Genomic DNA, 57,671 nt, shown 5'->3' with positions numbered 1-57,671 from the left:
GATACCGGTTTCTGAAATAGCCTCTTCCGGCAATTCCAACACTTTTTGCTGTGGTGCACGGGTATTCTTCATTCCTTTAATCACAATATTATAGAGATTCTTGGAACGGTCCGCATGCGGATAAAAGTTATTCAGGCTGGTTGCCACTGCTGCAAAGCATTTGATGTCTTCTTTGCTGTTCAAGGGGTCGAAGATAAGATAATTATTCAACTTCTGAAACAGAGCAAAATAAGCGGCAGCAGTATTGGGAGCCGCAAAAATATATTTTGTTTTCACATCATCTTTATAGTCTTTCATCAAGGCAGCCAGTTCTTCTTCAAAAACATCGGCACCTATCTGATGAGACTGCATTTTCTTAATCAGTTCATTTACCCGATTCTGCAATTGCACCTGCTTCAATGTCAGTTCCTTGATCTTAGCACTGTTTGCCGAGCCTTCCACCGTATAGGCGGTTGCAAAATCAGCATACGGAGCTTTCAGTTCGACAGTTTCCGTAGAGTCTACTGAGAAATTGATAACTTTGTCGTCCACGCGCAAGCGGTAGAACTCCGGAGATTCCGGACGTGTTTGTTTGAAACTGAAAGAACCGTCACCCTTCAATTTAACAGAATCCAAGGGCACAACACCTTCCAAAGCGGCAGCTTCCAGATACAACGTCTTGCCGTCGGCACCTGAAACTTCGCCTTCAACTTTGAATTTCGGTTCAGAATTACATGCGCTCAATGCCAAAGCGGCGAGCGCAACAAAACAGATCTTTTTCATATTTAGCTTCTTAATTTCTATTAGAAAGAACATGCAAATATAGTTCTTTTCAAGTTTAGTCAAAGCATTTTCATAGCTTCTTCCACCCGGAAATTTAAAAAAATAGTCAATTAGGAACTTTTTCATCTCATTCCCACTTGATTACATGAATAAATATGTATCTTTGCACGAATTTTGAAAGAAAAAATAGATAAAACATTTTTTATGATTAACCCAATTGTTAAGACGATCGAGCTTCCTGATGGCAGAACCATCACACTCGAAACGGGAAAGCTGGCAAAACAGGCAGACGGTTCTGTAATGCTTCGTATGGGTAACACCATGCTTCTTGCTACTGTTTGTGCCGCTAAGGACGCAGTTCCCGGAACAGATTTCATGCCGTTACAGGTAGAGTACAAAGAGAAATTCTCCGCATTCGGACGTTTCCCCGGCGGTTTCACCAAGCGTGAAGGACGTGCTTCGGACTACGAAATCCTCACCTGCCGCCTCGTGGACCGTGCTCTCCGCCCCCTATTCCCCGATAATTACCACGCAGAGGTATATGTAAATATCATCCTCTATTCTGCCGATGGCGTTGATATGCCGGACGCATTGGCAGGGCTTGCCGCTTCTGCCGCTCTTGCAGTTTCAGATATTCCCTTCAACGGACCGATCTCCGAAGTACGTGTAGCACGCATCGACGGACAATTCGTTATCAACCCGACTTTCGATCAACTGGAAAAAGCTGACATGGACCTTATGGTTGGTGCCACTTATGAAAACATCATGATGGTGGAAGGTGAAATGAATGAAGTATCCGAACAGGACTTGCTGAACGCCATGAAGGCCGCTCACGAAGCTATCAAAGTGCAGTGTCAGGCACAAAAAGAATTGGCTGAAGCAGTTGGTTCTACCGTAAAACGCGAATATTGCCACGAAGTAAACGACGAAGAATTGCGCAAAGCAGTTCGCGAAGCTTGCTACGACAAGGCTTATGCCATCGCAGCTTCCGGCAACAACAACAAGCACCAGCGCATGGAGGCTTTCGATGCTATCCGCGAAGAATTCAAAGCACAGTTCAGCGAAGAAGAATTGGCTGAAAAAGCTGCTTTAATCGACCGCTACTATCACGATGTAGAAAAAGAAGCTATGCGTCGCAGCATTCTGGACGAAGGCAAGCGCCTCGACGGACGTAAGACTAACGAAATCCGCCCCATCTGGAGTGAAATCAGCTACCTGCCCGGACCTCATGGTTCTGCTGTCTTCACCCGCGGTGAAACCCAATCTCTGTCTACCGTAACACTCGGTACCAAATTGGATGAAAAGATTATCGACGATGTACTGGAACATGGCAAGGTACGCTTCTTACTGCACTATAACTTCCCTCCGTTCTCTACTGGAGAAGCCAAAGCACAACGTGGTGTAGGCCGTCGTGAAATCGGTCACGGTCACTTGGCATGGCGTGCGCTGAAAGGCCAGATTCCTGCTGACTATCCGTACGTAGTACGCGTAGTATCCGATATTCTCGAATCTAACGGTTCTTCTTCTATGGCTACCGTTTGTGCCGGAACTCTGGCATTGATGGATGCAGGTGTGAAGATCAAGGAACCGGTATCAGGTATCGCTATGGGATTGATCAAGAATGCAGGTGAAGAGAAATATGCCGTATTGTCCGACATCCTCGGTGACGAAGACCACTTGGGCGATATGGACTTCAAAGTAACAGGTACAAAGAACGGTATCACTGCTACCCAGATGGACATCAAGGTAGACGGCCTTTCATATGAAATCCTGGAACGCGCTTTGAACCAGGCCAAAGAAGGACGCATGCACATCCTCGGCAAGATTCTGGAAACCATCCAGGAACCTCGCGAAGAACTGAAACCTCATGCTCCACGCATCGAAACGATGACTATTCCTAAAGAATTTATCGGCGCCGTAATCGGCCCCGGCGGAAAGATCATCCAAGGTATGCAAGAAGAAACCGGTGCTACCATCACTATCGAAGAGGTGGACAACATCGGAAGAATCGAAATCTCCGGAACCAACAAGAAGAGCATTGACGACGCTATGCGCTTGATTAAGGGTATCGTTGCCGTACCGGAAGTTGGCGAAGTATACAAAGGCAAAGTACGCTCAGTGATGCCTTACGGTGCTTTTGTTGAATTCCTGCCGGGTAAAGACGGTTTGCTGCACATTTCTGAAATCGACTGGAAACGTCTGGAAACTGTAGAAGAAGCCGGTATCAAAGAAGGTGACGAAATTGAAGTGAAATTGCTCGATGTAGATCCGAAGACCGGTAAATTCAAGCTTTCACGCAAGGTATTGTTGCCAAGACCAGAAAGACAAGAAAGACCGGAAAAGAAATAAGATTTTCCTTATTCCTTATTATATTAAGCCCGACGGAAACCCGCCGGGCTTTCTTTTTGTAAAAAAAGATAAGACTAAATCCGAAAAACTCTTTCATAATTTTGCGTATTCCGAAAAGATTATGTTACTTTACCCTACGAACCTTAAATAAAAGAGAAAACATTTAAGAATGCTTGCCTCCGAGAACCTACATACTATGGATTTATTTTCTCGTTTCTTTCGTGAGAATCAGGAAAAGTTCCTCGCATTTGCCTATTCCTATATCAGAAGTTGGGCGGAAGCGGAGGATATTCTTATGGAATCCATGATTTCTCTGTGGGAATGCCGCGAACGCTGGGAAGAAGATAAAAGCCTGCATCCCTTGCTCCTTACCATCATCAAAAACAAAGCCCTTAATTATCTGGAACGTGAGCAGACACGCTTGCGCATCGAAGAAGATTTGAATTCACACCGTCAGCGCGAACTGAATTTCCGTATCGCAACCTTAAAGGATTGCGAACCCGACAAAATTTTCAGCACAGAGATACAGCACATTGTGAACAAAGCATTGGAGAAAATGCCGTCACAAAGCCGGGAGATATTCATGCTCAGCCGCTACAGCAACCTGCCGAACAAGAGAATTGCCGAACAACTGAATGTCTCCCTCAAAACTGTAGAATTTCATATCACCAAGGCATTGCGCATCCTGCGCGTTGAATTGAAGGATTATCTGGCCTCCATCCTCCTCTGACAAAACCTATTTTTTTTCTTTGCAAATATAAATAAAAGACATATGTTTGTATTAATGCAGTACCTTGACACATTGCAGATAAAACAATTTCTTCCATAACCGAAAAATAGAACAAAAAGACCCGGTTCATATCTGGTCCGCACCCTCTTTGTACCCTCCTCGTATCCGCTTCGCTCTTTTTATTCCTCTATAGAAGCGAAGGGAACACGAACTTAATGTAAACCGGAAGAGTTTCCGACCAAAACCCAAGTTAAAATTCAGGGCATATCCGAGTGATAAAGTCGCAATAAATCCTCCTTTTCTCTCCTTTTCAAAGAAAAAACAAAAAAAGTTTCATTTTCCGTTAGGGTAGTGGCGAGCTCACCTGTATTAATTACAGAAGGGGAGGAAAAACCTCTCTTAGCCAACGAACAATTTGAGTACGTATGAACCAAGAATTATTATATAAGTATTTTAAAGGAGCTGCAACCATTGAAGAAGAAAAGCGCATCCTCAATTGGGTGGAAGCCTCGGAAGAAAATCGGGAGGCTTTCTTGAAAGAACGTATGATGTTCGACGTCGCCCTGTTCTCCAATCGGCAGGATGCAAAGAAAAAGACAGTACACCTGACTCCGATACTCAAATGGGGAATGCGTGCAGCAGCCGTTATCATGATAGGAGTATGCGGCTACTTCATGACGAACGATTATTTATATAACAAATTAGCCCAACCGCAAACCGTCACCGTCCCTGCCGGACAGCGCGCACAAATCACCCTTGCCGACGGCACACGTGTATGGTTGAACGCACAATCCACATTGACTTATACCTCCAACTTCGGACGCGATGAAAGAAATGTGGAACTGGATGGCGAAGCTTACTTTGAAGTAGCCAAAAATAAAGATATTCCGTTCTACATACATACAGAAATGAATAATGTGAGAGTAGTCGGCACCTGTTTCAACGTCTGTGCCTACAAAGGGAGCAAAGAATTTGAAACAACTCTCGTAGAAGGTATCGTAGACATCTACCCTGCCAATAACAACAAAGTAATCACCCGCTTGCAGAAAGATGAATTCTTTGCAAACTACGACGGGAAGTACAAGAAGACCATACTCCCCTCCTATGAGTATCTACGCTGGAAAGAAGGATTATATTGCTTTGACGATGTGCCTTTCAGCGGCATACTTGACAAGCTTGAGAAATATTACAATGTGAAAATCACAGTGGCAGATCCCGAGTTGCTGAATTATGACAGTTGCACCGGGAAGTTCCGCGAACAAGATGGGATAGAACATATTCTGCGTACAATTTCAAAAGACCATCCTTTTGAGTTCAGTATCAACGAAGAAAAAGACTCCATTACCATCTACAAAAAGTAATTTGATATCAAAAATAAAACCTTAAAATTTAGTACTAACCTCTTAAACTGAAAAGCATTATGAAATAAAAGAAACAGTCAACTAATCCCCCCTACAAAAAAGATCGGAAAGTACCCCCATACTTTCCGATCCGAAACAGTCAAAAATCGACCTTAATCAATTTATTAACTTAACACATTACAAAGATATGAGAAAAATTTCTTTGAATGGGCTTTTTTGCCCAAAAAGTTTAGTATTTAAGCAAATATTACGAACTATGAAGATCACACTATTCCTTCTCTTGTTTGTAACGTTCCAAGCGTACAGTAGTAGTAGCTACTCTCAGAATGCTAAAATCAGCATCCCCCGCTCTGAGTTGCGAGTAAGCGAAATCCTCGATAAAATCGAGGCTCAGACTGAGTATTTGTTTGTCTACAATAAGAAGAGTGTGGACGTGCGCCGCACCGTAAATGTAGATGCAGACAACCAGCCCGTGTCCGAAGTTTTGGACGAAATATTCAATGGTACGGACATCAGATATGTAATGGAAGGCAAGAACATCGTGCTGACCAAACAAAATGAAACTGCAACTGAAGTCATCACCGCCGTACAACAGGAAAACAAACCTGTGAAAGGTATTGTGACCGACATGCAAGGTGAACCGATTATCGGTGCCAATGTGGTAGAGAAAGGTACTACAAACGGTGTTATCACCAATATTGACGGTGAATTTACACTGAATGTACCTGCTGATGCCACGCTGGTTATCAGCTATATCGGATACCAGCCAGTAAGCGTTGCCCTGAATGGTCAGACTACTATCAACGTGCAGATGCAGGAAGAAGCGCTGTCACTGGAAACGGTAGTAGTAACCGCCATGGGTATCAAGAAAAAAGCCGCTTCATTGACTTACTCTACCCAGCAAGTGGGTGGCGACGAACTGACACGCGCCAAAGACCCGAATATGATTAATGCATTGGCCGGAAAAACCGCTGGTGTATCCATTACACGCAACTCTTCCGGTTTAGGTGGTTCTGCCAAGGTTTCTATCCGTGGTATTCGTTCTGCCAATGCCGACGGTAATAACCAGCCATTATATGTCATTGACGGGGTGCCTATGCTGAATAATACATCAGAACAAGCCTTTTCCGCCATGGGTGGCAATAATGATACCGGTAACCGCGACTCCGGTGACGGTATCTCCAACCTCAACCCGGACGACATTGAAAGCATGAGCATCCTGAAAGGTGCTTCCGCCGCCGCTCTTTACGGTTCGCAAGCCGCCAATGGCGTAATCCTTATCACTACCAAGAAAGGAAAAGCCGGCATGCAACGCATCACCTTCTCTTCCAACCTCACTGTTGACCATGCCATCAGCCTGCCCGAATTCCAAAACAGATATGGCGCCAGTGGCGAAACCAGTTGGGGTGATGAAAACGCAAGTATGAAAGCTTATGACAATGTGGGCGACTATTTCAGGAACGGAGTAACTGCCACAAACTCTTTGTCCATCACAGCAGGAAAAGAGAAGATGCAAACTTACTTCTCTTATGCCAACACCACTGCCAGTGGCATTGTTGATGTAAACAAACTTCAGAAGCACAACATCACTTTCCGCGAAACAGCCTCCCTCTTCAACGAACGCTTGACACTGGATGCCAACGTGAACCTGATGACCCAAAAAATAAAGAACCGCCCTACTTCCGGTGGTTACTATATGAATCCATTGGTAGGTCTATATTCCTTCCCACGTGGCGAAGACATGAGTGTTTACCGCGACAACAACGGCTTCGAAAAATATGATGACAACAGAGCTATGCCCTTACAGAACTGGTATACAGACATCAGTGGTTTCACTCAGAACCCTTATTGGCTAAACAACAGAGTTACCAGCAACGACAAACGCTTCCGCACAATGGCTTCATTGAGCGCCAACCTGAAGGTAAACGACTGGTTCACCATCCAGGCACGCGGCAATGTAGATTATATCAACGATAATTACGACCAGAAGATGTACGCCGGCACAGCAGCCGATGTGGCTCATGAAAACGGACGTTACATCAAGCTGAACCGTCAGGAATTCATGATGTACGGCGATGTAATGGCAATGTTCAACAAAACCTGGAACGACTGGTCACTGAATGCAGCCCTTGGTAGCAGCATCAACACTACGAAAGTGAACTCACTAAGCCTCGATTCCGGAAAATCCGGCTTGTACAAAGCAAACGTATTTACAGTTGCCAATATGAATTTGGGCGGCGCCGGCACTTCTTTCATCGACGAACTGAACGACCAAAGACGCACCATCCAATCCCTCTTTGCAACAGCACAAATCGGTTGGAAAGAAAGTCTTTATTTAGACCTGACCGCCCGTAACGACTGGTCGTCTACACTGGCCAACACGAAAAGCGAAGGTTCCGGTTTCTTCTACCCCTCAGTAGGTGTATCTTGGATTTTGAACCAGACACTTAACCTCCCGTCATGGATCAGTTTCGGTAAAGTCCGTGCATCTTGGGCACAAGTAGGTAACGACCTTCCCATCGGCATCACCAGCCCGGCACAAACTATTGCAGCCGGTGGCGTAGTCAATCCCATCGACTATTACTTTGCCGAAGACCTGAAACCGGAAATCAGTACCTCTATCGAATTTGGTACCGAATGGAGATTCTTCAACAGTCGTTTGGATTTTGACTTCACGTTCTATCGCACCGATACCAAAAACCAGTTGATCCGGGTGAACACTCCTGCCGAAAAGCGCCGTTTCCGTTGGATTAATGCAGGTAAGATTCGCAACACCGGTATTGAAATCACCGTAGGAGCCACTCCGCTGATGAACGACAATTTCCGTTGGAAAACTCAGTTCAACTTTGCTACCAATAAGAATGAGATTGTATCTTTGGGTGGAACCCCCAGCTTCCAGTATGCTTCCGGCAACGTAAGTATGCCTTATAAGATGATGGTTGTAGAAGGTGGTTCATTGGGCGACATCTACGGTAACGTATTTGTACGTGATGAAAGCGGCAAGATTCTTTTGGAACCGGCAACAGATAAAGATGGCAATGAGAACAAAAAAGCCGGCCTGCCGCAGGTAACCACTGATAAGGCTGCCAAGATTGGTAACTTCAATCCCGACTGGACTCTTGGCTGGAGCAATACTCTGACTTACAAAGGTTTCTCACTTTACTTCCTGATTGATACCCGCATGGGCGGAGACGTGATTTCACTGACGCAAGCCGGTCTGGATTATGCAGGTGTAAGCAAAGTAACCGGTGATGCACGCGCAGCAAAGCGCTATATGCTGGAAGGACAGGAAATCAAGAACGTAAAAGGTTTCTATCAAATGGTAGGTGACCGCGGTAACGGTACCACGGAATTCTATAGATACGATGGAACTAACATCCGCTTGCGCGAGTTGTCATTAGGCTACTCCTTCCCACAACAGATGCTCGAAAAAACAGGATTCATCAAAGGTGTAGACCTCTCACTGGTGGCCCGCAATCTGTTCTTCATCTACAAAGATGCCCCGTTCGACCCGGATGCAACGATGTCCGTAGGTAATGATAACCAAGGTTTGGATACCTATGGTATGCCTTCAACGAGAAACATTGGATTCAATATTAAACTCACTTTCTAATACCTGAACGATATGAATAAGATAAAATATACAGCCGTACTACTCTTGGGTGGACTTTTAAGTCTTTCATCCTGCACCGATAATTTTGCAGAATTCAACGATACAAAAGGAGCTTATACAGACGATTTACAGAAATATGACAACCAGACCAACCTGGTGCCTTTCTCTACCATCCAAAAAGGTATCATCTACCAGACGGGTGTAGAAGGAACCGACTGGCAATATCAAGTGATACAAAACCTGGTAGCCGATATGTATGGCGGATTCTTCCACGACATGAATGGTGCGTTCAATCAGAATAACTCTACTTACAGCCTGAACAATGGTTGGACAAGCGCCATGTGGACCTATTCCTATGGTAACGTTATGCCTTCCATCGCTGATTCCGAAGAGTTGAATACAGCCGAAGACTGGCCCTTGTATCACGCTCTTACCAAAGTGTTGAAAGTAGCTCTCCTACATCGTGTAAGCGACTATTATGGCCCTATCCTTTATGACGGTTTCGGCACTGCCGCACAAACTCCCCAGTCCCAGCAGGAAGTTTACAAACGTTTCTTCGAAGACTTGGCAACAGCTATCAATATTCTGAAGGATTATAAAGGCGGCGTATCTTTTGAAAGCGCTGACTTCATGATGCCGGAAGGCAAACGCACGCCTGCACAATGGTTGAAGTTTGCCAACTCTCTCCGCTTGCGTCTGGCTATGCGTGTATCCAATGTGGACCCCACCTTAGCCAAAGAACAAGTTCAGGCCGCATTAGACGCACAGAATGGCGGTGTATTGGAAACATCTAACGAAACAGTAGGCCAATATGGAATCCGCAACCCGCTGGGGGGTGTTTCCGGTTGGGGCGAAGTATTTATGAACGCCAGTCTGGAGTCTTTCCTGAAAGGATATAACGACCCGCGTTTGAAGTCCTACTTTAATGCCGCGCAAGATGGTAGAGACAATGATGGCAACATCACGCAGACCGTGGCCGGCGTGAAACAACTGACCAGTATCGAAGGCAAATTTAAAGGTGTACGCCAGGGAACAGGCGTAGGAGACAACCGCTACTCCACCCACTCACGAACCACCATCACCACCAGCAGCAAGATTATAGTAATGGCTGCTGCCGAGATATGGTTCCTCCGCGCAGAAGCCGCCTTAAGAGGCTTTACCTCTGAAGACGTGGAGAGTTGCTACAAACAAGGCGTCACTACTTCCTTTGCACAATGGGATGCCAGTGGTGTAAGCGAATATCTGGAAAGTGAAAACACCCCGGCTGATTATGTAGATACATTCGATAAGAACTTTGACGCCAAAGCAACTACCAGCATCACTCCGAAATGGGATAATGCTGCCGATAATGAAACAAAACTGGAAAGAATCATCACCCAAAAGTGGCTGGCTATCTATCCCGAAGGTTGCGAAGCTTGGGCAGAACAACGCCGTACCGGCTATCCGAAACTCTTCAAAGTAGTAGTAAATAACAGTAGTAACACCATCAGTACAGATGACATGATTCGCCGTGTATTCTTTAACCAGGACTATATCACGAGCAACAAGCCGTTGTATGATGCATTGGTTAGCAAGTTAGGCGGTCAAGATACCGGCGGTACCCGTCTTTGGTGGGACACAGGAAAGAACAATTTTTAAAATAAAACCAAGGTATAGAATTTTGATTAGTGGTGTTTTCTCCGTATTAGTTACGAGGGAAAGAAGATTGGAAGGAGTAAAGTCATTTGGGGGGCTTTACTCCTTTTTTATCAGCGTATTACATTTACCAACCATTTACCGCAGAATGTAAAAGCATTTACCACCGTATGTAACGACCTTTACCACCTATTGTAACGCTCTTTACCTCGGCATGTAACAACCTTTACCTCGGCATGTAAATGAGGTTACCATTTGGGGTAAACAAAATCTTCATGGAATACAACAATCGTCGGGCTTATATCCCTTTAGTTATTACTTATAAACTTGTATCGGCAACTCCCCCCGCAACGCTCCCAAAACATTCACCGCAAGTGCCTCCAATTCATCTTCCCCGGGATATACATGCACCGGAGCAAGGAAAGAAACCCGTTCCTTCAAACGGGAAATGACATAATCGGAATGAGCAATCCCCCCCGTCAGCAGAATTGCATCTACTTTGCCGTAAAGCACAACAGCAGCGGCACCCACACTTTTGGCAACCTGATAAATCATAGCATTCAGTACCAGTTCCGCTTTCTTATCTCCAGCTTCTATGGATTTGATAATGGCAGGTATATCAGTAGTGCCCAGATGTGCCGCCAAACCGGCATGACCGGAAATACGTTTCTTCAGTTCATCTTTTCTGAAACGATGGGAATAACAAAGGTCAATCAACGGACCGGCAGGCAACGTCCCCGCCCGCTCAGGAGAAAAAGGACCTTCCCCGTCGAGGGCATTGTTCACGTCGATGGCACACCCGTGGTTATGGGTACCGACGGAGATGCCACCCCCCAAATGACAGATTATCAAGTTCAAGTCTTCGTAATGAACCGGATGATCGGGAGAAGCAGCCGTCAGTTCGGCAGCATAACGGCGGGCAATGGCTCGCTGGTTCAGCGCATGCCAGATGGTGATGCGCGGCATCAGGGGCGAACCTGTGATGCGGGCTATCTCATCCAGTTCATCCACTACACCGGGATCGGCTATGAAGGCACGGCAACCGGGAAGCAATGCCGCCAGTTCGGCAGCAATGAGACACCCCAAGTTACAGGCATGACTGCGCATGGCATGAGCAATGTCGTCCAGCATGGCATCATTCACCTCGTATACTCCGCCCGGAATGGGTTTCAACAATCCTCCACGCCCCACAATGGCATCAAATTCAAAAGGAATGCCATTCTCCTTCAGGGCTTCTATCACCAGATTCTTGCGAAACTCAAACTGATCGATGACACGCGGAAAGTGCGAAAGCTCCTCTACCGAATGACGGATGTTACGCACCAGAAGCGGAGTAGTGTCTTCGTATACTGCAATCTTCGTTGAAGTAGAACCGGGATTGATAGCGAGGATTTTCATAGTTGGAGGGTTTTGAAATTAAAGTTGTTCTTTACATGTCAGGCATGCCATAGCAATACTGTAATACTTAGACAAACCGGAATCGCTGCGCGAAGGCAGCACCACCGGACAAACAGGACCTTGCAACAAGCCTGCCATATCAGCATGAGCAAACAGGGAAACAGCCTTATAAAAAGCATTGGCCGATTCTATATTAGGGAATATCAGCACGTCCGCTTCTCCATTGATGGGAGATGCAATGCCCTTAATGTCACCACTTGTTTTCTCGCAGGAAGTCTTCACATCCAACGGACCGTCAATTATCACATCTCCGAACTCTCCGGCCTCCGCCAACTCCACAATATTGACATAATCTAACGAATGAGGGAATTTGGCGCTTACCTTCTCCGTGCAGTGGATAAGCGAAATGCGGGGTTGTTCGATACCGAAATGGCGACAGGTATGTATGGCATACCAAATCATTTCTATGCGTTGCTGCAAAGTGGGACGCGGAATAACGGCAGCATCCGAGAAGAACAGCAGCTTATCATACGTAGGAATCTGCATCACAGCCAGGTGGGTGAGTATTTTGCCTTTGGGCAACAAACCTTTTTCCTTGTCGAGAATAGCACGCAAGAGGTTATCGGTATTGATAATCCCCTTCATCAGAATGTCTGCCCCACCCTCACGGACAATGCGGACAGCTTCGCGCGCCGCCTCATCAGAATCCTCGATATGCACAGTCTTGACATATTGAGGATATTTCTTCAATGTGGGATATTTTTCCAGAATGGCAGAGTCGCCAATCATCAAGAATTCGGCAATCCCCTCTTCCAAAGAGCGGGCAATGGCGTATTCCGTATTGGGATCATTGGCACAGACTACTGCAATACGTTTCCTCTTGTTCAAGGATTTCAAGTGCGAGGTCAGTTGATCAAAACTTCGAATAGGTTCCATAACGTTAGATTTTTAGCAAATATCAGAAAAAATGTCGAGAAATACAGCATGATACGCCCGAAAATTTCAGACGACATATATCAATTTGACATTACCGACCACTTTTTCCGACTTACCGGCTCTCTCTTATTTAACATCTCTTGTGTGCGTTTTGCTTAATCTGATGTCAGAATTGAGTTATTTTGTGTACTTTTGTCCCCATACACAACATGTAGAATTATGAGCAGCCTTATTTTTCCGCCATACGTACAAAAAGGTGATCGCGTCATCATCCTTTCTCCTTCCAGTAAAATAGACAAGTCTTTCTTGAAAGGAGCTAAAAAGCGTTTAAAGTCCTGGGGACTGGACGCCGTGATGGCGAAACATGCCGGAAGTTCAAACGGAACTTATGCAGGCAGTATCAGGCAGCGTGTGGAGGACTTACAGGATGCTCTGGACGATGATAAAGCGAAAGTTATTTTGTGTAGCCGTGGCGGATATGGAGCAGTACACTTATTAGGAAAGCTGGATTTTACGCGTTTTCGTGAACATCCCAAATGGTTAATTGGTTTCAGTGATATCACCGCATTGCACAACGTGCTTCAACAGAGTGGTTTCGCCTCTCTTCATGCCCCGATGGCCCGCCACTTGACGGTGGAAGCCGAAGACGACTTCTGTACATCGGCACTTAAGGATATCCTGTTCGGACATTTCAATTCTGAGACGGCGGAAGCAGTACTAACTTCAGAGAACAGTTTCAGTTACATCTGTCCGGGACATAAGCTGAACCACAAAGGGGTTGGCAACGGCATTCTGCGAGGTGGCAATCTATCCGTGTTTTATGGGTTGCGAGGCACACCGTATGATATTCCCGCAGAAGGAACAATTCTTTTTATAGAAGATGTAGGCGAACGTCCGCACGCGGTGGAGCGTATGATTTATAATCTGAAACTGGGCGGTGTATTAGAAAAGCTCTCCGGTCTCATCATCGGACAGTTCACAGAATATGAAGAAACCAAATCTCTGGGCAAAGAGTTATACGGAGCTATTGCCGACCTGGTGAAAGAATACGATTATCCTGTCTGCTTTAACTTCCCGGTGGGGCACGTTACGATGAATCTGCCCATGATAAACGGGGCGGCAGTAACCCTGGAAACCGGAAAAAAAGAAGTGAAACTAAGTTTTAATTTAGATAAAGAATGAAACGGAATTATACTCTCATCCCTTTATGCCTGGTATTGCTTGCATTCATAGCATGCAGCAACAATACCAAGAAGGCAAGCGACGACACTGAAGCAACAACTAAAAACGCCGTCAATGTTCCACAGTTCAATGCAGACAGTGCTTACCAGTATGTGAAAGCACAGGTTGACTTCGGTCCACGCGTTCCCAATACGAAAGCACATGTGGATTGTGGCAATTATCTGGCAAATAAACTGACTGAATTTGGTGCAAAGGTTACTAACCAATATGTAGACTTACCTGCCTATACCGGTACATTACTAAAAGCCCGGAATATTATCGGCTCCTACAAACCGGATACGAAAAAACGTATCGTCCTTTTTTCGCATTGGGACAGCCGTCCGTGGGCAGATGCTGACCCGGACGCTAAAAAGCATTATACTCCTATTTTAGGTGCCAATGACGGTGCCAGCGGTGTAGGAGTATTATTGGAAATAGCACGTCATTTGCAGAAACAGTTGCCGGAAATGGGTATCGATATTGTTTTTGTAGATGCCGAAGATTATGGAACGCATCAGGCTTACAACGGCCCGCATAAAGAGGAATACTGGGGACTCGGTTCACAGTATTGGGCACGTAACCCGCATGTGCAGGGATATAATGCACGCTTTGGTATACTGCTGGACATGGTAGGGGGCAAGAATGCAGAATTCCGTTATGAAGGTTTGTCTCATGAAGTAGCTCCCAATGTCAATGAGAAAGTCTGGAAAACAGCCAATGCTTTAGGTTTTGGACGCCATTTTGTACAGAAAAAAGGCGGTTTCGTGACCGATGACCATACGTTCATCAACAAGTACGCCAAAATTCCAACCATTGATATCGTTCCTTATTATCCAGAAGGTGATTTCTTTGAGCACTGGCATACTGTGAAAGATGATATGGATGCCATTGATAAGGCTACATTGCAAGCAGTAGGACAGACGGTAATGCAAGTGATTTACAGCGAGAAATAATTCATAAATCAAAAATCATAAATCAAGAAGTATGAGTATCAACGAAGCACAAGACGAAGTGATTGCGGAATTCAGCGACTTTGACGACTGGATGGACCGCTATCAGCTCCTCATAGATTTAGGAAACGAGCAGGAACCGCTCGACGAAAAATATAAAACGGAACAGAATCTGATAGAAGGTTGCCAAAGCCGCGTATGGCTGCAAGCTGACGAAGAGGATGGAAAAATTATCTTCAAAGCTGAAAGCGACGCTTTAATTGTAAAAGGTATCATTTCGTTGCTGATGAAAGTTCTTTCCGGGCATACACCAGACGAAATTCTGAATGCTGATCTTTATTTCATCGATAAGATAGGGTTGAAAGAACATCTTTCGCCTACCCGTAGTAATGGTTTGCTGTCTATGGTGAAGCAGATGCGGATGTATGCGCTTGCTTTCAAAGCGAGAAAAGGTAATTAGTGATTAATGGTTAGTGATTAGTGATTAACCGCTGGCAAAGCGCAGCCTGCTAATCACTAATCACTAACCACTAATCACTATCTACGTATTCCAGAATATCTCCCGGTTGGCAATCCAGAATTTTACAAATAGCTTCCAGTGTAGAAAAACGAATGGCTTTTGCCTTTCCCGTTTTCAGAATAGATAAATTAGCAGGTGTAATGTCCACCTTTTCGGCCAGTTCTCCCAAAGATATCTTTCGCCGAGCCATCATTATATCAAGGTTTACTATAATCATATAAATCATTTTTTATCAAGGTTAGGATTAAATAGTCAGGTCTTGCTCTTCTTTCATCTTCACACCTACGGCAAATATTTCGGTGAAAAGAACAATAACCATCAATGATACCCAATCTGCCGACATACTAAAACCTTTTATTTCATACCCAGGCAGACTCACTTGTTTCACCACTTCAATATAATTCAGCCATTCCATCAACGCATTCAAGATGCTAAAGGCTAATAAAGAATAAGTGAATACACGCATTCTCACCACATTGTCATGAGTAAACACATTGCGCTTCGATATGGAAATTAAAACCCTTATCAAGCAATAAATTCCGGCAAGAATAGCCAAAGCAGCAAATGCACCAAAGCAAAACACAATACTACTCCAGGTCGACGGAACAATAGCCACACTTACTTTATCTATTTTGTAGGGAAGATTCTCATTCATTATACTATTGTGCAATGAGTCCAAATTGGTAGTTTCCAAAGGTCTCACCTCCACAGGAACAGCTTCGGGGGTATATAAGGACGGACTTTCCGCACGGGCACTTTTACATCCTGCCAGAAAGCTGTCACGTTCTTCTTGCCAGCCGGCAGTAAAAGAGATTACAAAATCTCCTACAATCACCAGCATCGCTAATATTCCCAATATTCTAAATTTTTTCATAATCGTATTTCATTTAAATCGTCAAATCCTGTTCTTCTTTCATTCTCAATCCGATAGCAAACACTTCCGCCACAATCAAGGCAGAAAGTCCCAATACCAACGAAGTGATATGCACCATGTCTGCCATACTCAACGAATAGCCTGTCACAGAAAATACTTTTCCCACATTATAGAAACTCAGAAATGCAGTAAAAAAAGTGCATGCAAAACTAATAATAAGCAATACCCCTAAACGCCTGAGCCGCCGGACATTCTTCCAATTGAATATATCGGATTTATTGATCGATACAATAAGACGGATAAAGAGCACCACAGCCCAGACAATGGCGACATAGTCTGCAATAAGGATCAGAAAAGAAATGATTCTCGATAAGACACTCGGCTGGGTATTCACACTGACAATCATTTGTCCGTAAGCAGCAGGTACATATTCACCGGATTTCTCATTGTAAACGGAATCAATCAGAATTGCACCACCCAAATCTTTAGGCACTAACTGCACGACTTGCAAATTAGTCATCTCTTCCCTTTCTTTCACATCAATCTTAGAATCAAAGCCTTTTTCAATACCGGCTTTAATTCCCATACCTACATAATAGGTGGTTTCTAAAACCGAATAACCCAGCACAAACAATACGATCACGCAAAGAATATTCAATCTCCTTTTCATACTTTAGTAGTTGTATTAGATAATTTATAAGTGTTCATCATTCTCCAGGAAAGCATAAACAATAGTACGGAAAGTACCAGGCTAATCGTGTATGCCGGCTCTCCAATTAAATCGGAAGTATAGTCCACATCCGGAAACTTTAAACTAAGATAAACAGAAAGACAGTTATTCATGATGTGAATCAGGATACAAGGTATCAAACTGTGTGTCTTATAATAAATCCATGCAAGGACAAAGCCAATCAATGTAGCTCCTACAATCTGCGCCGGATTCATGTGGAAAATGCCAAACAGCAAGCCGGATATTAAAATAGCTACCACCGGACTGTATTTCTTCAACAAGACTTTAGTAATTGCTCCCCTGAACAATAATTCTTCAAGAATGGGCCCCAGTATCCCCACACAGAGAATACCCAGCCACCCGGACTGTAAAACATCAAAAGTGTCACTCAAAAAGTTCGGGAGGAACGTGAGATGAGACATCAGGAAATCAATCATAAAAATCATGGAAATACCCATTATGGCGCTCCAGAACAAATAGGTTGCAGATACAGGTGAATACAATTGTTTATCACCGGTCAGATAGCCTTGCCACCACAAATAAATCACCATAAATACAAACCCTGCTAATAAGGCGGGAGCCAAAACAAAATCATTCGCCCTTTCTATGCTACCATATTTAATATGCGCATAAATCATAGCAAATGGCCCCACTGCCAACCCACCGAGAATTTGCATCGCCAAGTAAATAAGAACCAGTTTTATTGCCGTTTTCATCGTTGTCTTTCTCTAAAAAGTCTGCAAAGATACTATTTTCTCTTTCAAACCGTCAAACTGCAGCTCCTATACCGCAAAGAACAGCCATCAACATGGAAAGGGAAATCACCAACAAAGAGATACTCATAAATGCCTTTTTCATAATCATCAACCTTTATACGTTTTGTTATTCAATAATAATTTATCGTTTTTCGATATGCAAATAAAAGGGGATTTTTTGAAACAAACAAGTAAAACAGAAAATATTTATCGAAAAACAATAAAATAAGCATGTTTTTCGATAATGATGCAGAAAATATTAAAGATAACGGGAAGCATCCTCAGCATCCTTATGAAGCTGAGCGATAAGTTCGTCTATGGAATCGAACTTCAATTCGGGACGCAGGTAGCGGACAAAAGAAAGACGAATGTGCTGTTCGTATATGTCCGAATGGAAATTAAAGATATTCACTTCAATGCTACGGTCGGTGCCATTAGCCATTGTAGGACGGTAGCCGATACTAAGCATACCACCATAAGTCTGCCCCGCAACAGTGACACGGACAGCATATACCCCATCGGAAGGAACCAATTTATCAGGATTGTCTACCCGAAGGTTAGCGGTGGGGAAACCTATTTTACGTCCGACACGATAGCCGCTTACCACCGGACCGTTCAAAAAGTAATTATATCCCAGACAAGCCGCCGCTTCCGAAACATTACCTTCCAATAGCAGTTGGCGGATGACAGAGGAACTTACCGCAGTCTCCTTATTGATATATGCACGGGCAAGAATAACTTCTATTCCCAGTTCTTGCCCATAGCGCACATAGTCATCAAAACCTTCGCTACGGTTGTGTCCGAAACGATGGTCGTAGCCTATGACAAGAGCACATATGTTATAATGATTACGGAGGAAAAGCATAAATTCCCGTGCCGACAATATAGCAATTTCAGGAGTAAAGTCAAGCACCATGCAGTAGTCCAAACCGGTTTCGGCAAGTAAGGAAACCTTTTCTTCATATGTAGTCAGCAGTTCAGGTTGATACTCCGGCTGCACAACTTTGCGCGGATGCACCGGAAAAGTCACCACTCCCGAAGCAAAACCGCACGCAGAAGCTACTTCGCGCACCTGCTCTATCAGGTAGCGATGCCCAAGATGTACTCCATCAAAAAAACCGATGGTGGCAACACAAGGCTGGGGAAGCACTTCCGCTATGTTACGAAGCAACTGCATTTTAATTCTCAACTTTCAATTCTCAACTCTCCACTTCCCTAACTCTCAACTAAACAAATGGCTCCAATCTTCGCATGCTTTCGGCGTATAGGTAGAAATTCCCAAAGTTTCTGCAACACGACAGTTCTCAGTGGAATCATCTATAAAGAAAGTTTCTTTGGGGTCTATACCTGTTTCATCCAGTAATCTCTGGAAAATAGCCACATCAGGCTTTGCCATCTTCATTTCATAAGAGAGGAAGATTCTCTCAAAGTAATCCTCCACCCGGAAGGCCTTATAGTGGAAAGCGTGTTTGCACGACCACTTCCAGTGAATATCATTGGTATTGCTCAACAAATAAACAACGTACTTCTCACGCAGTTTCAACAACAAATCCAACTTATAGGTAGGAATACCTCCCAAAAAACTATTCCATGCAGCATCTATACGGGCATCAGTCACTACCTTCCCTATTTGTTCACGAATCGCATTCCGGAACTCTGCACTGGTAATCAGTCCTTTTTCATGTTGCAAGAAAAAACCTTGCTGATGACAAACATCAAGCATAGCCTCCACATTGGGCAAGCCTAACTTTGCGAAATTCTCAATACAACGCTGGCGGTCCAGGTCAATCAATACGCCGCCAAAATCAATAATAAGGTTTTTAATTCCTTTTTCTTTCATTTCTATTTCTGTGTTAAACGCCGGATGAAACGCATCGCCTCACCTACCCAAAGCACCAGTGAAGAAGAGGCAATAATGATCAGCCATGTGATTAAATCAAGCGGTTCGGTACGGAATACAGCACCACCGAACTGTACAATAAGGAATTGTCCCACCAAAATGGCAAGCACAATCAGCTCCATACCATACGATTTGGAAATCCCCTTGAAAGCCGAGTCTGTAGTACCAAACACGCGGGCATTGAAAAGGTTCCAGAATTGAAGCATTACAAAGAATGTGAAGAATATGGTCAAACGTTGCACAGTCATGCCGCCCTCGGCATGATTAAACCAATACAACATACCCATAAGTACAACCAAGAAAATAACTCCTGTTCCCAAAATAGATGAACGCATTGCCTTGGATATAATAAAATCGCTGCTACTGCGTGGTTTCTCTTTCATCACACTCTCACTGGGAGGAATGGATGCCAGTGCCAGAGCGGCAAACGTATCCATAATAAGATTTACCCAAAGCATTTGAGTCACCGTTAGCGGTAATTCCGTACCAATCAGCGAGCCAAGCAACACAATGAGCAAGGCTACAAAATTAATGGTTAGCTGAAAGACTATGAAGCGCTGAATATTCTTATACAGCGAACGTCCCCACATCACCGCAGTACCGATACTGTTGAAGGAGTCGTCCAACAGGGTTATGTCACTGGCCTCTTTAGCAACGGAAGTTCCCGTACCCATAGAAAGGCCTACCTGCGCATGATTCAGCGCGGGAGCATCATTCGTTCCGTCTCCCGTCACCGCTACAACTGCACCTTTCTGCTGCAATAATTGCACCAGACGTTGCTTATCCGTAGGACGTGCACGAGACATAATCTTTAAATCCATTACACGGTCGAGTGCCTCCTCATCCGTCAGCTCGGCAAAGGCAGCGCCTGTTATGCGATTGCGTTCCGTATCTTCCGGTTTCCACAAGCCTATCTGGCGTGCTATTTCAGTAGCCGTACCCGGTGTGTCTCCCGTCACAATTTTGATATCGATGCCGGCTGACTGACATTTTTCAACAGCCGCAGGTACATCCTGACGAATAGGGTCGCTGATGGCAACTACACCAAGGAATGACAAATCATGGTCGGCAACCAGCTCTACACTATCTCTCGTATCTGTATCTTCCACTATTTTAAAAGCAAAGCCGAGGGTACGCATAGCCATATTCTGATAACCCAGCAATTGCTTTTCCACTGTAGAACGATATTCCACAGCATCCACCCGTTTGCCATCCAAAATGACATCCTTACATTTGCCAAGAACTATTTCGGGAGCCCCTTTCACATATAGCACTTTCTTGCCTATCAAAGGAGATTTTACTAACGTAGCCATGAACTTCCGTTCGGTAGAGAAAGTCAACTGGTCTATAACCGAAGCATTCTCACGCAATTCCAAATAATCGCGGTTCCGGCTATTCAACCACAAGAGCAAAGCTACTTCCGTAGGATTTCCCACTCCTTTGGGTTTTTCACCTTCCGCCATCTCTTCCAGAAAAGCTGTAGAATTAGTGCTGATACCTTCTACTACTAATTTGCTGATATCATCATCGCCAACTTCTCCACCATCTTTCAGACCATAGAAACTCGGTTCGTAAACCTGCATCAGATTCTGGGTTAGTGTACCCGTCTTATCCGTACAAATCACGGTGATAGCACCCATCGTCTCACAAGCATGCATCTTACGCACCAGGTTATTAGTAGAAAGCATACGGCGCATATTCAAAGCAAGGCTCAGCGTCACGCTCATCGGCAACCCTTCGGGAACAGCCACTACAATCAGAGTCACTGCCATCATGAAGTATTGCAGAGTGGATTTCAATGCCGGAAGCCAGTCGTCGAAAGTCTGGAAAGAGGAAAAATCATAGTGCAACAATACATCTTTGATAAAAAAGATGGCAAATGCCAATCCGGCTACAGAAAAACCTATTTTTCCAATCAGATTAGCGAGTTTGGTGAGTTGTATATTCAGAGGAGTAGGCTCCGTGCTCTGCTCCGTACTCTGGCGCGCTACTTTACCGATTTCCGTATCATCACCCACGCAGAGCACACGCATGGTTCCGTGCCCGTCTACTACCGTCGTGCCGCGCAGCACCTTGTTGGAGGCATATGTAGCCTCTTCATCGAAATCCGCCTCCACCGTAGTTTTATTTATTACAGGTTCACCGGTTAGATTCGACTCATTTATTTGTAAAGAGATAGCTTCCAGCAATTCGCCGTCAGCAGGAATTTCCTCTCCAGTCTCCAATACAATAATATCTCCTACCACCACATCCTTTCGGGGAATCTCCTGTACACGACCATTACGAATCACCTTCACCAAAGTTTCCTCATTCACCGCATTCAGCAGGTCGAACTTCTTATTGGCATCGTACTCAAAATAGAAGCCGATACCCGTAGCCAGCAAAATGGCAGCAATGATACCGATGGTTTCAGCATATTCATTCTCTATAACAGAAATTATCAGAGAGAATATAGCTGCAACCAGCAACACCCTGACCACAGGGTCTTCAAACTTTTCAAGATATAGTTTCCACAGGGAGGGACGCTTGGGAGGCGTTAACAGATTGACTCCGTATTTTTCGCGGCTTTGTCTTACCTCGTCGTCAGTAAGTCCGCCATGATAAAAATCATCTTTTGTTGCAGTCATGCAATTTATTAGGTTTGATTAAGAGGCGCAAAATTACAATATTAATTTGGGATAGCGAATGTTATTAAATCTTTTTATAAGTTTGTCTTACCCTCTATCTCTGTTCCCTGTTTTCGGGTTGTCTGTCCGTTGAGAGGCAGAGTAAACCAGAAAGTAGACCCCTTGCCATATTCCGACTCTACGCCAATCTTTCCGCCCAGTTTACGAACTATCATCTCACAGATAGAAAGTCCCAGTCCGGTACCCTTTTTGTGTTGTTCCACTCTCACAAAACGTTCAAAGATATGGCCTACCTTATCTGCCGGAATACCACCTCCGGTATCTTTTACATAAAAGTAAAGCCCATCGGCACACGCTTTATATCCTAATGTAATGCTGCCTTCATCTGTAAACTTCACAGCATTCGTCATAAAATTGGCAATCACCTGCATCAGGCGGTTCCTGTCGGTATACAAAATACAATCCTCCGGCGGTGTTTCTCTGATAACCTGAATAACGGCAGCTTTCTCTCCCAGTCTCATACGGGACAACTGTTCCATATCTGACATCAACTGATTGACATCCACTTCCGAGAAAGTAAATTCCAAAGTGCCTGCCTCTATTTTGGAAAGGTCAAGAATATCGGCTATCAATTGTTGCAACATATCATTATTGGAGTGAACGATTTCCAGAAACTGTGTCTTCTCCTCTTCCGTTCCGGCGGAAGCCAGCAATTCGGAGAAGCCGACAATAGCATTCAACGGGGTACGTATCTCATGGCTCATGTTAGCAAGGAAAGCCGATTTGGAACGGTCTGCATTCTCTGCTTTCTCACGAGCCTTCAGCAATTCTCCTTCCGCCCTTTTCAAACGGGTAATATCATGCACAGTGATTACCATGCCCTCTTTATCATCTATCGTCATGTACTCACCGGATACGTAAGTTTCACACTCGGCTACATCTCCTCTTCTATCCCGTATATTGAGCACAGCTTCCAAATCGGTAAAACTGCTTTTATTCTGAAAAGTCTCTTCTATCTTATTACGGATAGGACAATCCTTACAAAGCTCATGCGTGCCACAACCACCAACAGCAGACAACGCATTATTACAACGCAATAAATCTCCCACACGCGCCAACCTACCTTCCGGCCTATGCGCTTTGGTAATATCATAATAATTAGTCCGGGAAACGATAAAATTACGGTCTATCAAAAGAATGAATGCATGTACATTTTGCATAATAGATCGGAAGAGTTCTTCCGAACTGCGCAAGGCTTTCTTAGCATTTCCTGCTTTGAGCAATAATCGCCTGCTCCTACCGAGTTCAAGCACATAAAGCACCAGTACTCCTACCAGTACCAACATACCGGTTAGAATTAGTATCGTCATAAAGAGTTCATTTACAATAAAGATGGAACAAATATATCTCTTTCAGATTAGAACAGAAAACAAAACAGGAGGAATTATTGTTATTTATAAAGAAAACCTAAAATAATAATCTTATGGACAAGTACATTTGCACCGTTTGCGAATATGTTTATGACCCTGAATTGGGCGATCCTGAAAACGGCATAGAGCCGGGAACATCGTTTGAAGACCTTCCTGATGATTGGGTTTGCCCCTTATGCGGAGTCGGAAAAGAAGAATTTGAGAAAGCGTCCTAAGACGCTTTCTTTTCTTTTATATCACTGCTTGCCTCTACTACATTCACCACATAATCGCCCAACTTTTCACATTCGGCAATGATATCCATATAGTAAACGCCCATCTGATAATCATATTCCTTGTTGTTGACATCCAGAATATTCTGATTCTTCAGTTGGTTGCGGTAATTATTTATTTCATTCTCAATATTAAACGACTTATTCACGTCGATACTCTGATGTTCAGAACGTTCCACTACGACAATCATCTGAGCCAGCGCATCATCCGTCAGTTTCATCATAAAGTGAATATGGTCATATTGTTTTTCCGTAAAGTCCTGATTGGTCTGGCGCTTGCGGTTGATAGTACGCGCGAGGTTATAACAACTATCGCCGATACTTTCAATCTCCGTTACTTCACGCAACATGGCACGTATCTGAAGCTTACTTTCCGAACTTAACCGTCCCTCTGATACCTGATTCAGATAGTTAGCAATCTCCAACTCCATATTGTCACTGATATTCTCGTACTTCTCAATCCGGCTGAACAGCTTATTATAGTCATCATCTTTCTCCGTATGAAGCAAATCCTGCACCATGTTGAACATGCGATGAGTACGTTCGGCAAACAGATGTATCTCCTTGTGCGCCTGCAAAATGGAAAGCTCCGCCGTAGAAAGCATACCGCCGGATATGAAGCGCAAACGATATTCTTCGTCAACTTCCTTCTGCGGAATAATGGCGCAAACGGTACGTTCTATAAGCTTCACGAACCAAATAAGTATCAGCACGTTGCAGATATTGAAACAAGTGTGGAATGCCGACAACTTGAATGATACTGCCACAGCAGGGTCTTTTGTTCCCATTACATTTTCTACAAACCAGGATACGGCACTCGTAAACGGAGAGAACAGGCAAAGCACCCAAATAACACCGAAGACATTGAATACTAAGTGAGCCAATGCAGCCCTCCTCGCCTGCGTGTTACCGGTCAATGCGGCAAGATTGGCAGTAATGGTGGTACCGATATTCTCACCCAGCACCAACGCTGCCCCCAATTCAAAGCTGATCCATCCGTTGGCACACATGATAAGTGTGATAGCCATCGTTGCTGCCGATGCCTGTACAACCATAGTCAAAATCGTACCGATAAACACGAATAGCAGAATGGAAATATATCCCATATCCGTATAGCTTTGCACAAAAGCCAGCATTTCGGGATTTGCTTTCAGGTCCGGTGCATTGGACTGCAACATGGAAAGCCCCATAAAAAGGAAAGAGAAACCAAATATAAATTCACCGATAGACTTACGATGACTTTTTTGAGAGAAGAGAAGAGGAATGCCGAAAGCAAGAAGAGGAAGTGCGAAAGCAGCGATATCAACTTTAAATCCTAACGCCGAAATAATCCATGCCGTAACGGTAGTACCGATATTGGCTCCCATAATTACCCCGATGGATTGGGACAAGGTCAGCAGACCGGCGTTTACGAAGCTCACTACCATAACGGTAGTTGCAGAAGAGGATTGAATCAGTGCCGTAATCAGCACACCCGTCAGCACTCCGGTCACCCGGTTGGTAGTCATTGCCGTCAGAATTTTCCGGAGCCTGTCACCGGCGAACTTTTGGAGTCCTTCACTCATTATCTTCATTCCGTACAGGAATAATGCCAGTGAGCCAAGCAGCTTTAAAAAATCATAAAAAGAATATTCCATCTTTAATTAATTAGAAGGTTTTATGCCACATCTGTTATTATATCTATATTTAACGTATTAATCACCTAAAAAGGAGACGTCATGAAACACATGTTACAAATTTGTTGCAAAAATAATAATATTTCTAAAGAATTCCCTATCGGGAGTTCACTTTTGGATATTTATTACGGTTTTAATCTTAATTTTCCCTATCAAGTAGTCAGCGCAAAAGTCAATAACCGCTCCGAAGGACTGAACTTCAGGGTATATAATAATAAAGATGTAGAATTTCTCGATATACGCGATTCCTCCGGTTTGCGAACGTACGTGCGCAGCCTCTGTTTTGTATTATATAAAGCTGTCAGCGAATTGTTTCCGGATGGGAAGCTGTTTGTAGAACATCCTGTATCCAAAGGCTATTTCTGCAACCTGCGCATCGGACGCACTATCACGCTGGAAGATGTGTCCGCCATCAAAAAACGCATGCAGGAAATTATAGACCAAAACATCACGTATCGCCGCACGGAATGCCATACTTCTGAGGCTGTACGCATTTTCAATGAGCGGGGGATGACGGACAAGGTGAAATTGCTGGAAACTTCCGGCTCCATCTATACCTACTATTATTCATTGGGCGACACTATTGATTATTATTATGGCAACCTGTTGCCCAGCACCGGCTTTATCTGGCTGTTCGACATCGTGAAATATTACGATGGCCTGTTGCTACGCATTCCCAACAAGGCAAATCCCAGCGTATTAGAGGAAGTTGTGAAGCAGGAGAAGATGCTCGATGTCTTTAAGGAACACCTGCGCTGGAACTATATCATGGGATTAAGCAACGTAGGCGATTTCAATCTCGCCTGCGAAGAAGGGCATGCCACCGATTTAATCAATGTGGCCGAAGCACTTCAGGAAAAAAAGATAGCCCAGATTGCCGATGATATATACAACCGGGGCGAAAACGGTAACCGGGTGAAGCTGGTTCTCATCTCCGGTCCATCTTCTTCGGGTAAAACCACTTTCAGCAAGCGCCTCTCCGTGCAATTGATGACAAACGGATTGCGCCCCTACCCCATTGCGCTGGATAATTACTTTGTGAACCGCGAAGACACCCCTAAAGATGCCAATGGTGATTATGATTACGAATCACTCTATGCACTCGATCTCAAAAAGTTTGAAGAAGACCTGCAAGCCTTGTTGAGAGGCGAAGAGATAGACTTGCCGAGCTTCAACTTCAGTACCGGACAACGGGAATACAAAGGCGACAAACTGAAGATTGACGAGCATACCATCCTCATTCTGGAAGGCATTCATGCACTGAACCCTGAACTCACTCCGCAGATACCTGCCGCGAACAAATACAAAATCTATGTGTCCGCCCTGACTACCATTTCTCTGGATGACCATAACTGGATTCCCACAACGGACAACCGTTTGCTGCGCCGCATTATCCGCGACTTCAACTATCGTGGCTACTCGGCACGCGAAACCATTTCACGCTGGCCCAGTGTGCGCGCCGGAGAAGATAAATGGATTTTCCCCTATCAGGAAAACGCCGATGTAATGTTCAACTCCGCATTGCTATTTGAATTTGCCGTGTTGCGCTGCCATGCCGAACCGATACTGACTAGTGTACCACGCAACTGTCCGGAATATGCCGAAGCATACCGGTTGCTGAAATTCATCAAATACTTTACCCCGGTACAGGATAAAGAAATCCCGCCGACCTCACTTCTGCGTGAGTTCCTGGGAGGAAGCAGTTTCAAATACTAATCCCGTACATCCGCCGTACCTGCTCCGTACTTGCTCCGTACTTGCTCCGTAGCTGCTCCGTACTCTATAGATACGGAGATAACACGGACTTGGTACGGAGCAGATACGGAGATAATACGGAGATAACACGGACCAGGATATAAATTCACTCACCACTATCACCATAAAAATGGGATAAGCAAAGATTTTTAGGCGCTTTTCTTGTACAACCTACAGAAGAATGTCTTAACTTTGTGAGCAAATAAAATGAATCAAATATGAGAAAGATAATTACCGTACTCTTCTTAGCTGCTTTCTGCATCTGTAGTCAAGCCTATTCGCAAAACCGTGCCGATGAGCAAATGAAACAAGCGCAAGAAAATCTTGCCAAAAAGGAATATATCAAGGCACGTTACTTATTTTTACAAGCATATAACGCCTTTTCCTCTCAGGGGAATTATGACAAGGCAGTAGAGTGCGGCGTCAATGCCAGCGCCCTCTACCATCGGGAGAATTATTATAAGGAAGCCTTCGAACTGCTGCGCGGCGCCGAGCTATTGGTGACTGACGGTGAACAAAAAAGCGGTAAAACCATGCCCGCCCTGCGTTTCCGCATCAATAAGGAACGCCTGCAAATGTACATCAACCTAAAGAACCCCGCCCGTGCCAAAGAGCAACTGGCTAAGTTGGAGGAGACTGCCAAGGCATCCCGCAACGATTCTTTGAATAATGACTTGCTCTATACTCAGGCAAATTACTATTACACTTTCGGCATGAATTCACAGGGGGATGCCTACATCAACCGCCTGATAGGCCAATATAAGGAACAAAAGAACTATGCCAAGGTAGACGAATCTTATAAAACCCTCATCGACATCGCCCGCAAAGCAAACAATGCCGGACTGGTGGCACGTACTTATGATAAATACATCCTTTGGACTGATTCCGTAAAGGCCCTCACTGCTCAGGATGAACTGAATGTACTGAAACGGAAATATGAGGAAAGCCAGGCAACCATTCAGGATAAGGATGACTCACTGAGCGCCAAGCAATATATCATCATCGGACTTTGCGTACTGGCAGCTATTCTTGCCGCCGCATTGGTAGTGGCAGGCATCGTATTGCTACGCTTTGTCCTCCTCACCCGGAAACAGAAGAAAGCCATTCAGATAGCTAATGAGCACAATGAGCTCAAAACCAAGTTTATCCAGAATATCTCCGGACAAATGGAGCCGACACTGAATACGCTGGATGCAACCCAACCGGGTGTACGCGCATTGAAAGGCTTTGCTGAACATATTCAGGAGCTCTCCGAACTGGAGAGTACACTTTCTGAAGCTTATGAAATGCGTGAAATCAACATCAATACCTTCTGCGAAAGCGTAATGGATAAAATAAAAGCTGGTTTGAAGCCGGATATAACCACCACCGTCAATGCTCCGAAGCTTAGTGTCAAGACTAATCCGGAGCAACTTGAACGCATCCTGCTCCATCTACTGAACAATGCAGCTGAATTCACTCCGGAAGGTGGAAAAATCTGGTTGGATTTCAAGAAACGCGGTGCGCATACTCATCAATTCATTATTAGCGACACAGGAAGTGGCATTCCCGCAGAAGAACAGGAAAATCTGTTCAAACCTTTCACCGAAGTGAAAGACCTTACGCAAGGTGACGGTTTAGGATTGCCTATTTGCTCCCTGATTGCTACCAAAATGAATGGTAGTTTGACGTTGGATAGTAGTTATACCAAAGGCTGCCGCTTCGTATTGGAGTTGCATACCTAAATTCCACTTCCACATCTTTTACAGTTTCCTTTTATTTCGGAGATGCATCTCCGAAATAAAAGGAATTAATCCTCCAAACCTGCATTACATTGCTTTTATCGCGAGAAAGGGGTACTTTTGCAAGCTCCAACAACAAAAGATAAGGCAATGAGAGTCAATTCCTTAGCTACGCTATTATTTACATCTTGCTTATTAATGGCCTGTACACGTCCCGGACCGAATTATAAACTTGTACAAGCTGACTCCCTCATGCAACAATCTCCCGACAGTGCCTTACGACTTTTACAAGGAATCTATCAGGAAGAGCTAAAATCATTAGAAGACAGGGCATATTATGCACTGCTGGTGACGCAGGTACAAGAAAAGAATTTCATACAACAAACAAACGACTCTCTGATACATTTGGCCGTACAGTATTACGATTCTATTAAAAACACAGCCATGCAGGCAAAAGCATATTATTATTGGGGGTGCATTTGGAGAGACAAAGAAGACTACCCACAAGCGCTAAACAAGTTTTTCAGAGCTATACCTTATGCCAAAAGGATTCCAGACTACGATTTAGCCGGACGCATATATAACAATATAGCCAATTTATATTACATGCAACAGCTGAATAAACAGGCAGACTCAATCTATCAAATAACAGAAAGATTTGCCATCCAACAAAAAGACGTTCATCTCCATGTAGAAGTGCTATCACAACGAGGTATGATTAATATAAAAGAAGGCAATTATAGTGAAGCAGAACAAATACTACTTTATGCATTCGAAATATCACGTCATAGCACTTTAAAAAGCCTGATAACCAAAACTGCCTATTCATTGAGTCTGCTATACGGACGTATGAATATGGGAGAAAAGGCTGTTGAATTTGCGAAATTAAGTATTAGCAACCAAGAAAATCCCAATATACTCCCTAGAACTTATCTTGTACTGGGGGATGCTTATTATAAAACAATGCAATATGATTCTGCACTAATCTTTCTGGATAAAGCCCTACACAGCAAAGACTACTCTACGAAGGCCGGTATTTACATGCGATTGGCCGATATTGCTCAAAAACAGGGAAATCTAAAAAAAGCATTAGAGATGGAGAGAAAATATTCCTCTTATTTGGATAGTGTTCAACAGAAACAACAAAGCAATGCAATTATTACGACAGAAAAAGAGCTATTAATGCAATGCAAACAATCAGAGTATAAAGCAAACTTGGGACAATTCTATTACTATATGATTACAGGAATAGCAACGTTCTTTTTACTATTCCTCATTCTATGGAAAAAACACAAAAAAGAAGTAATCAGCTTCAAGCAAAAAGAAATAGAGTTAACTAAAAGATTAGAAGAACTACTCCTACAGAAAAATGAGCAAATCGATTTCTTGCAAAAAGAAATAGAATTGCATCATTATAATCAAATAGAAAAGCAGACATTAAAGGAAGAATTGCATATCTTAAAAACAGAACGGCAAGCATTACTTAATGAATCTTACGAGCATTCGGAAGTATATGTAAAGATGAAACGTATCATCCAATCATATAAAAAAACAGATAAGTCGAGTGAACACTTCGATGAAGAGGACTGGAGACAATTAATTGCCGAAACCGATATGCGCTGGGATAATATAACCTTGCGTCTGGCTACAAAGTATCCCCTGTCTCAAGACGAAATACATCTCTGCTGCTTATATCTGACAGACATACCGACCAGTCATTTCAGGTATATAATGGAATGCAGCAGAGATGCTATCTATAAAAAAACCAAAAGAATATTGGAACAAAAAATGGATTGTTCTGAAAAATCGACTACACTTCGTAATATTTTAGAGAAACTTCTATAATAAAGAAGAGAAAATCAACCAATAATAAGTCTTTTCACTACTTTTCTACACTTTTTATACACTTTTATTGGAGAAATTCTCTCTAAATTTGCCACCGTCATAACAAATTAAAAGTATATCTTATGAAAAAGTTATTATTTGTATTTTTTGTGTTAGCAGTAGTGTTGGGCAATGCTCCTTTGCAAGCCCAGTTTGTTTCAATGGTCGGTGATGACGAAAGAGAGATTCCTTTGGACCCATCGGGGCCGGTAGAAGGAGGGCCGATAACCCGGAGTATCATCATCCAACCTGCCAATGCCTATATCTGTAATGATGTGGTCAGTGTGGATTTCAACAAGGAAATACCCTCTGTCAGTGTTTCAATTACGGATGTCTCCACAGGAGTAACTGTTCATTCCGAAACCTATTTCAATCCTACGCTTGTCACCATAGACTTAAGCGCAAAAGATCCGGGACAGTATTACCTGGAAATTATATCAGGAGAAGTCCGGTTAAGCGGATACTTCACACTTTAAACAGAACCCAACCTAAACTTTAACTTTTTAAATCAAGACTATGCTGGGAGTTGATAATGCCACCAGTGAAGTAGTCCATCACTTTTTACGGTCGCTGACCGTAAAAGTGAGCAGGACTACTGTATGCCGTTTGCTCAACCATCCGTTGGGCAACACAATGCAAGGTATCAGTGATGCCTTAGACGTACTCCATGTAAAGAACGCAGTTTGCCACCTTCAACCCAACTATCTGGAGAAGTTGCGCCCCCCGTTCATTACTCAATTGGAAACAAGCCATTCCACGTTCTGCCTTGTCGAAAGGATAGAAAAGGACCATCTCATCATCACCACACCCGAAGCCAGCCACATGGCAATGAGCAAAAGCCTCTTCAGGTATCAATGGACGGGAGCTGTCCTGCTGGGTGAAACTACGACGGATACGGTTCATGAGTCCCACTGCCTGCTCAGGAACATGGATTACATATGCAGGCAGCATAAAATCCTGATTGCCGGAATCATCTGCCTGATTCTGGTCTTTTCCTCCGTCTGGAGCAAGCACTATCCGGCAGGATTGCCACTTTATCTTTTCTCACTGACCTGCGGCGTCCTTATTTCTACTGCAACCCTGTATAAGGAAGTGGTAGACAATCACTTCTTGCACCGATTCTGCCACATAGGCAAAGCAGTGAATTGCAATGAGGTGCTCAGTTCCAAAGGTGCGCAAATAGCAGGAATAGGCATTGGAGAATTGTCCTGGATGTACTTCACGACCATGTTCTTCTTCACAGCCGTTTGTCCCGAAGAGTTCCATTGTCTGGCAGCTATTTTTGGTTTCGTGGCAATTGCATTTACGGTATATTCCATCATATACCAGGTATTCTTTATTCACAGGGTCTGCCTTTTCTGCATCCTCACCACTTTCACGGTCTGGATGACTGCCGCAGCACTTTATACGCTAAGGAATAACTTTGAGTGGAGATTTTCAATCCGGATTTTCTTCTCGCTGATTGCGGTGGCTACTATTTGTCTGATATGTTGGATACAAGCCAAAGCTCTTGTTTCGTCTGATAAAGAGAAGCATGTGTTGAAGGCTCAGTTGTCCGGTTTACTCAATCCGGGTACTTTTGGGAAACTACTGTCACTAAAACCCAAAGTCAGAGGAATGATTCATCCGGATATAGCGTTGCACAATTCTGTCAGCAATGTCCAAAAACGCCTGATGATAGTTATCAACCCCAATTGTAAAGCATGTGCCAAGGTACACCACCATATCCGTGAAATTCCTGCTGATATAGCCATATCCTTAGTCATAGCCACTAACGACCGTCTGGGCGTACATGTAGCGCAAACCATCCTGTCCGCCTATCTTTCCGAGGGTTGGGACAGGGCCACTTACTTGCTGGAAGAATGGTATGAAACCCAGGAGATACCGGGAATAGAAAGGTATGACATTACCGAACTTGCCAAACTGCTTTGGAGGCAGCAGCAAGAGTATTGCCAACGGAATAACATCGGCCATACGCCGGCAGTCATCATCAACGGGCACTATATGCCAAGTGTTTATCAGTTGACGGAGCTGAAGTATGTATTAGCGTAGGTATCACCCTATAATTACTCTCTGAATTGCCAATTTCCTGCCACCGCATTGGCAAAGGCTTGCCACAGGCTTGGCAAAGTCTTGCCACTGCGATGGCAAAAGTTTGCCAAGGCGGTGGCAAAATGTTGGCAAAGGTACAGCGATAATTCTTTAATGTCCTAATCGATCCCGACGGAAAGATAACACACAAAGACTTGCCACGTCCAAGCAATTAATAAACGAGGTAATGCAATAATTCATTTAAATATAAAAGGCAAAACGATATTAGTAATATTTCCCCAAAAAAGGATACTTTTGTAGACAACTAACTTCATTATAGTCAAAATGAAACATGCACTCTATATAATAATATGGCTTCTCTTGCTCACATCATGTGCCCAACAACACGATTCTTATGTCTTATTAGCGCAAGCCGATTCAGTAATGGAAGAATATCCGGACAGTGCCTTACACATACTGGAAAGTATAGAACCGCAACAACTGGGCACGCAGGCGGACCAAGCTTACTATGCTTTATTGCTGACACAAGCAAGGGATAAAAACTATATCGTGCAAACTAATGATTCACTGATACGGATCGCTGTGCAATATTACGACTCTATTGGGGATATACCAATGCAGGCTAAAGCTCATTACCATTGGGGAGGTGTGCTAAGAGATCAGAATAACTATTTTCATGCATTACACCTATACATAAATGCTGCCAATTATGCCAAGCGCAACGAAAAGTCAAAGCTATTATCATTGATATATAACAATATCGGCAACATTTACTTTCAAGAAAACCATTATAACAAGGCCGATTCTATGTATCAATTGCTACAACAGCAAGCAACCTTGCAAAAAGATACAATCAACCTGGTTGAAGCTTTATCCAAACGCGGAAGTATAAATATAGAAAAAGGAAAAGCATATTACCAGCACGCTGAATCATTACTATTACAAGCCTCAGAACTTACAAAACACTTTCCCAACAATATGTTGAAAGCCAATATTGCATCTTCCTTAAGTGCTTTGTATAGTAGAATGCAGAAAGGTAAAGAGGCTATAGAATACGCCAAAGAAAACTTTACCCTCTTAACTGACACTACATTATATACCAAAGGATACCTCTTGTTAGGAGACGCCTACTATAAAGCACAGCTATATGATTCTGCCCAGTTCTATTTCAATAAAGCCTTGCATACCCAAGAATACGTCACCAAAGCCAATGCTTATATGCGCCTTGCCGATATTGCAAAAAAATCAAATAAATTAGAAGAATCACTCGAACTGGAGAGGCTTTACTCTGCCTATCAAGATAGTGCACACAATCAAAATCTCTATATATTGTCGACAAGCACGTTTTATTCTCCTACCCCACCCCAATATAGGCCTGATATCCCCGTAAAAAGATGGATATTATATATCAGTATATGCATACTTATAGTAGGGAGCTATCTATTTATAAGACAATATAAATACAAGAAAGTATCATCTGAAAAAGATAGTATAAGAACAATGGAAATAGATATAGAAAAAGTAAAAGGTCAATTACAGGAAACTGCTTTTTATAAGAAAGCACAAAGCATACTGAATCATCAAAATGACATTAATGCTAAGTCAACAGAAAAACCGGAATTAACAAACGATGACCAGAAGTCATTAATAAAGGAGATTAATTGTTTGATTCCCGAATACACTTCACACCTGAGAAAGAACTTTCCATTACTGACTGATAAAGACATTTTCTTTTGTTGCATCCACTTGTCAGGCTTTTCCATACAGGAACTTGGAGTCATTTTGAGCAGAACCCCCAATAGCATATATAAAAGACGGGGTAGCATTCTTGAAAAGAAAATGCAACTTGACAAAAATGATAATTTCATCAAAGCTATCACTTCTATCTGAAAAAGAGACTTCACATTACACAGAAACTACATCTGAGAAAGCAAAACTACACAAAAACTACACACCTTCAGAGTTGTTTTAATAAATAACAATCTCTTAATTTGCACACATAACATAATCAAAAAAATAATTTTATGAAAACACTTTTGATCATATTAATCACTGCATTTATTAGTGTTTACTCCATTCAAGCACAGGATAATGGAAGTATGGTGGAATATAACAATACAGAAAGAGAAATTCCACTAAAGAATCTACAACCAAACAAGCCTATAAGTAGAAGTATTATCCTGCAAGTTGCACATGCTTACTTATATAATGAAGTAATATCCGTATCATTTGAAGAAGTGATGTCAACAGTTACTATCAAAATTATTAGAGAATCTACAGGCGAAACTGTTTATTCACAAGAATATATGAATCCAACGGTGATCTCTGTAGACTTGAACTTACAAGATTCTGGAACATACTATATAGAAATAGTCTCGGATGAAGTCTGCTTAGAAGGTGAATTCATTCTCTAAAATAGTACTAACAGAACAACTATGACAGGATTTAACAATAGTATTAATACGATATTTGTGCACTAAATATAAGCGGAGTCGAAAAGCTTTAATAGAGTAGAATTTACTAAAATCTAAGAATTATGAACTTTAATGATTTGAAAAACAATGCTCTTACCAAGAACCAGATGAGAGCAATTAAAGGTGGATGGGGAACGTGTGGATTCAAGACTAGTACTGGGAAAATTGAGTGTGGAGTATACAAAAGTGAGGCACTCATGATGACAATTAATGGCACACAAGGAAGCTGGTGCTGCGACAGTTGTGCAACAAGCAGCTATTGCGGAAAATAGTTCCTGCATGAACAACCATGAATAAGGAGATAAATTTCTCTATTCATTTATCTGAGTAAGACTCAAAAGATGCAATTGTATGAAATTTACAAATTTAATTTCTTTACTTATTTTTTCTTTACTTGTCTCTTGTCAACAACAAGAGACAAGTAAAGAAAAAATAAGTAAAGAAATTGTTTTATGTTTTGATCATTATAATCCTAAGCACTATAAAACTCCCGCAGGTGCTTTTCATATAGAAATCCCCAAGGTTTCTTATATAGATAGTATGAACATTTTAATCAAACATGTACCTCAAGAAGGCTTTGACACCATATCAATTAATTGTCCCGAAGCATTCAGAGAAGTTGCATTCAGCTATCGAAATTTTGAATACATCTATTATCCATTAATGCAAGGAGATACAATCACTATATCCATGGATAGCTTAGACTACCCCCTTTTATATAGTAAGCACCACAAGAAACGTGACAGAATCTATAATATGAATCATCAACTTCGTAAAGGACATACACATTTAGGGCTAGAGGCCAAAACATGTTTAGGAGATACTTGGGTAATAATTGCCCAAAATATTGACTACATTCGTAAGCATAAAATGAATCGTTTCTTAAAAGATTACTGTCCGTTAGATTCCCTACATGCTATGTTTGAAAATTACAAAATTGCATACATAGATACAGTCAACCTTTTTAAACAACAACAACTTATTTCGGACGAAATATATGACCGCTATAATTACTTGCTACGATTGAAAGGATACGAAGCACAACGGATGCTGAATAAAGATTCTACATACTACCGGAAAATGGAACAAGAGATTTCGGACAAATATGCTTGTTATCCGTCTTACCATGAGTTTTTGGATTATTATTTATGGTTCTTTAATTATCACATTAAGAGAACTATAGAATCGCAGGGGTCACACTACGATTGGCGACAGACTTTTGCTGAATTATCCACAAAAGCCTTTCAGCCCAAATCTATGCAAATTTTACTTCAACGGTGTATTAATGAAATAGGAGAGAACTTCTCTGCGGAAGATTTAAACATCTATCTCAACAAATATGTAAAAATCACAGGGGACTCTATCCTTTACAGTAAGATCGTTGAACAATATAATCTATCAGCAGATGCCAGTCAACTTTTACTAAAAGACATCCAAGGCAATAGAGTCAATTTTCAGGAACTATTGGAGAAACACAAAGGAAAAGTTATCTATATAGACTTTTGGGCAAGCTGGTGCGTACCTTGCCGAAAAGAAATGGAGCCTGCAAGCGAGTTAAGGAAACAATACGAGGGAAAAGATGTCGTATTCGTATATCTGGCATACAATGATACGGAAAACAGTTGGGAAAAAGCAGTCCGGGAAGAAAAACTATCAACAATAGAAACTAGCTATTTTATCCTGAATTCTAAAAATAGTAAAATGCTGGAGAATATAGATTTAAGACTAATTCCTCGCTATATCATAATTGATAAAAACGGAAAGTTGGTAGAAATGAATGCCCCCAGACCAAGCGACAAACGGATAAAAACAACCTTGAATAAATATTTGTAATATGAATGCACATCGTAAGATTATAAAAGATAATGCAAGGAGTTTATTGAAAATTATTGCAAAACAATATAACTGTGACTATTCTGCTACATTATTCCAAATATTAAAAGAGCACCCAGATACACCTAGTTTCCTTTCTCTTCAATATATTCTACAACGAATAGGAAAAGAGAGTTTTGCTATGCATGCAACTTATGAAGAATTACAAAGTCTGCCACGCCCATTCATTGCACATATTACTACGAATGTTGATTTATTCCTTTTTATCACGAATATAACTCCTGACAATGTTCAGATGGTAGATGTAGAAGGGAATATCGAAACTATAGACAGGACAGATTTCGATCATATGTGGGATGGCAATATTCTTTTAATAGACGAGAAACAAGGCGACATTAAAATTTCATTTAAAGAAAAATTCAACACCTTTATTAATCAAATAAGATTCCCTTTTTTAATTCTCTGCATAATTTTGTCGTTCATCTATATACTTATCTTAAAACAAGAACAAAGCATTCTATTTTATCTATATCTAATAGGTATTTTAGGAGGAATATCTGCATCGACACTTCTCTTCATAGAACAAATAGACAAAAACAATATCCATATAAAAAAATTATGTTCTGCTAAGGGGAATAAAAGCAAAATAGATTGTTCATCTATCTTAGATTTTAAAGATGCATACTTTCTCGGTCTTATATCTTGGAGCGATGTAGGATTTGTGTATTTTGCATTTCTTCTGATAGTAACATTACTTTTTCCATTTAGTATTTCCCAAATAGTCGTCAATCTATTCTCGATTCTTTGCATCGGATATGTATGCTACTCTCTCTACTATCAAAAATGCATTGCCAAAAAATGGTGTACCCTTTGTCTATCCGTACAAATAGTTTTTATTTACCTATTTGCATTAAGTATATGTACACTAAACATTAAAGATATATATAAAGTAATTCAGCCAAATAATATACTTGGATTAATGATAACAGCCTTAACCATACTTTCAACATATATGATAATAAAGCAACTCATTAGTACCCGTACAAAACATCTTTCCTTACAAAGAAAATTCAATGAACTTATTTATGATGACCACATCTCTCAGTATCTTTTTTCAAAAGAAGTACAAATTACAAGCCTAAACAAAGTTCAAAAGTTAAGTATTGGAGCCCCCAATGCAAAAACGCATCTCACACTAATTTTCAGTCCTATCTGCCCCTCATGCATAAAGGAATTACAAATACTACTTCCTATTCTGCATAGGAAAAGGGATATTCAATTAGAATTAGTATTCTTATTGGACCGAGAAAAGCATCCAGAGTCTCAAACTATCACAAAGCTATTAATACAAGAGTATAACAATGCTCCCGACAAGTTTTCAATACAATTAGAAGATTATGCTGCTAAATACCCAGTAAGTAAGAATAAAATGCTAAAAAAGACAAAAATATTACAAGGAGAATTTGACATTGAAAAATTAATTAACACACAAGAGAAATGGTGCTTAGATCATAATATCTATACTACTCCAACTATTTTTATTAATGGGAACAAACTACCCAACTACTTCAATATTAAAGATATTGACTACCTATATTGAGATTTAACGATGAAGCACTTCCCCCACTACACCCAACATGACACCATGGACTGCGGTCCTACCTGCCTCCGCACGGTAGCCGCTTTCTATGGCAAACGTTATTCGTTGGAAGGGTTGAGGGAAAAATCATTCATCACCCGTGAAGGGGTATCCATGCTTGGCATCAGCGAAGCAGCAGAAAAGATAGGATTTCGCAGCATTTGCGTACAAGTAGGTTATGAAAAGCTACAGGAAGCCCCTTTGCCCTGCATCATACATTGGAACCAGCAACACTTTGTCGTAGTATATAAGCTTAACGACAAGCATGTTTGGGTGGCCGACCCCGGTGCAGGAAAGCTAAAATACACCAAAGAAGAATTTTGTAATTGCTGGCTGAGTTCCCGAAAGAATGAAGAAGACACAGGAGTAGCATTATTGCTGGAACCCACACCGGAATTCTACACGATAGAGGACGAGGGAGACGAAGTGAATCGCAAAGGCTTTAGCTTCCTCTACTCCTATCTCCGCCCGTACCGGGGGTTGGTGGGGCAACTACTTTTAGGTCTGCTACTGGGCAGCATGATACAACTCATGCTACCCTTCCTTACACAATCGGTAGTAGACTTCGGCATCAACAACCAGAATCTCGGTTTTATCTATCTGGTGCTGATTGCCCAGTTGATGCTGTCTTTCAGCAGCAGTGCCGTAGATTTCATACGGGGCTGGATATTGCTACATCTGGGCACACGCATCAACATCGCCCTCATATCAGACTTCCTTATCAAACTGATGAAGATGCCCATCAGCTACTTCGACAACAAAATGACAGGAGACATTCTGCAACGTATCAACGACCACAAGCGCATACAGGATTTCCTGACGGGAAGTAGCCTCAGCGTTATTTTTTCCGTATTCAATATTATCATCTTCGGTATTGTACTGCTGGTGTACAGTGGCATGATATTCCTTATCTTCATGGGAGGAAGCGTCCTGTACGTTGCATACGTCTGGCTATTCATGAAGAAGCGTGCCGAACTGGATCACAAGCGTTTCGCCCAGCAAAGTGCTAATCAAAGTACGGTAGTGCAATTAGTGAATGGCATGCAGGAAATTAAACTCAGTGCCTGCGAACAACAGAAACGCTGGGAATGGGAGCGAATACAAGCGAAGCTATTCAAAGTAAACATCAAAAGCCTTGCCTTGCGACAGTATCAGGATTCGGGAGCGGTGCTGATAAACCAAAGTAAGAACCTACTGATAACCGCACTTGTGGCAAGTCTGGTGGTGAAAGGAGAAATGACACTGGGTATGATGCTCTCCGTGCAATACATCATCGGACAGTTGAACAGCCCGGTAAACGAGCTCATCGCTTTTGCCCGCGATATGCAGGATGCACGCCTCAGCATGAACCGCCTCAGCGAAGTGCGCGACAAGCCGGATGAAGAAGACCCCACACGCGAATTACTGCGGGAAATACCGGAAGGAAAAGAAATAAGACTCCAAAACCTTAACTTCAAATATGATCCGCTAAGTGAATACCCTACGTTGGACAATGTAAGTCTGGTGATTCCACCGGGCAAGCAAACAGCCATCGTGGGTATGAGCGGAAGCGGAAAGACAACACTCGTTAAACTACTGTTAGGATTCTACCCGCCCGCAAGCGGTGATATCTTCATCGGGGATACTCCACTGGGAAGTTATAGTATTCGCGAATGGCGCAAGCGGTGCGGTGTAGTAATGCAGGATGGTTTTATATTCTCCGACAGCATAGCCGGAAATATCGCTCCCGGTGTGGAACGCATTGACAAGAAGAAATTACACCATGCCGCCGAAGTGGCAAACATACACGATTTCATAAAAGAACTACCTTTAGGATACAACACCAAAATAGGACAAGAAGGGCACGGATTAAGTCAGGGACAGAAGCAGCGCATACTCATTGCCCGCGCCGTGTATAAAGATCCGGAATTCATCTTCTTCGACGAAGCAACCAACGCACTGGATGCCAACAACGAACGCACCATCATGAACAACCTGCAAACCTTCTTCAAAGGAAGGACATCCGTCGTTGTAGCCCACCGTCTAAGTACCGTGAGAAATGCAGAGCAAATCATCGTAATAGAACAGGGAAAAATAGCAGAAACCGGAACGCATGAAACGCTGATTGCCCTGGAAGGAAGATATTATCAATTGGTGAAAAATCAATTGGAGCTTTGAGAAGTGGAGAGTGGAGAGTTAAAAGTTGAGAGCTATGAAGAAGCAAGAAGAAAAAGACATAGAATTAAGGTGTGAGGAGGTGCAGGAGATACTGACACGACCGCCGCATGCACTAATCAGATGGGGAATAACAGTTTTCTTCGGAGTATTGGCACTACTTTTCATCGGTGGTTGTTTCTTCAAATATCCGGATATCATAAGCGCTGAAATCACTATCACAACCGAACATCCACCTGTATGGATCGTATCAAAAGGAAGCGGAAAGGTGCAGGAAGTATACTGTAAAGACCGGGATACGGTGCAAGCAGGAGACATCATAGCTGTGCTGGAGAACCCTGCTGTCACCACTGACGTCCTTAATATAAAAGAGAGACTCACCACTTTTATTCTGACTGACAGTTGCATTTGTCAAGCCATCTTTCCTGAGAAGCCGGAACTCGGGACCATACAGAATACGTATGCTTCATTCATCAAAAGTCTGACGGATTACCGTAATTTCCTTTCAATAGACCTCTACACGCAAAAAGAACAGGCAGCTTGCAAAGAACTGCAAGAATATCAAAAGTATATCCTGCACCTGAACAAACAAGCTGAACTGGATAAAGAGCAGGTGCAAATAGCATCTGCTACCCACGGACGTGAAAAGATATTATTCGACAAAGGACTGATATCGAAAGCAGATTACGAAGAGGCACAACAGACCTATCTAAATCGCAGACAAGGACAGGAACAATTAATGACCTCGCTCTCATCTGCCAGAATACAGGAAGCACAACTACGACAGAATATTGTTGAAATCCACATGGAACGCAGTCGTGAAGCCAATACACTAAATGCCTCCTTAAAAGCAGCTCTCAATGATTTGAAAGTAAGCATCAGCGATTGGGAATTGGAGTGTCTTTTCATCAGCCCTGCTGGAGGTATACTGTCCTACAACAATATATGGCAAAAGAACCAGAATGTCAATGCAGGAGACAAAGTATTCTCTATTGTGACGTCCGCACCGGGAGATATTATCGGGAAAATAAAACTACCGGTCAGCGGTTCGGGTAAGGTTACTTCCGGTCAGAGAGTAAATATTAGCGTCACAGGATATCCGTACATGGAATTCGGTTTCCTCACCGGAGAAGTGTTGTCTGTTTCGCTATTGGCGAATGAAGAAAACGTATATACCGTTACCGTCAGCCTGCCACAAAACCTATGCACTTCCTACGGCAGGCAATTGGACTTCAATGGAGAACTTTCGGGCACGGCAGAGGTCATGACAGACGAACGGAGCGTAACCGCACGTTTGCTCAGTCCGCTCCGTTATCTGTGGGAGAAATATCTCTGAAAAAGACCTTCAGCGTACGGTTTTCTTGCTTTATCACGAATTCTTTGCAGAAAACATCTGCCAAACAAGATATTTCTGTAACTTTAGCCTCGAATTACGAATCATGAATAGAGAACTGAAGATATTATCCTTATTGGCTCAATTTAAAGAGTTAGGTATAGACAAACAGATAGATTATGACAAATTCTATCTCTACTCTATTATTACTCATTCCACAGCCATTGAAGGGTCTACAGTTACAGAAGTTGAGAACCAACTACTATTTGATGAAGGTATCAGTGCTAAAGGCCGTTCTATGGCAGAGCAGTTGATGAACTTAGATTTAAAGGCGGCATACGAACAATCCATTGTTTTCGCTAAAAATCATAGTGATATTTCCATCAATATGTTAAAGCAGCTATCTTCCATAGTCCTAAAAAATACAGGAACAACCTATCAAACTGCCTTAGGAGAATTTTCATCAGCAAATGGTGATTTACGCCTGCTAAATGTTACGGCAGGAACAGGAGGACGCTCGTATATGAATTATTCGAAAGTCCCTATCAGATTAGCAGAACTTTGCGAAAGCATAAATCAAAGGCGGAAAGCTCTAATCAAAGAGGATATTATTGAGTGCTACAAACTGAGTTTTGATGCCCACTTCCAACTGGTAACGATTCATCCCTGGGCTGACGGCAACGGCAGAATGTCTCGCTTATTAATGAATCAGCTACAATTAGAGTTTGGCATCATACCAACTAATATAAACAAGAATCACAAAGCCGAATATATAGAATCCCTTATTGCTACGCGCGAGAATGATGATATTGAGTTATTCCGAAACTTTATGTTTGATGAGCATATTCGCAATTTGGAACAAATGATTCACAATTATCAATCCTCAATAGACGACGACATCAAAGTGGACAAAGATGTCCGTGTAAATGTCCATCAAAATGTCCGTGTAAAACCGACAAGTCGGGAAAACCGAATCATAGAGTTAATGGCAGAAAATGAAAACATAACTGTCCATCAACTTGCAAACGCTCTTAATGTAAACGAAAGGACTATCCGCAGAGATATTACAAATCTTAAAGAACGCGGCGTTCTAACCCGAATAGGTGCAGATAAAAACGGTATCTGGAAAATAACTGGCAGGCAAAATTGATTTTAGACAATAGCAATACGAATTGAGTCTGCAAGAAAGATCAGGAAAAGAAATACAATGATTCTATCCTGATCTTTCATGCTTATTTCATTTCAACCAAGTCGCCCGTTTCCACAAGTACTCCAACGGCCCATGAGCATGCCGCTTCATCCACCAGCAGCAGAAAGCAAACTGGACGAAGAAAAGAAGCACACCTACCAGGAAGCTGGCGGTAATACCCAACTGAGAGTGCATAGCAAGCCCCCAATTATAGAAAATCAGCGAGCCGATGATGCTTTGGGTGATATAGTTGGTGAGACTCATCTTACCATAAGGAGTAATCTTCATCAACCACCCGTGCAAGTTCGTCCGGTAGAAGGCAAGGATGACACCTGACACCAGTATCAGCATAAATGAAAACTTAGAAAGTGAAGTGACGATAAGGGAGAGAGGGGCAAGAATGGATTTATTAGTAATAAAATCCGGAAGCATATTACCCAATCCGTACAAAGGAAAGAAAGCGATAAGGGCACCACAAAGCACCTTATTCCACACTTTCAGGTTTTCTTTCAGGAAAAGTCCCCGACGTCCAATCAACAGACCGAACAAGAAGAGAGCAGCAGTCTGGAATACACGTCCGTGATCCCATGCCCAAGCAAGGCTGGCAATCTGTCCCTCCCACAAATTCACACGCACAGTTTCGAGAAATGTACCGTGGCTTTGGACTTGGAAAGCAGCTCCCCAGAAACTCCCCGTAGGAATAGAAGGTGTCACAAAAGAGGAATCTATGCAAGCACGTATCACATAATAAAGTGGCAACGGCTGTATCAGCAACACACAAGCCAGGACAAATAACCATTTATCCTTCAACCGGCAGGTGAGCGGCAGAATAAAACCTACCAAAGAGTAGAGCACCAGTACTTCGGCCGTAAAGAATGCAGCATTTATATTACCAAAAATGAATAACAACACTAATCGCCAGCAGAAACGCAAACGGAAATCCTTACCACGCATGCGTTGGTTATTGTCCTGAATGAAGAAGCTGAAACCGAACAGCAAAGCAAAAACAGCATAAGCTTTCCCTCCGAACATAAAGAAAAGTCCGTCCCATATCGCCTTATCTGAAAAGTTGAGCCAGGCGCTCTGGGTAGATGTATCAGGAAATGAATAGAAATTGAAATGCTCGATAGAATGTAATACAATGATGCCCATAACGGCCAATCCGCGCAGCACGTCGGCTACATCAATACGCGTGTGTTCTCCTAATTTTTGTACCATATTATTATAAATTCATTAGCAATCAGCCTTTGTTAATGTTAAAATCGCAAATATAGAATTTATAATCCACTTTTGCCCCCAAATTCCCAATTTCTTCCAGAATTGCCCGCCATCTTTGCAGTATAATCAGTAATAATCTGACAAAATAATAACATTAATAACACTAAAAGAACAAATAGCTATGAAATTGAAAATGTATTTTGCCCTGTTGGCTATGGGCATGATAGGCTTGCAAAGTTGCAGTAACGACAATGATGATGACCTCCCAAGTTCCAAAGTTCCCGAGGTTGTACGCAATACATTCGACAGCAACTTCTCCAACACTTCCAATCTAAGTTGGGAAACCAAAACCGTTTCGAAAGGACAATACTACAAAGCGGAGTTCAACAACAAGAGCGACAACGGTTATAAAACAGAAGCCTGGTACACCGCAGACGGCACCTGGTACATGACAGAAACGGAAATGCCGTACAATGCTATTCCGCAAGCCGTGAAAACTTCTTTCGAGAGCAGCGAATATGCTTCCTGGAAAAGAGATAATGAAGTAGACCGCATTGAGCGTGCTGCCGTGAAAGAAATCATTTATATCATTGAAGTGGAGTCTCCACAGGATGTAGATATGGATTTGCATTATTCGGCAGACGGCATCCTCATCAAAGCCGTAAATGATGATGGTGACGGCGATAATGAATCACTGCTGCCGGACACGCCATCGGAAATGATGACTGCCGCAACAGAATTTATACAAGAGAACTACCCCAATGCCCGCATCATCGAAATTGAAGCAGAGCACGGAGTGATTGAAATTGATATTATACATGACAACCGCAGCAAAGAAGTATTGCTCAGCACAACGTATGAATGGATTTCAACATCATGGGATGTATATACACTTCCGGCAAAGGTGACAGAAGCCATCAATGCTTCACAATACAGCGGTTACGTAGTGGACGATGCCGAATATTTTGAAACTCCTGCCGGAAATTATTATCTGGTGGAACTGGAACAAGGAAAGAATGAGGTGAAAGTTAAAATCACGGAAGACGGACAAATTATCTGAGGACAAGTGCTATATCACAAGTAAATGATAATTTAGCGCATAGCGCTAAATTATCATTTATGAAATAACTTCTTAACAATTTCTATTTTATCTCAAAGCCTCCACCTCTTCCGGCGTCAACGGTATCTTCTTGCCTAAGCGGCGGGCACCGGTTTCAGTGATAAGATAATCCTCCTCGTTGCGGATACCGCCAAAGTCGCGATATTCTTCCACTTTATCGTAGTTGATGAAGTCCATGAATTTCTTTTCCCCTTTCCACATATCAATCAGTTCGGGGATGAAATAAATACCCGGCTCAACGGTATGTACAAAGCCCGGTTCCAAAGGAATGGCAAGACGTTGCGATTTGCGTCCAAACTGCGTACTCTTAGGCTGGCCGTCATATCCTACCCAGACTTCGCCCAGATTCTCCATATCGTGAACATCCAACCCCATCATGTGTCCCAAGCCATGAGGATAGAACAACGCATGAGCACCTTCGTGAACAGCATCATCCGCATTCCCCTTCATCAGTCCCAGTCCTTTCAGACCTTCCACCATGACGCGGGCGGACAAGTCATAAACCTCCATATAAGGAATACCCGGACGGAGTGCCTTCACAGATTCCAGATGCATGGCATTCTGAATTTCATAAACAGCACGCTGCTTCGAAGTAAACGTCTTATCAGCAGGCACGGTAGACGACATATCGCCGCAATAGCCCGACGGGAGTTCGGCTCCGGCATCAATCAGAAACAAGTCGCCCGGTTTAATCTTATTGCCATGATAATGATTATGCAAAGTCTGACCGTTAATTGTAGCAATCGTCGGGAAAGAGAGTTCGCAATTATTCATTTCTGCAACGCGGTTCATCTCTGCCACTACCTCATATTCGTACATACCCGGACGAATTACCTCCATAGCTTTGATGTGCATATCAGCAGTGACGTCGCACGCCTTTTCTATCTCTACGATTTCTTCGGCAGATTTATAGTTACGCTGAGCCACCACCGCACGGATAAACGGCACTGAGCCCTCCTGACGTGCAGGCGGAATACCCAGCCAATCCATCAATTTCAATTTATGTTCAGGACGATAAGGAGGTAGATAATGCACCGTCTGCCCTTTCCGCACAGCCTTGTGCAGATAACTGACAATCTCAGCCGAAGGTTGTGTCTCTCTGATGCCTACCCGTTCGCTTTTTTCTTTCAGAGTAGGTTGCGTGCCCATCCACACGATATGATCAATAGTCAATTCATCTCCAAAGATGATTTCTTTATCCTCGTCTACATCAATTATAGCGGAAAGTCCAGCAAAGGACAAGCCAAAATAGTAAAGGAAAGTGGAATCTTGACGATAGCGGAAAGCATTATCCTCGTAATTTAATCCCTGTTCATCATTTCCCAGGAACAACAATACTCCGGAGCCGATATTTCTTTTCAGCAGGGCTCTGCGCTGCACATAAGTTTCTTTATCAAACATAACGTTGCTATTTTTTAAGTTGATATTCGCAAAGATAATGCAAACCGAAAGCAGTACAAAATAAGCTTGCTCATTTTTAATGCTGAGGTGCAGGTTATCTTCACTTTTAGCAAAGATAGTGCAAATTGAGCGCATAGCTTTCATGCTTACATGAAAAAGTTATGCCGAAATGCAGCTTATCCCCGAACTATTCACTATTTTTGTGGCGAGTATAAAGAAAAGAATTTAGTATGGCACAAGGTTCCAGACAAGTACAAACTCAGGCGCAACAGCAGGTACAGACACTATCGCCTCAACAAATTCTGGTAGTCAAACTACTGGAGTTGCCTGCCGTAGAGTTGGAAGACCGTATACATGCGGAACTTCTGGAAAATCCTGCCCTGGAAGAAGGGAAAGAGGATACGGCAAGCGATGACTTTTCTGACAGTCCGGACGCAGATAGTTCTGCCGAAGACAATGGAGCCAATGAGTACGACTCATTGAGCGACTATCTGAGCGAGGACGACATCCCCGACTATAAATTGCAGGAAAACAACCGCAGCAAAGGCGAACAAGCAGAAGAGATTCCTTTCTCCGATGCCATATCCTTCTACGAAACCCTGAAAGAGCAGTTGGGCGAGCGCAACCTGACCGACCACCAGCGCGAACTGGCAGAATATCTGATCGGCTCACTGGACGACGACGGTTTGCTGCGTAAATCACTGGACAGCATCTGCGACGAACTTGCCATTTACGCCGGCGTCGAATGTACCCCGGAAGAACTGGATGAAGCATTGAAAGTCATTCAGGATTTTGATCCTCCCGGACTGGGTGCCCGCAACCTGCAAGAGTGTTTGCTCATCCAGATTCGCCGTAAGATAGAGCAACAACACTTCACCCCAAACCCTTTGCTTTATATAGAAGAAGCCATCATCTCCGAATGCTACGAGGAATTCACCCGCAAGCACTGGGACAAGATACAGCAGAAGCTCGGTCTGGAAGAAGACGCCTTCGAACAAGCCATCAAGGAAATCTGCAAACTGAATCCACGTCCAGGCGCATCCTTGGGTGAAGCCATTGGACGGAACATGCAACAAATCATTCCTGACTTCATAGTAGACACTTACGATGACGGCACCATCGGCCTGACGTTAAACAACCGCAACGTACCGGAACTGCGTATGAGCCGCGACTTCACCGAAATGGTGGAGGAGCACACCAAAAACAAGGCAAACCAGTCGAAAGAATCCAAAGAAGCCATGATGTTTTTGAAACAGAAAATGGATGCAGCACAAGGCTTCATTGATGCCGTGAAACAACGCCAAAATACGCTGATGACTACCATGCAAGCCATCATCGACCTGCAACGCCCTTTCTTCCTCGAAGGAGACGAATCGCTGCTCCGCCCTATGATATTGAAGGATGTTGCAGAACGTACCGGACTGGATATTTCGACTATTTCCCGCGTCAGTAACAGTAAATATGTGCAGACCAACTACGGCATCTATTCATTAAAGTTCTTCTTCAACGACGGTTATGTCACCGAAGACGGCGAAGAAATGTCTGTACGCGAAATCCGGAAGATTCTGAAGGAATGCATTGACAACGAAGATAAAAAGAAGCCCTATACGGATGATGAACTAACAGAAATTCTAAAAGAGAAAGGTTATCCGATAGCCCGTCGTACCGTGGCTAAATACAGGCAACAGTTAAATATACCTGTGGCCAGACTGAGGAAGTAATGGGGGAATGAAAGAGTTAAATAATGAAAGAATGAAAACTATGTGGCCCCCTTTCATCCTTTCATTATTAATTATTAATTTGAGAATTCAATGGAAGAACAACATATCGTAGCAGACAGAACCTTAATCAGGACAGCCCGCGTGATTTCGGCCATATTTACGCCGTTTTCCATCCCTTTTCTGGCATTCCTGATTTTATTCCTGTTCTCATATTTGCGCATCATGCCTATTCAGTATAAGCTGATCGTGCTGGGAGTAGTGTACTGCTTCACCATCCTCATGCCGACACTCACCATCTTCCTGTTCCGTAAAATCAACGGTTTTAGTCCCGAAGATCTGGGCGAACGAAAGCGTCGCTTCATGCCGTTCCTACTCACCATAACCTCATACGTATTCTGTCTGGTGATGATGCATCGACTCAATATCCCCTGGTACATGACGGGAATTATCCTTGCCGCCCTCATCATGATGATTATCTGCATCATCCTCAATCTGAAATGGAAGTTAAGCGAACACATGGCAGGTGTGGGAGCCATTGTAGGCGGACTAGTATCTTTCAGCGCCTTGTTCGGATACAACCCCATCTGGTGGCTGTGTCTGTTCATCCTCATTGCAGGTGTTTTGGGCACAGCACGCATCATTTTGCAACATCATACATTAGGAGAAGTACTGGTAGGTTTTGCCGTCGGATTGATTTGTTCCTTATTGGTGCTTCATCCGCTGAGCAATATCCTGTTCCGTATTTTCCTCTTTTGATATAACAGTATTAACCTTTAAAAATAATGATCATGAATTTCCCGGAAAATGTAAAGTACACCAAAGAACACGAGTGGATACGCCTTGAAGGCGATGTAGCTTATGTAGGAATCACCGATTACGCTCAGTCACAACTGGGTGACATCGTATTCGTAGATATCCAGGCAGAAGGCGAAACGCTGGCTGCCGATGAGGTATTCGGAACCATTGAAGTAGTGAAAACCATTTCAGACCTTTTCCTGCCCGTAGGCGGAGAGATTCTGGAACAGAATGAAGCCCTTGCCGACCAACCGGAACTGGTAAACAAAGACCCGTACGGCGAAGGTTGGCTCATCAAGATGAAACCGGCCGCTGACGCTGACTTCGACTCCCTGCTGGATGCTGCCGCCTATAAAGCATTGATTAACGATTAACTATTAGTGATTAGTGATTAGTCGGCTGCGCAATATCAGCTTACTAATCACTAATCACTAACCACTAATAACTAAATAATTATGTCTCCATTAGTAAGCATCATCATGGGCAGCACCTCCGACCTTCCTGTTATGGAAAAGGCGGCTCAACTGCTAAATGATTTACATGTACCGTTCGAAATGAACGCTCTCTCTGCCCACCGCACGCCGGAAGCAGTAGAAGATTTTGCCAAGAATGCCCGCGGACGCGGTGTGAAAGTGATTATTGCAGCAGCCGGCATGGCCGCCGCGCTGCCCGGAGTCATCGCAGCCAACACGACACTGCCCGTTATCGGAGTTCCCGTTAAAGGTTCTGTTCTGGATGGCGTAGATGCACTCTATTCTATCATTCAGATGCCACCCGGAATCCCCGTAGCCACAGTTGCCATCAATGGCACCATGAACGCCGCCATTCTTGCCGTACAGATGCTGGCTTTGAGCGACGAAAACCTTGCCGAAACCTTCGCAGCCTACAAAGAAGGACTGAAAAAGAAAATCGTAAAGGCGAACGAGGAGCTGAAAGGGGTGAAGTACGAATTTAAAACGAACTAAATAAGGAGTGATAAGTGGTTAGTGATTAGTGATAAGCAGGCTGTACTATAGTAGTTTTATATATCACCAATCGTTAATCACTAATCACTAACCACTAATCACTAAATATCGTGGATTTATTCAACTATTCCCGTCGGGAAACATCAGAAGTAAACATTGGAGCCACCCCTATGGGCGGCTCCAATCCTATACGCATACAGAGTATGACGAACACTGCCACACAGGATACCGAAGCCTGCGCGGCACAAGCTAAACAGATTGTAGATGCAGGAGGCGAATACGTGCGCCTCACGGCACAAGGCATCAAGGAAGCGGAAAATCTGATGAACATCAACGCCGCACTGCGCCAGGACGGATATATGGTTCCGTTAGTAGCCGACATCCACTTCAACCCGAAGGTGGCCGACGTAGCGGCACAGTATGTGGAGAAGGTACGCATCAATCCGGGCAATTATGTGGACGCCGCCCGCACCTTCAAGCATCTGGAATATACGGACGAGGAGTACGCACAGGAGTTGCAAAAGATACGCGACCGCTTCGTCCCCTTCCTCAATATCTGCAAGGAGAACTACACAGCCATCCGCATCGGCGTGAACCACGGCTCACTGTCCGACCGCATTATGTCCCGCTATGGCGATACACCGGAAGGTATGGTGGAGTCATGCATGGAATTCCTGCGCATCTGTGTGGAAGAGAACTTCACAGACGTCGTGATTTCCATCAAGGCCTCTAATACGGTGGTGATGGTGAAGACCGTACGCCTGCTGGCTGCCGTGATGGAGAAAGAGGGAATGCACTTCCCCCTGCACCTTGGCGTAACGGAAGCCGGAGACGGTGAAGACGGACGCATCAAGTCCGCCCTGGGCATCGGTGCCTTACTATCCGATGGTCTGGGTGACACCATCCGTGTGTCTTTGAGCGAAGCACCCGAGGCAGAGATACCTGTTGCCCGCAAACTGGTAGACTACATCATGCAGCATCAGAACCATCCCTACATTCCCGGAGTGGAAGCGGAAGACTTCAACTACCTCTCCCCCTCCCGGCGCGAAACGGCAGCCGTGCGCAACATTGGCGGAGAACATCTGCCGGTAGTGATTGCCGAGCGCATGGACGGAAAGTTTGAAACGAACCCGCAATTCACTCCCGATTATATCTATGCAGGCCGTGCACTGCCGGAAGTACGCGAGCAGGGAGTAGAATATATCCTCGATGCCGACGTATGGCAAGGAGAAGTCGGAACGTATCCTGCTTTCAACTACGAGCAACTCCCCCTCATGGGTAGTTGCCAGGCAGATTTGAAGTTTCTTTTCATGCCCTACATGGCACAGACAGAGGAGGTGATTGCCTGCCTGAAACATCATCCCGAAGTAGTGATTGTGTCACAAAGCAACCACCCCAACCGGCTCGGCGAACACCGCGCCCTGGTTCATCAATTGATGAAAGAGGGATTGAAAAACCCGGTTGTTTTCTTCCAGCACTACATGGAAAATGAGGCGGAAGACTTACAGATAAAATCTGCCGCTGACATGGGAGCGCTTATCTTCGATGGTTTGTGCGACGGTATCTTCCTGTTCAATCAGGGAAGCCTCAGCCATGCCGTGGTAGACGCCACCGCCTTCGGCATCCTGCAAGCCGGACGCGTGCGTACCAGCAAGACGGAGTTCATCTCCTGTCCCGGTTGCGGCCGCACCCTGTTCGATTTACAAAGCACCATAGCCCGCGTGAAAGCGGCAACCTCGCATCTGAAAGGCTTGAAGATAGGTATCATGGGATGCATAGTGAACGGCCCGGGCGAAATGGCGGATGCCGACTATGGTTACGTGGGTGCCGGACGCGGGAAAGTCAGCCTGTATAAGAAGAAAGAATGCATCGAAAAGAACATTCCCGAAGAAGAAGCGGTGGAAAAGCTGATCGAGCTGATTAAAGCGAATGGGGATTATACAGAGAATAATCTATAAAATAAGAAAATACTTAGAGTACCACAGGAAATGAAAAGGGCACTCTCCTAAAAGAGTGCCCACAAAATAAGAGAGTTTCATCAATTTCATTTTTTCTTCTGACTGAATATCCACTCCATAAATCCGGGATAATTGAATGCAGGATTCCAACTGCCATGATTGCAACCGGGGAATTCGATGTATTCTACGTCAGCACCTGCTGCTTTCAAGGCTTTATATGCCGCACGCGAACCTTCCGGAGTAACCACATTGTCGGCATCGCCGTGGAAGATACGGAATTTCACCTGTTTGGCAGCTTTCAATCGGGCAGGGTTCACCGTTCCGCAGACAGGAACTGCGGCTGCGAATATCTCAGGATAACGGATAGCCATATCAAACGTACCCATGCCGCCCATGGAGAGCCCTATTATATAAATGCGGTTCTTATCAACCTGCGGCATTGCCAAGTACGTATCCAGCAAATCTTTCACTGTCTGAAATACAGGAGTGAGGGGATTATCCAATGGCATCTCACCCGGCATGAATGAAGCAGGACGTTCCATATACGCCCAATAACCTGCCACAGGACATTGCGGCACAAGCACGAATGCAGGATACTTCTCTCTGTTTACCGGATTGAGGAACATCTGTCCTCCATGCGTCAACTGTCTTTCATTGTCGTTGCCACGCTCTCCGGCACCGTGCAGGAAAAGCACTAAAGGGTATTTTTCTCCGGCTTTCGCCGTTTCGGGAAGAAGCAGGCGATAGGGCAACGTATCACCGCGGGAAGAAATAAAGGTTTCTTTCTGATAAGTCTCCTGTGCCGAAAGGGACAACAAAGAGAACAGCACGCAAACTACACTGATTATTCGTTTCATCTGAATCACTATTTTACATGTTTTACTTCTGAGCGTAAAGATACACCATTTTCATTGAATGCCTCCACACAGAAATAATAATCCTGGTCGGTAGTGAGAGATTTCATCAGCAGGTCATTCTTACCATACACCATCCAGGAACTGTAAAGTTTATCGGGAGCGATGCCCCACAACACGTTGTAGCCCTGCGCACCTTTTACAGGCTCCCAACCGATGGCGATGTCACGACGGTCGGCATAGCGGTCAAGAAACAGCTTTTTCGGTTGTTGTGGTGCCTTGCCTGTACCCAGTCCGAATACGCGAAGCTCGGAAATAGCCAGGTTCGGAGTAGGTACGTCTATGTTCTTGTAGCGGATATATCGTGCCGGTTCGGGCAGGGACAGTTCTACATAATCGTTCGGAGTATCCTTGTAGCTCTCTTTGCGGTCCACCAGCACTTTCCAGTCCTGTCCGTCCAGCGAGCCTTCAATGATGTAACGGTGGCGGAGGTCTTCGTAACGGCCGTACATGTCACTCTGATAGTCATGATAGTTAATCTGAATGGCACATACATCGGCAGGCTTCTCCAAATCGATCATTACCCATTGGCGCTCATCGTTGGCTTCGGCCAACCAGAAGGTCTTAGTGAGTTCATCCGTCAGTGCAGATGGTTGGAACTCCCCTTTTGTAGTAGAAGCTGTGACCGGTTTGCCATAGGAAAGCAGCATCCAGCCCCTGAACTCACCGGCTTTACCCGGAACGGCAGGTGCATAGCGGGGGTAATCTCCGAAACGGGTGTCGCAATACATAATGCCGTCTTTATCGAACCCGGCAGGGAACATACAAAGGCGTCGTTCCCAGTTCACATTAATGGAGAGGGACATCGAAGCAAAATGCCAGTACTGCCCGCCGGGTCCAAGTACAGTGCTTCCATGTCCGGCACCATTCATATATCCGCCCGGTTTATAGGAAACGGGATTGTGCTTCTGATAGGTATAAGGTCCCATCGGGTGGTCTGCCACATAGACACCGTCAGCGTAGACATTAAACTCTGTGCCCGGTGCACCGTATTGCATATAGTATTTCCCGTTGTGTTTCGTCAGCCAGGGACCTTCGATATATCCGCCCAGCACAGTGTCCGTATGATTCTCGCCGAAACGTTCCCAGCCATGCTTGGGCATATCCAGGTTAAAGAGCTCTTTCGTCTCGCCCTTCTTCGTGAAGCGGTGGTTCTTATCCAGCTCCATACCACGGATGGGATAGACGTTGGATGAACCCCAGAACATGTAAGCTTTGCCATCGTCGTCGATGAACAAATCAGGGTCCTGCAGGTTGTGCAGGATGGCTGGCGTTGCTTCCCAATCGCCCGAAGCCGGATTATCGGTATACAGGATACTCATAGAACCGGAAGGATCACCGGCTACATAGAGCACGGAATCCTTATAGTTGTGTGCCGCCGGAGCATTACACCCTTGCGGATACCAGTTCTTTCCGGGGCGCACAAACTCCCAATTCAGCAAATCGCTCGAACGCCAGTAGCCATGCGAACGGGTGACGAACATATAATATTCTCCCCGGAACTCCACCACTGCGGGGTCGGCGCCCGAACGGTAGGAAATATCCCGGTCGGAATTATAAATCATATACGTGTAATCGATGTTCAGAGGATTACAGTAGGTATCCTGACGCATATCCTGCGCCGGAAGGGTAGTCCATGCAATCAGGCAGGCTACGGTCAGTAATAGGTATTTCATATTCTTCATCTCTGTTTTTTTATCGGGTTCGTTCATTTGCACAGTTCGCCGGGAACATCATATTGCTTCTGTAAACGTTCAAGTTCAGCCATAAGTTCGGCGGTAACCTTTTCCATGCCTTTTTTCCCATACAGGTTATGCATTTCGGTCGGGTCGGTCTTTAAGTCATACAGTTCCCACTTGTCATCCACGTAGAAGTGCATCAGTTTATAGCGCTCCATCTTCACGCCATAGTGTGCACGGACACTATGGAAGCCGGGAAACTCATAATAATGATAATAGAGCGATTTACGCCAGTCACGCGGCGTTTTTCCCTTCTCCACCAACGGACGGAAAGACACGCCCTGCATATCCCGGGGAACTTCAATGCCGCACATATCCAGGAAGGTAGGTGCAAAATCAATGTTCTGCGTCAGTCCGGTCACCTGGGTTTCCGGTTTGATATGCCCCGGCCAGCGCATCACCATCGGCATGCCGAAGGACTCTTCGTACATAAAACGTTTGTCGAACCATCCATGCTCACCCAGATAGAAGCCCTGGTCGGTGGTGTAGACAACTATTGTGTTCTTGTCCAGTCCGGTACGTTTCAGGTAGTCCAGAATCTCTCCCACACTTTCGTCCACGCTTGCCACAACGCCCATATAATCTTGCAGGTAACGCTGGTATTTCCACTCCGCTACTTCTTTGAAAGAACGTTGCTTAGAGTAGAACTCATTATTACGGTCACGATATGCATCGAGGAAACGGCGGCGCTCATCCGGCTCCATAGTCCCCAAGAAAGCATGCGGCCAAGGGTCGAACAGCAGGCTGTCGCTGTCCATACCGGCAACCATTTTCAGGTCGTGGCCCTCGTACATGTCACAATATATATTCATCTTCTGCATCTGTGCGGCATAGCGCCCCTCGTAAGCATCGAAATAGTTATCGGGAAGCGGGAAGGTGGTGTGCTCATACAGATGATAATGTCTCTCGGCAGGCACCCAGTTGCGGTGCACTGCTTTATGGTGCATCATCAGGAAGAAAGGCTTGTTCTTATCTTTCCGTCCGTCGAGCCACTCTTCCGTGTAACGGGTAATCAGGTCCGTCACATATCCCAGGTGACGGGTGGTATCTTTCTCCGTAATGAAATGCGGATTGCAATATTCTCCCTGGTCGTTGAGAATCATCCAATGGTCGAACCCGGTCGGGCGGGAAATAAGGTGCCATTTGCCGATGATGGCGGTTTCGTAGCCATTTGCCTGCAATATCTTCGGCAGCGTTTGTTGAGCGCCGTCGAAACCTTTTGCCCAGTTCTTCATGAAACCGTTCTTGTGACTATGCTTACCCGTAAGGATGGCGGCACGGCTCGGACCGGAAATGGAGTTGCAGCAGTAGTTATTCTGGAAAACCGCTCCTTCGTGTCCGATACGGTCGATATTCGGAGTCGGAGCGACCTTACCGATGGGATGCCCGTAGATACTCATTGCCTGACGGGCATGGTCATCACTCATGATAAAGATAATGTTAGGGCGTTCATTTTGGATGTCTTGCCCCTGTCCCTGCAGCGTTGCCGAAGGAACAAAAGGGAGCAGGACAAGCCCTAAAGAGAGTTTGTCTTTCATAGGTTTCTATATCAAATAAATGATTAATGAAGCGTCAGACCGGCAATAATGGGGGTATGGTCTGACAAATATCCGTCATCCGGTTTATCGTCTATCACCCGGAACTTATCAGCAGTCACCTGTCCGTTGACAAATATAAAATCAATCAACTGGCGATTCTCAACCGGGATGCGGCCAAAGTTGTGGAAGCTCCATGCCGGACCGTAGACTGTAGAGGCAACGGAATAGGCGTTCTTCATTCCACCACCAGAGAGGATAGTAATTGGTTCCGAGTCTACCGTTCCGTTGAAGTCGCCCGTCAGGATTATGGGCAAGCCCTCTGCAAGTTCGTGCATCTTCGCAAGCAGTAACTTGGCGCTCTCACGACGCGCCACTTTCCCTACGTGGTCGAAGTGAGTGTTGAAAGCTGCCAGTTTCTTGCCACTGGCCTTATCTTTCAGGATAGCCCAGGTCACGATGCGCTCGCAAGCGGCATCCCATCCCTTCACTCCAATCGTATCGGGAGTTTCGCTCAAACCGAAATTTCCGC

Annotated in this window: 45 protein-coding genes (2 of these 45 only partly in view); 27 read left to right on the top strand and 18 right to left on the bottom strand. The window is 43.9% G+C overall.

What is annotated here, in order from left to right; translation table 11 throughout:
• On the bottom strand, positions 1–762 hold the 5' portion of the coding sequence (locus HMPREF9447_RS25405; protein WP_044138735.1) for a TlpA disulfide reductase family protein. 390 nt of this gene lie to the left of the window's left edge; 762 of the gene's 1,152 nt are visible here — the first part of the coding sequence; the start codon lies at positions 760–762; the stop codon falls past the left edge of the window.
• A 204-nt stretch (positions 763–966) separates the two neighbouring features.
• Here HMPREF9447_RS25405 and pnp point away from each other — a divergent pair, with 204 nt between their 5' ends.
• The 5 genes from pnp to HMPREF9447_RS25380 all read left to right on the top strand — a co-directional run bounded on the left by pnp (position 967) and on the right by HMPREF9447_RS25380 (position 10,453).
• On the top strand, positions 967–3,111 hold the full coding sequence (pnp, locus tag HMPREF9447_RS25400; RefSeq protein ID WP_009132530.1) for a polyribonucleotide nucleotidyltransferase: 2,145 nt from the start codon (positions 967–969) through the stop codon (positions 3,109–3,111).
• Positions 3,112–3,280: 169 nt separating this feature from the next.
• Positions 3,281–3,841, top strand: a complete 561-nt coding sequence (locus tag HMPREF9447_RS25395) for an RNA polymerase sigma-70 factor (protein ID WP_009132529.1) — start codon at positions 3,281–3,283, stop codon at positions 3,839–3,841.
• Positions 3,842–4,266: 425 nt separating this feature from the next.
• Positions 4,267–5,202: a FecR family protein gene (locus HMPREF9447_RS25390; protein WP_009132528.1), complete on the top strand. Its 936-nt coding sequence runs from the start codon at positions 4,267–4,269 to the stop codon at positions 5,200–5,202.
• Between the two features lie 187 nt (positions 5,203–5,389).
• Positions 5,390–8,815, top strand: a complete 3,426-nt coding sequence (locus HMPREF9447_RS25385; RefSeq protein WP_009132527.1) for a TonB-dependent receptor — start codon at positions 5,390–5,392, stop codon at positions 8,813–8,815.
• 12 nt (positions 8,816–8,827) lie between these two features.
• Positions 8,828–10,453, top strand: coding sequence for a SusD/RagB family nutrient-binding outer membrane lipoprotein (locus HMPREF9447_RS25380; protein ID WP_009132526.1), 1,626 nt, complete (start codon positions 8,828–8,830; stop codon positions 10,451–10,453).
• Between the two features lie 312 nt (positions 10,454–10,765).
• Here HMPREF9447_RS25380 and buk read toward each other — a convergent pair whose 3' ends face one another.
• Positions 10,766–11,848 (bottom strand): butyrate kinase, encoded by a 1,083-nt coding sequence (buk, locus tag HMPREF9447_RS25375; protein ID WP_009132525.1) that lies wholly within the window; start codon positions 11,846–11,848, stop codon positions 10,766–10,768.
• Between the two features lie 18 nt (positions 11,849–11,866).
• Positions 11,867–12,784, bottom strand: coding sequence for a phosphate acyltransferase (locus tag HMPREF9447_RS25370; protein WP_009132524.1), 918 nt, complete (start codon positions 12,782–12,784; stop codon positions 11,867–11,869).
• A 219-nt stretch (positions 12,785–13,003) separates the two neighbouring features.
• Here HMPREF9447_RS25370 and HMPREF9447_RS25365 point away from each other — a divergent pair, with 219 nt between their 5' ends.
• The 3 genes from HMPREF9447_RS25365 to HMPREF9447_RS25355 are packed head-to-tail and all read left to right on the top strand — an operon-like array spanning position 13,004 to position 15,415.
• Positions 13,004–13,966, top strand: a complete 963-nt coding sequence (locus HMPREF9447_RS25365) for a S66 peptidase family protein (protein WP_009132523.1) — start codon at positions 13,004–13,006, stop codon at positions 13,964–13,966.
• A complete protein-coding gene (locus HMPREF9447_RS25360; RefSeq protein WP_009132522.1) occupies positions 13,963–14,958 on the top strand; it encodes a M28 family peptidase in 996 nt (331 codons plus the stop codon). The genes HMPREF9447_RS25365 and HMPREF9447_RS25360 overlap by 4 nt, the downstream gene beginning before the upstream one ends.
• A 31-nt stretch (positions 14,959–14,989) precedes the next feature.
• Entirely contained in the window at positions 14,990–15,415 is a 426-nt protein-coding gene (locus HMPREF9447_RS25355; RefSeq protein WP_009132521.1) for a SufE family protein, read from the top strand.
• A gap of 70 nt (positions 15,416–15,485) precedes the next feature.
• Here the strand turns inward: HMPREF9447_RS25355 and HMPREF9447_RS25350 are convergent, their stop codons facing one another.
• The 8 genes from HMPREF9447_RS25350 to HMPREF9447_RS25315 form a co-directional block, all read right to left on the bottom strand.
• Positions 15,486–15,692 (bottom strand): helix-turn-helix domain-containing protein, encoded by a 207-nt coding sequence (locus tag HMPREF9447_RS25350; protein ID WP_009132520.1) that lies wholly within the window; start codon positions 15,690–15,692, stop codon positions 15,486–15,488.
• A gap of 27 nt (positions 15,693–15,719) precedes the next feature.
• Positions 15,720–16,349 carry a DUF2975 domain-containing protein gene (locus HMPREF9447_RS25345; RefSeq protein WP_009132519.1) on the bottom strand — a complete coding sequence of 210 codons (630 nt, stop codon included), beginning with the start codon at positions 16,347–16,349 and terminating at the stop codon, positions 15,720–15,722.
• A 13-nt stretch (positions 16,350–16,362) separates the two neighbouring features.
• Complete coding sequence (locus tag HMPREF9447_RS25340) at positions 16,363–17,019, bottom strand: DUF2975 domain-containing protein (protein WP_009132518.1); 657 nt, start codon at positions 17,017–17,019, stop codon at positions 16,363–16,365.
• On the bottom strand, positions 17,016–17,795 hold the full coding sequence (locus tag HMPREF9447_RS25335) for a CPBP family intramembrane glutamic endopeptidase (RefSeq protein ID WP_009132517.1): 780 nt from the start codon (positions 17,793–17,795) through the stop codon (positions 17,016–17,018). The genes HMPREF9447_RS25340 and HMPREF9447_RS25335 overlap by 4 nt, the downstream gene beginning before the upstream one ends.
• Positions 17,796–18,093: 298 nt before the next feature.
• Positions 18,094–19,011, bottom strand: a complete 918-nt coding sequence (locus HMPREF9447_RS25330) for a bifunctional riboflavin kinase/FAD synthetase (RefSeq protein WP_009132515.1) — start codon at positions 19,009–19,011, stop codon at positions 18,094–18,096.
• Between the two features lie 45 nt (positions 19,012–19,056).
• The gene (locus HMPREF9447_RS25325) at positions 19,057–19,674 is read right to left on the bottom strand and encodes an HAD family hydrolase (protein ID WP_009132514.1); all 618 of its coding nucleotides are present in this window, start codon (positions 19,672–19,674) and stop codon (positions 19,057–19,059) included.
• A 2-nt stretch (positions 19,675–19,676) separates the two neighbouring features.
• On the bottom strand, positions 19,677–22,361 hold the full coding sequence (locus HMPREF9447_RS25320; RefSeq protein WP_009132513.1) for a calcium-translocating P-type ATPase, PMCA-type: 2,685 nt from the start codon (positions 22,359–22,361) through the stop codon (positions 19,677–19,679).
• 74 nt (positions 22,362–22,435) lie between these two features.
• A complete protein-coding gene (locus tag HMPREF9447_RS25315; protein ID WP_009132512.1) occupies positions 22,436–23,731 on the bottom strand; it encodes a PAS domain-containing sensor histidine kinase in 1,296 nt (431 codons plus the stop codon).
• A 113-nt stretch (positions 23,732–23,844) separates the two neighbouring features.
• Between HMPREF9447_RS25315 and rd the strand changes: the two genes are divergently transcribed.
• Entirely contained in the window at positions 23,845–24,006 is a 162-nt protein-coding gene (gene rd / locus HMPREF9447_RS25310) for a rubredoxin (RefSeq protein ID WP_009132511.1), read from the top strand.
• Here rd and HMPREF9447_RS25305 read toward each other — a convergent pair.
• The gene (locus tag HMPREF9447_RS25305; protein WP_009132510.1) at positions 24,003–25,700 is read right to left on the bottom strand and encodes a Na/Pi cotransporter family protein; all 1,698 of its coding nucleotides are present in this window, start codon (positions 25,698–25,700) and stop codon (positions 24,003–24,005) included. The genes rd and HMPREF9447_RS25305 overlap by 4 nt on opposite strands.
• An 81-nt stretch (positions 25,701–25,781) precedes the next feature.
• On the opposite strand from HMPREF9447_RS25305, the gene HMPREF9447_RS25300 reads away from it, so the two are divergent.
• The 12 genes from HMPREF9447_RS25300 to HMPREF9447_RS25240 all read left to right on the top strand — a co-directional run bounded on the left by HMPREF9447_RS25300 (position 25,782) and on the right by HMPREF9447_RS25240 (position 43,734).
• Positions 25,782–27,455 (top strand): nucleoside kinase, encoded by a 1,674-nt coding sequence (locus HMPREF9447_RS25300; RefSeq protein WP_009132509.1) that lies wholly within the window; start codon positions 25,782–25,784, stop codon positions 27,453–27,455.
• 257 nt (positions 27,456–27,712) lie between these two features.
• On the top strand, positions 27,713–29,218 hold the full coding sequence (locus HMPREF9447_RS25295) for a sensor histidine kinase (RefSeq protein ID WP_009132508.1): 1,506 nt from the start codon (positions 27,713–27,715) through the stop codon (positions 29,216–29,218).
• Positions 29,219–29,365: 147 nt separating this feature from the next.
• The gene (locus HMPREF9447_RS25290; RefSeq protein ID WP_009132507.1) at positions 29,366–31,060 is read left to right on the top strand and encodes a tetratricopeptide repeat protein; all 1,695 of its coding nucleotides are present in this window, start codon (positions 29,366–29,368) and stop codon (positions 31,058–31,060) included.
• Between the two features lie 122 nt (positions 31,061–31,182).
• Positions 31,183–31,575: a DUF3244 domain-containing protein gene (locus tag HMPREF9447_RS25285; protein ID WP_009132506.1), complete on the top strand. Its 393-nt coding sequence runs from the start codon at positions 31,183–31,185 to the stop codon at positions 31,573–31,575.
• A gap of 40 nt (positions 31,576–31,615) precedes the next feature.
• Positions 31,616–33,151 carry a vitamin K epoxide reductase family protein gene (locus HMPREF9447_RS25280; protein ID WP_009132505.1) on the top strand — a complete coding sequence of 512 codons (1,536 nt, stop codon included), beginning with the start codon at positions 31,616–31,618 and terminating at the stop codon, positions 33,149–33,151.
• A 549-nt stretch (positions 33,152–33,700) separates the two neighbouring features.
• Complete coding sequence (locus HMPREF9447_RS25275; RefSeq protein WP_244267670.1) at positions 33,701–35,041, top strand: tetratricopeptide repeat protein; 1,341 nt, start codon at positions 33,701–33,703, stop codon at positions 35,039–35,041.
• A 134-nt stretch (positions 35,042–35,175) separates the two neighbouring features.
• Entirely contained in the window at positions 35,176–35,565 is a 390-nt protein-coding gene (locus HMPREF9447_RS25270) for a DUF3244 domain-containing protein (protein ID WP_009132503.1), read from the top strand.
• Positions 35,566–35,976: 411 nt separating this feature from the next.
• Positions 35,977–37,458, top strand: a complete 1,482-nt coding sequence (locus HMPREF9447_RS25260) for a TlpA family protein disulfide reductase (protein WP_009132501.1) — start codon at positions 35,977–35,979, stop codon at positions 37,456–37,458.
• Position 37,459: 1 nt separating this feature from the next.
• The gene (locus HMPREF9447_RS25255; RefSeq protein ID WP_009132500.1) at positions 37,460–39,058 is read left to right on the top strand and encodes a cysteine peptidase family C39 domain-containing protein; all 1,599 of its coding nucleotides are present in this window, start codon (positions 37,460–37,462) and stop codon (positions 39,056–39,058) included.
• 9 nt (positions 39,059–39,067) lie between these two features.
• Entirely contained in the window at positions 39,068–41,254 is a 2,187-nt protein-coding gene (locus tag HMPREF9447_RS25250; RefSeq protein ID WP_009132499.1) for a peptidase domain-containing ABC transporter, read from the top strand.
• A gap of 34 nt (positions 41,255–41,288) precedes the next feature.
• Positions 41,289–42,587: an HlyD family secretion protein gene (locus tag HMPREF9447_RS25245; protein WP_009132498.1), complete on the top strand. Its 1,299-nt coding sequence runs from the start codon at positions 41,289–41,291 to the stop codon at positions 42,585–42,587.
• 103 nt (positions 42,588–42,690) lie between these two features.
• Entirely contained in the window at positions 42,691–43,734 is a 1,044-nt protein-coding gene (locus HMPREF9447_RS25240) for a Fic family protein (protein ID WP_009132497.1), read from the top strand.
• A gap of 87 nt (positions 43,735–43,821) precedes the next feature.
• Here HMPREF9447_RS25240 and HMPREF9447_RS25235 read toward each other — a convergent pair whose 3' ends face one another.
• Positions 43,822–44,991, bottom strand: a complete 1,170-nt coding sequence (locus tag HMPREF9447_RS25235; protein WP_009132496.1) for a DUF418 domain-containing protein — start codon at positions 44,989–44,991, stop codon at positions 43,822–43,824.
• Positions 44,992–45,172: 181 nt separating this feature from the next.
• Between HMPREF9447_RS25235 and HMPREF9447_RS25230 the strand changes: the two genes are divergently transcribed.
• Positions 45,173–46,051 carry a PepSY-like domain-containing protein gene (locus HMPREF9447_RS25230; RefSeq protein WP_009132495.1) on the top strand — a complete coding sequence of 293 codons (879 nt, stop codon included), beginning with the start codon at positions 45,173–45,175 and terminating at the stop codon, positions 46,049–46,051.
• A gap of 87 nt (positions 46,052–46,138) precedes the next feature.
• Here HMPREF9447_RS25230 and HMPREF9447_RS25225 read toward each other — a convergent pair whose 3' ends face one another.
• A complete protein-coding gene (locus tag HMPREF9447_RS25225) occupies positions 46,139–47,512 on the bottom strand; it encodes an aminopeptidase P family protein (RefSeq protein ID WP_044138734.1) in 1,374 nt (457 codons plus the stop codon).
• 230 nt (positions 47,513–47,742) lie between these two features.
• On the opposite strand from HMPREF9447_RS25225, the gene rpoN reads away from it, so the two are divergent.
• The 5 genes from rpoN (at position 47,743) to HMPREF9447_RS25200 (ending at position 52,951) form a co-directional block, all read left to right on the top strand.
• Entirely contained in the window at positions 47,743–49,233 is a 1,491-nt protein-coding gene (rpoN, locus tag HMPREF9447_RS25220; protein WP_009132493.1) for an RNA polymerase factor sigma-54, read from the top strand.
• Between the two features lie 90 nt (positions 49,234–49,323).
• Positions 49,324–49,989, top strand: coding sequence for a phosphatase PAP2 family protein (locus HMPREF9447_RS25215; RefSeq protein WP_009132492.1), 666 nt, complete (start codon positions 49,324–49,326; stop codon positions 49,987–49,989).
• A 32-nt stretch (positions 49,990–50,021) separates the two neighbouring features.
• Positions 50,022–50,402, top strand: a complete 381-nt coding sequence (gene gcvH, locus HMPREF9447_RS25210) for a glycine cleavage system protein GcvH (protein ID WP_009132491.1) — start codon at positions 50,022–50,024, stop codon at positions 50,400–50,402.
• Positions 50,403–50,483: 81 nt separating this feature from the next.
• Positions 50,484–50,993 (top strand): 5-(carboxyamino)imidazole ribonucleotide mutase, encoded by a 510-nt coding sequence (gene purE, locus HMPREF9447_RS25205; RefSeq protein WP_009132490.1) that lies wholly within the window; start codon positions 50,484–50,486, stop codon positions 50,991–50,993.
• A 110-nt stretch (positions 50,994–51,103) separates the two neighbouring features.
• Positions 51,104–52,951, top strand: coding sequence for a 4-hydroxy-3-methylbut-2-en-1-yl diphosphate synthase (locus HMPREF9447_RS25200; RefSeq protein ID WP_009132489.1), 1,848 nt, complete (start codon positions 51,104–51,106; stop codon positions 52,949–52,951).
• A gap of 86 nt (positions 52,952–53,037) precedes the next feature.
• Here the strand turns inward: HMPREF9447_RS25200 and HMPREF9447_RS25195 are convergent, their stop codons facing one another.
• The 4 genes in view from HMPREF9447_RS25195 to HMPREF9447_RS25180 are tightly spaced (at most 32 nt apart) and all read right to left on the bottom strand, a layout consistent with a single transcriptional unit that may run on beyond the window.
• A complete protein-coding gene (locus HMPREF9447_RS25195) occupies positions 53,038–53,808 on the bottom strand; it encodes a carboxylesterase family protein (RefSeq protein WP_009132488.1) in 771 nt (256 codons plus the stop codon).
• Positions 53,809–53,816: 8 nt separating this feature from the next.
• On the bottom strand, positions 53,817–55,541 hold the full coding sequence (locus HMPREF9447_RS25190) for a family 43 glycosylhydrolase (protein ID WP_044138733.1): 1,725 nt from the start codon (positions 55,539–55,541) through the stop codon (positions 53,817–53,819).
• A 32-nt stretch (positions 55,542–55,573) separates the two neighbouring features.
• Entirely contained in the window at positions 55,574–57,142 is a 1,569-nt protein-coding gene (locus tag HMPREF9447_RS25185) for a sulfatase family protein (protein ID WP_009132486.1), read from the bottom strand.
• A 23-nt stretch (positions 57,143–57,165) separates the two neighbouring features.
• A protein-coding gene (locus HMPREF9447_RS25180; protein ID WP_009132485.1) for an endonuclease/exonuclease/phosphatase family protein crosses the window boundary here: on the bottom strand, positions 57,166–57,671 show its 3' portion. 349 nt of this gene lie beyond the right edge of the window; 506 of the gene's 855 nt are visible here — the last part of the coding sequence; the start codon falls outside the window, past its right edge; the stop codon is at positions 57,166–57,168.

This window comes from Bacteroides oleiciplenus YIT 12058 (assembly GCF_000315485.1).
Lineage (GTDB): Bacteria > Bacteroidota > Bacteroidia > Bacteroidales > Bacteroidaceae > Bacteroides > Bacteroides oleiciplenus.
Note: the sequence above shows the minus strand (reverse complement) of the source record. Positions and strands in the feature narration are given on the sequence as shown.

Bases quoted from the DNA above. Each gene is read 5' to 3' on its own strand.
- pnp (WP_009132530.1), top strand. From the start codon at position 967: ATGATTAACCCAATTGTTAAGACGATCGAGCTTCCTGATGGCAGAACC.
- HMPREF9447_RS25395 (WP_009132529.1), top strand. From the start codon at position 3,281: ATGCTTGCCTCCGAGAACCTACATACTATGGATTTATTTTCTCGTTTC.
- HMPREF9447_RS25390 (WP_009132528.1), top strand. From the start codon at position 4,267: ATGAACCAAGAATTATTATATAAGTATTTTAAAGGAGCTGCAACCATT.
- HMPREF9447_RS25385 (WP_009132527.1), top strand. From the start codon at position 5,390: ATGAGAAAAATTTCTTTGAATGGGCTTTTTTGCCCAAAAAGTTTAGTA.
- HMPREF9447_RS25380 (WP_009132526.1), top strand. From the start codon at position 8,828: ATGAATAAGATAAAATATACAGCCGTACTACTCTTGGGTGGACTTTTA.
- buk (WP_009132525.1), bottom strand. From the start codon at position 11,848: ATGAAAATCCTCGCTATCAATCCCGGTTCTACTTCAACGAAGATTGCA.
- HMPREF9447_RS25370 (WP_009132524.1), bottom strand. From the start codon at position 12,784: ATGGAACCTATTCGAAGTTTTGATCAACTGACCTCGCACTTGAAATCC.
- HMPREF9447_RS25365 (WP_009132523.1), top strand. From the start codon at position 13,004: ATGAGCAGCCTTATTTTTCCGCCATACGTACAAAAAGGTGATCGCGTC.
- HMPREF9447_RS25360 (WP_009132522.1), top strand. From the start codon at position 13,963: ATGAAACGGAATTATACTCTCATCCCTTTATGCCTGGTATTGCTTGCA.
- HMPREF9447_RS25355 (WP_009132521.1), top strand. From the start codon at position 14,990: ATGAGTATCAACGAAGCACAAGACGAAGTGATTGCGGAATTCAGCGAC.
- HMPREF9447_RS25350 (WP_009132520.1), bottom strand. From the start codon at position 15,692: ATGATTATAGTAAACCTTGATATAATGATGGCTCGGCGAAAGATATCT.
- HMPREF9447_RS25345 (WP_009132519.1), bottom strand. From the start codon at position 16,349: ATGAAAAAATTTAGAATATTGGGAATATTAGCGATGCTGGTGATTGTA.
- HMPREF9447_RS25340 (WP_009132518.1), bottom strand. From the start codon at position 17,019: ATGAAAAGGAGATTGAATATTCTTTGCGTGATCGTATTGTTTGTGCTG.
- HMPREF9447_RS25335 (WP_009132517.1), bottom strand. From the start codon at position 17,795: ATGAAAACGGCAATAAAACTGGTTCTTATTTACTTGGCGATGCAAATT.
- HMPREF9447_RS25330 (WP_009132515.1), bottom strand. From the start codon at position 19,011: ATGCAGTTGCTTCGTAACATAGCGGAAGTGCTTCCCCAGCCTTGTGTT.
- HMPREF9447_RS25325 (WP_009132514.1), bottom strand. From the start codon at position 19,674: ATGAAAGAAAAAGGAATTAAAAACCTTATTATTGATTTTGGCGGCGTA.
- HMPREF9447_RS25320 (WP_009132513.1), bottom strand. From the start codon at position 22,361: ATGACTGCAACAAAAGATGATTTTTATCATGGCGGACTTACTGACGAC.
- HMPREF9447_RS25315 (WP_009132512.1), bottom strand. From the start codon at position 23,731: ATGACGATACTAATTCTAACCGGTATGTTGGTACTGGTAGGAGTACTG.
- rd (WP_009132511.1), top strand. From the start codon at position 23,845: ATGGACAAGTACATTTGCACCGTTTGCGAATATGTTTATGACCCTGAA.
- HMPREF9447_RS25305 (WP_009132510.1), bottom strand. From the start codon at position 25,700: ATGGAATATTCTTTTTATGATTTTTTAAAGCTGCTTGGCTCACTGGCA.
- HMPREF9447_RS25300 (WP_009132509.1), top strand. From the start codon at position 25,782: ATGAAACACATGTTACAAATTTGTTGCAAAAATAATAATATTTCTAAA.
- HMPREF9447_RS25295 (WP_009132508.1), top strand. From the start codon at position 27,713: ATGAGAAAGATAATTACCGTACTCTTCTTAGCTGCTTTCTGCATCTGT.
- HMPREF9447_RS25290 (WP_009132507.1), top strand. From the start codon at position 29,366: ATGAGAGTCAATTCCTTAGCTACGCTATTATTTACATCTTGCTTATTA.
- HMPREF9447_RS25285 (WP_009132506.1), top strand. From the start codon at position 31,183: ATGAAAAAGTTATTATTTGTATTTTTTGTGTTAGCAGTAGTGTTGGGC.
- HMPREF9447_RS25280 (WP_009132505.1), top strand. From the start codon at position 31,616: ATGCTGGGAGTTGATAATGCCACCAGTGAAGTAGTCCATCACTTTTTA.
- HMPREF9447_RS25270 (WP_009132503.1), top strand. From the start codon at position 35,176: ATGAAAACACTTTTGATCATATTAATCACTGCATTTATTAGTGTTTAC.
- HMPREF9447_RS25260 (WP_009132501.1), top strand. From the start codon at position 35,977: ATGAAATTTACAAATTTAATTTCTTTACTTATTTTTTCTTTACTTGTC.
- HMPREF9447_RS25255 (WP_009132500.1), top strand. From the start codon at position 37,460: ATGAATGCACATCGTAAGATTATAAAAGATAATGCAAGGAGTTTATTG.
- HMPREF9447_RS25250 (WP_009132499.1), top strand. From the start codon at position 39,068: ATGAAGCACTTCCCCCACTACACCCAACATGACACCATGGACTGCGGT.
- HMPREF9447_RS25245 (WP_009132498.1), top strand. From the start codon at position 41,289: ATGAAGAAGCAAGAAGAAAAAGACATAGAATTAAGGTGTGAGGAGGTG.
- HMPREF9447_RS25240 (WP_009132497.1), top strand. From the start codon at position 42,691: ATGAATAGAGAACTGAAGATATTATCCTTATTGGCTCAATTTAAAGAG.
- HMPREF9447_RS25235 (WP_009132496.1), bottom strand. From the start codon at position 44,991: ATGGTACAAAAATTAGGAGAACACACGCGTATTGATGTAGCCGACGTG.
- HMPREF9447_RS25230 (WP_009132495.1), top strand. From the start codon at position 45,173: ATGAAATTGAAAATGTATTTTGCCCTGTTGGCTATGGGCATGATAGGC.
- HMPREF9447_RS25225 (WP_044138734.1), bottom strand. From the start codon at position 47,512: ATGTTTGATAAAGAAACTTATGTGCAGCGCAGAGCCCTGCTGAAAAGA.
- rpoN (WP_009132493.1), top strand. From the start codon at position 47,743: ATGGCACAAGGTTCCAGACAAGTACAAACTCAGGCGCAACAGCAGGTA.
- HMPREF9447_RS25215 (WP_009132492.1), top strand. From the start codon at position 49,324: ATGGAAGAACAACATATCGTAGCAGACAGAACCTTAATCAGGACAGCC.
- gcvH (WP_009132491.1), top strand. From the start codon at position 50,022: ATGAATTTCCCGGAAAATGTAAAGTACACCAAAGAACACGAGTGGATA.
- purE (WP_009132490.1), top strand. From the start codon at position 50,484: ATGTCTCCATTAGTAAGCATCATCATGGGCAGCACCTCCGACCTTCCT.
- HMPREF9447_RS25195 (WP_009132488.1), bottom strand. From the start codon at position 53,808: ATGAAACGAATAATCAGTGTAGTTTGCGTGCTGTTCTCTTTGTTGTCC.
- HMPREF9447_RS25190 (WP_044138733.1), bottom strand. From the start codon at position 55,541: ATGAAATACCTATTACTGACCGTAGCCTGCCTGATTGCATGGACTACC.
- HMPREF9447_RS25185 (WP_009132486.1), bottom strand. From the start codon at position 57,142: ATGAAAGACAAACTCTCTTTAGGGCTTGTCCTGCTCCCTTTTGTTCCT.